The sequence below is a fragment of the Aquimarina megaterium XH134 genome, from assembly GCF_000520975.1.
Lineage (GTDB): Bacteria > Bacteroidota > Bacteroidia > Flavobacteriales > Flavobacteriaceae > Aquimarina > Aquimarina megaterium.
This window is the reverse complement of the sequence record NZ_JACB01000043.1, coordinates 1-57,671: the sequence shown is the minus strand read 5'-3', so window position 1 is coordinate 57,671 and position 57,671 is coordinate 1. Positions and strand designations below refer to the sequence as shown.

Sequence of the window (57,671 nt, the reverse complement as noted above, 5' to 3'; positions counted from 1 at the left end):
TCCTGCAACAGCATTAGCGTCTTTACCAGAAACTTCCTGCCAGGTTGCTAATCCTTCATAAAAACGACGATTGCTATTACTACAACAAGAAAATATGATATCATCCTGGTCTTCGCTATAAAAATTGTAATCATAAGTAGTATAATCTCTCCTATTTAACAACCAACCATTAACCTTAGCTTCATTATGAGCATTAGCAAATATATAGGTTTTTGTACCTCCACCATGAGGCCTGGTATGTATAGCATCAAATACATTGCTCGTGGTATTAAATGCTACATATACCTGAGAGCTTGATGAATTTTCTAGATTAAACGCTGTTCCTGCTACATCTTCTATACGATTTCCTATTAGGTAATGTTTTCCATTACCCGCAGAACATTCTATAGCAGAACCGTTGGTATCCCATCCTCTATTATTATAAAAAAGCACATCACCTTTCTGCTGGTCTATATCATCATCGTTGGTAAAGAAAAGTTGTCCATTACCACCAGAACCACCACTCCATCGTATTGCTCGATAATCCCAGCCAACACATTCTGACACTACAATACCATTTTGCGCTTTGATATCTACGCTGTTTTCTCCATCTCCATGAGCTTTAAGTCTACCTATACGCACCATACCATTTATATTATTTTGAAGATGTTGGTAAGAATCTCCTCCGTTACCACTCGATATTATATCCAAAAGCATACAATCAGTACAGCTAGAGAATCCCATACCATGTACATCTATTTCTGAAAAATCAGGACTTCTAAATCCATTATCTCTTACCGAACAAGAAAATATACTAATATTTGTAGATATCCTACGACCTTGAGGACTAAGAGCGGAACCATTAGATTGTGCTGAATATGCTACCTGACAGTGACGTACAACAACATTATTGTTAGATGCATCCCTTGCCCCTCCTACTTTAACATTCCAGAACCTAAGTCCACTAATCACCAAATTATTAGCATCCATAGCCAATAGTGTAGTAGAAATACGGCTCTCTAATGTACTTATAGTAGGTTGCTTAGGGTCATTGTCAACTCCTACCATAAAAATAGGATTAGCTGCAGTACCGTTAAACGTATAGATATGTTGCCCTGCATTTGTTAAATAATAAGGTGTTTCTGAAGGGATAATCTTAATATAAGTTCCTGCAGGAAAAACTGTTCTATGAGGAGGTAAGGTAGCACGAGGTAAATTAGGAGTTCCTTTACCAGAAGTAGCACATGGGTTGCAATTATTATCAATATACCATGCATTAGGAGCTTCTCTATCTGGCCATTCTGTTGGCTCCTCGGGAGTAGGTAAAAATAGTCCCCACTGAGGAGTCTCTGGAAAACCTGGTGGCATCACATAGTTCTCCGGACTGTTTACTTTAAATGTAATTGTTCCTGTAGATGTAGGGTTTCCTGTAGTTTCTACTGCGTGATACATCACCGTATCTTCTCCCGTAAATCCAAGGTTTGGTATATAGATCAATCCTCTAGAACTAGGGATACTGCCTGGGGATGTAATTAAGGTTTCTTCATAATACAGTTTTCCGTTGTTTGGAAGTTTACTTACAACCCAATCGCTAAACGCAGATAGTCCAATAGTTTCGGCATCTTTTCCTGTACCAATACGCAAAGGAATTTCTCTTACATAGGTTGCTGCAGTTTCTTTGGTTAAAGGACCATAGCTAAACTGTGGGCTAGATGCTGAAAAATCTAAATACTGCATTTTATTTTGCTGTACATGATACGTAAAGTCACGGGCTTTAAGAGGCATTACAATAGAGTTTGGCCTTGGGGCATCTTGGGGCATTATAACATTGAGGGGCAATATCATGATCATCATCATGATACATTTAAATACATTTTTTTCCATTTTAGATTCGATTTGTGTTAAGGCGTTAAATTTTGTTTTTTAGAAGTATTCTGAAGACATAAATGAGCAGAAAAAAATCCTGTCCCTAAACTTTTAAGTATTACAACGCAGCAAAACAATTATCTTTTTACTAGTGTTTAAGTACCATATTTGGCTCAGATATTTATTTAACCATCCTATATAAAGGATCAAGGTGAAGAGGGTTTACTCATACCTCTTCATCCTAAACCCTTTTCTCCTTATTATTCATTACACAACAATGTATTGGAGAAAACTCAAAACCAGACTAAAACTCAACTATATCCATTAACTTAGGGTCATTTAATAACTATAGCCTAATTTTGAGAGAAAACTAAGTAAGTTTTTTGTATAAATTTTGATCACTTCAGTAAGAAAACAGAACTTCTAAAATTCATAGTACTCTTTGTATGCTTGACTAACATGTAACTAGTATTACATTAGTTATAAAAAGAGTGAGAAAAAAATCAATTTGTTCTTCTTAAAAAATAACTTGATTTTATAATTGTATATCCGTTTTAGCTTCATTCAGCACTTTTTACATTTTGAAATCGCAAATCTGCTTATAAACTCGCCAAAAAAAACTTTTTCAACCTTTTATAAAAAATATATTAAGTATCAAAACGGACATACAATATCATAAATACAAGTGTCAATTCTTAAAAACTAAAATTGGTTTACTCTCTTTTTCAAAATTACCTAAACATCACGTTTCTATCTAAATGAACTGACCTGAAAAAACAATCATTATCCGATGAATTAAGTTTTTTTTAGCCAACAAACCAAGAATTTAAAACGTACACTAAAAAGCTCAGGAAATATGTTATACAAATAGAAGGAAATCGTTTAATAACAGTACATTACCTTATTTTTTATTTAAGAAAACATTTAGAATTTTTATGATAATTATAACTAAGAATATTACAAATTCATGATTAAGTTTATGCAATAAACAAACAACTACAATTCATTTTTAATAAAATTTAACCTAATTCTTTATTAATTATACACTAAATTTTAAAAACCCCCACCAATAATGATAAAAGACAATCTAGATTTAAAAATCATTCAATTACTAAAAAAAAATTCAAGATTTTCATATGCTCAAATAGGGCGAGAAATTGGACTTTCTTCATCTGCAGTAGGTGAACGAATCATAAGGTTAGAAGATACAGGTGTAATATTATCATATACCAGTGAATTAAATTATGAAAAACTAGGATACTCTTTATCTTCCTATATTTCTATGAGTTTTAAAGACAATCAGTTTTATCCCTTTTTAGAATTAGTTGGTAATTTTTCTGAAATCCTGGAGTGTAGTAGAATAACAGGAGTTCATTGTCTTATTATGAAAGTCGTAGTACGGGATAATTACCATTTAGAACAGTTTATCGATATTTTATCTCAATATGGAACTCCTTCAACTTCTGTAATCCTATCTGATATTGTGACCGGAGGAAAAGTTACAAATAATAAATGTGTTCAACTTTAATAATAAATAAAAACCGAGGTAGAATTCTCAAGATATCCAATAAAAAATAATAAGGAAAGAAATAAATCTACTAAAAGAGGGGCACCCAGGATATTAATATATTTAGAAAGCAATAAAACAAAAGCTGAAGCACATCGGATGGAATCAAATAATGGTTAGCAGTTTTTTTATATTTACTTAAAAAATACAGAATTGTATTTAGCAAGCCATTACTCTAGCAACTCATGCAAATTAGATTATTATCAAATATTAGAAATAACAACTACAAATGGATCGTTACAATTTTGTCGGGTTTTTTTATTTTTCTGGTATTGTTTGTTTATCGAGCTTACCATATTGATGAAATACCGGCCATAACCGGACACAGCATGTTTGTTAGATCGCTATCGCACGCAATGATAACCTCTCTTTCATTTTATTTGATTGAATTTCACTTAAGTCCATGGTTTATTATTGATAAAAAAATTAAACCTTTTGTAACTGCACTAATGGCTACTTTTATTGGGCTTAACCTTTCATTTCTTGTATTTAATTATTTTTATCAGTGGACAGAATTATACTGGACAAGCTATTGGCCTTTTCTCTATGAATATCCTCTTATTATTGCATTTCCGGTTACTTTAAGTATTTTAATTGATCACTTTTTAAGTCATTTGCACAACTCTCCTAATTCGCCAATCGTGATTGTATCCAATAATCAAAAACAACGGTTTCAAATCAGTATAGAAGATTTACTTTATATCAAATCAGCAGACAATTACATCGAAATATTCTACTTGTCGAACCAACAGGTTAATATGCATCTAATGCGTAAAAATTTAAAAGATATTGAAGACGAGTTTGGTTCAAATCAATCTTTAATAAGATGCCATCGAAGTTATATCATCAATTCTAATAACATTGATCATGTAAATCGACTAAACAACAAGGTAGAAGTATGTATTACGGGTGAGGTTATTCCGGTATCTAAAAAATATGCCAGATCACTTGTTGAGAAGTTTCCCAAATTATTCGCCACACATTAAGAAATTTCGTACCAAAACACCAAAATTAATTGAGAAAGTTTATCCTGATGTATTCTTTTGTACAACGCAACCAAATAGAAATATGCAAAAATATATTGTAATTGCTACATGCATTGTTCTTATTTCGTCATCCTGTTCTAAACAAAAGAGCACAGATACTAATTTTCTAACAAGCAAGTTAGATAATCTATTTGAAATTGAACACCGCGAAAACCGGTTTGATGGCACTGTTGTGATAGGTACTAAGGATACAATAGTCTATAAAAAATCGATAGGCATATCTAATAGAATCTGGAACATCCCAATGCAAGTAGATCATCGTTTTGACATTTGTTCTATCAATAAGTCATTTATCGCAGCACTAATTCTTATAGCCGTAGAAGAAGGTAAATTATCTCTTAATGATCATCTTACCGATCATATTAGTACATATTCGTACTTGGGAGAGTTTAATCAGAATATCACAATTCACAACTTACTGAGTCATACTTCTGGTTTACCAGATTATGGCCAGGTACATCCAAATCTTTCAAAAAATAAACACTTAAAATTTAAGCGAAAACACTTTGATAATAAGGAATATATTGATTTCATTAGTAAGATTCCTGCAATAGGTGATCCAAACCAGCAATTTTATTACAGCAATTTCGGTTATCACATACTTATTATCATTCTGGAAAACCTTTATCAACTTCCTTTTTCTAAACTTTTGGAACAAAAAATTACAAAACCACTTAAGCTAGAACATACTTTTAGTACTTCTGACAATCGTATTGTTTTTGAGAATGTAGTAGAAGGATATAATTATAGCGAAACAACTAACAACTGGATGCGAAATCAATTTATTGATCTAACCCTTGGCAGAAGAATATTTTCTTCTGCAGAAGATCTCTATCGTTGGGGGAAAGAAATGAGTTTTCCTGTTCTTTTTAATAACAAACAGATAAAACTTATGCAAACCAATCATTTATCAGAGATTAACCAGGAAATCTCTTATGGTTACGGTTGGGTGGTATTTGATGGAGAAAAGGAATATCGTATAGGAAATATAGGTATCGATAAAAAGTACATCATACATGGAGGAGCTACTGAAGGATATAAATCTATGCTTATAAATATCGAAAACGGTGAGTATATTATCGCTTTTCTTGCCAATACAGGCGATCAAACAAATGAACTTGATCTTGCTAAAAAAATTACAGCAATACTATATACTAACGAAAATGAAAACTAAATTACTATTTCTAAGCATTATCTTGTCTGTTTCGAGCATTATAAATGGGCAATCTATAACAGGGTTATGGACTGTAGATCAAGTAAGTGTAGGTGACAAAAAAATGACTCCAATCGCTAAATGGTTTAAATACAATACTGATCACTCTTATGAGGCTGGTAATGGATGGTTACAAAATGACGAAGGTAGCTGGACATACAGTAAAAAAGAAAAGCAATTTCTTCCTGAAAGTAAAAATGGTAAAGATGAGTACGGAGCTTTTAAAGTTGAGTTTTCTAATGATAAAATGAAATGGATACGTATAGAAGATGGAATGAAAGTAATAGTTTCTTTATCCAGAATCTCTAATGTACCTAAATCTCCCAAAGATAAAGCTGTCGGAAACTGGCAACTGGTTTCTGTATATAAGAATAAAAAAAACATTACAAAATCTTACAATCCAGAAGGGAAAGAAGCTATTTTTATTCGCTGGACAGGAACATACCGCAAAACACATCCGGATACTTCAAGATCAAATGGGTATTGGTATATGAATGCACACAAACCCGAGCTACATTTAATTGACTACAATCGTGCTATCGATGTTCAGGTATTTATAGTTTCGTTTCAGGGCAACCTGATGACAATGAAACCTAAGAATACCGAAAACGTCACATTTACATACAAAAGAAAATGACAAGAGATCACAAATAGTATACTTCTATCATACCCCCTCTCCTTTTTCTAAATGAATCTATCTTTTGTCTAAGACTCCAGTACATCACAAAAAGATGACACTTCGTACCAATCACCTTTCTATAAGCGGTATTTAAAGGCTTCAAAAATACTTTTGCTGGAATTAGAAATTTAAAAAATAAGAATCATTATGAAAAAAATTATTCAGAACTCTATGAGTTTTCTGTGTTTAATCATTGGCATATTGGGCCTAAACAGTTGCGAGAAAGACAACCTTTCTTCAATAAAAAACAATCATCCCTTTGCGATTACATCAGATCATACAAATACTACATATAGTATTAATATTTTGTATCCTCAGGCTTATGATCCTTCAAATAGCTATCATACAATTTACATGTTAGATGGAGATGATTATTTTAAAGAAGCAGCAGATATCGTTGCAGAATCTGGTAGAGAGGATATTATCCTTATCGGAGTGGGATATGCCAATAAAAACCAGAGAGGAAGAGATTACTCTTATCCTGAAGACAGAGATTTTCCCGGAACTTCGGGAGGTGCAAAAGAATTTATCAATTTTGTAAATAACGAACTTATTCCTCATATCGAAAATGAACTTGAAATTGAAAGTGTTGAAAGGACATTATTTGGTCATTCTCTAGGTGGATATCTTGCTTTGTATATATTATTTCAACAAGATCAACCCAATTCTTTTGATAATATTATTGCTGCAAGTTCAAATTTCATGTGGTATAATGCATATCTATTTGATTTAGAACAGCACTATTTTGACACACACGATTCATTAGATAAAAATCTTTATATAACTGTTGGTGATTTAGAAGGAGCTTCGATCAATCTTTTTTATAATGCCTTTAAGGAAAAAATGGATAAACGGTCTTATACTGGTTTAATTCTACATCATGAGAGATTAAAGAATACTTCGCATAGAAACAGCCCAATAATAACCTTTAAAAAAGGATTATCTATAATTCTATAAATACAACATCATGAAAAACTATGTAGTAGTCCTTTTGTTTTTTCTTTCATTACCGGTTTTGGTTCAGGGACAAAAAGGAAACAAAGAATCAGGTCAAAAACGATGGAAATTAGAACTTTTATACACTCAGGATATATTAAATACCAGTTACGGAAAAAACTATGGGTATATATTTAAAGGAAAGTTAATGTGTCTAGACAGCAAACATTTTACGTTATCATATGGTGTGGCTCATCAAAATAGTTACATAGCCGAAACAGATAACTTGTTTACCGATTATGTAGAAGGATATACAAGAGATATAGGATTGTATTCTATTTTTGATGTTACTTATTACCCATTTAACAAGAAAAAATTCTACCTATCGCTAGAACCTTTTATAGGAGCAACACATTTAAAATCAAAAGGAACTTTAAGAATCCCACAATATTCGGTATACGAAAAGTACAAAAATGAATATGTGTATTTTAATTATGGCTTTTCTCAATCTCTAGGTTACAATATTAATAATTTTAGTGTTAGTGCATTTGCATGGGTTTCCTTAAAAGGGTTTTTAGATAAAGGAAGAAACAGACCCGCAGATTTCGATTCTCGATTTTTCTTAGGATTAGGCCTGGGGTATACCTTGTAGAAAACATATTTAATAATCACAATTTTTAAAAGTGTAATCTTTGATAAGATTACACTTTTTTAATCGTAAAAGCATCTTTAAATGCCTGAAATTTATTTCTTGACACAGGAACTTCATGAGGGACTCCTTCAAAACTAATGCGATAATTTCTGGCGTTGCCAGAGGTAGTATTAATGTTTCTTATATTAATAACATACGATCGATGCGTACTAATAATAAATGCATAATTACCAAGTTCTTCCTCAAGCTTTTGAATTGTAAGTCGATATGGTTTACAGTGTACTTTACCAGATGTTTTGGTAAAAACATCTATATAATTTCCTTCGGATTTAGCGAATAAGAAGGAACCAATATCTAGTTCCAGAACTTCGTTTTTATTATTAGTTTGTATACTTATAATATCGGATACTTCACTCTCTGTAAATGTAATTCTGGATTCAAGTTGTTCATTGTATAAGGAGACTTTTTTTAAGTTTTCCTTTAAAAGAATGGTGTAGTTGATCCATACAAGAAGAAAAGCCGGAACAATACCAAGTAGAACAACGTATAGCGATGAGTTTAAAAAATGTAATATGATATTATTAGAAGGCTCTTTGCTAATTACAAGAGACAGGGTATTATTAAAAATAGTAATTACAAAAAAAAGCGAAACAATTAAAAGACATTCTTTTCCTATAGTCCAATTTTCTTTTAAATCAGGCTTAAAAAATATTCGAGGTATAACTTCGAGTACCACGAGAATACCGAAAAAAGTCATTAACCCTGCAAGTATACAGAGGAGCGGTTTTGAAAAGACAAAGTTTGTATTCACATAATTTTCGTCTACAGCTAATACATTAATAATGTAGATTAACATTCCCAGTACAAAAGCAATTATTAAATTTCTTTTGAAATAAAATAGATAAGGATAAGGTTTATGTATGATTTTGGTAATGTAATGTCGAGACATTAAGAACTATTTTTTAACCAAAAGTAATATTTTTAAAAGGTTTGAATCGTTTTTTTAATCCATATAATCTTTCCTTTTTTTAATTTCTGCAAGAAATTTTTCTTTATCCTGTTTATTAAATTTCTTTACAATTTTCTTCATAAAAAAAGACCAAATGAAATATTTTTCAAATGACGGGTTCATACAATAAATCAATAGATTAGTATACAGTTATATATGCTTATATAGTTTCCTTTAGTTTGCCAAGAATTTAATCAGCTTGTTTTTTTGTTTCTTAATGCTAGTACATTTCCGAAAATAATAAGTACAATTCCCATGAAAGCATATATATCGGGTTTATATCCTTCAAAAATGGTAGAAATGGTTAAGGCAATTACTGGTATCACCACAATAACATAGGCAGCTTTACTTGCTCCTATTTTGCCTATTAAAGTAAGATAAGAAGTAAATGCTATAATAGATCCGAAAACCGTTAAATATGCGAGTGATGAAATATAGGAGAATGAAGTATCGAAACCTATAGATTTTCCGCTAAACAAGGCTATTAATAACATAGCAGTTGCACCATATAGCATCCCGAAACCATTGGTTTGGATAACAGGAAGTTTAAATTTACGTTGATTATTTGAAGAAGTAATATTTCCCAAAGAAGCAAAAATGATAGAGCAAATACAAAATATCAATCCTTTAAGCTGATCATTGGTCAAATCTATTCTTCTAAACTCGGCCTGGTATATCAGAACTGTTCCTAAAAGTCCGAAGACAGCTCCTATTATGATTTGTTTTTTTATTTTATCTCCTAAAAATATCGCTCCAAAAACTATATTCATAAAAATTAATGTAGAAAATGCTACAGCCACTAATCCACTACTTAAATATTGTTCTGATAAATATACCAACCAATAATTTGTTCCAAATAGCAGAACTCCCTGTAAAGCGATAAAAAAGTGTTGTTGCTTTGTAAATGATAACGGAAGTTTTCTAATCTTAGAATATCCCAATAATATAATACCACCTAATCCAAACCGATAGGCAACAGAAACTATAGGATCTACAGTTCCCAATTGGTATTTAATGATGTACCATGTAGATCCCCATATTAATGCTGGAATTATAAACAATAAGTGATTAGATTTTAGCATAGTTAAATAAATTTATTCTTTAAAATTAAATTATGACCTTCTCTAAGAAACCTCTTTTGTTAATTTATATGTATTGGTATACCGCCTGGCACACAGCATAAATAATAGTAATGAAAAAAGAATGAATCCTAATAAAGTAAAAAGAAAATTAGACCACCCCCATTTTGATACTATATGCCCTGTCGAACTTCCGATACCACCTGCTCCCATATACTGACATATTAAGTATAAGCAATTTGCTGTACTTTTTCCTTCAATAGCATACTGAGATATTATCTTGTTTACTACAGTCTGGATCCCTAATAAACTAAACGTAAGTAAACTTAGACCTAATACTAATAACCACAACTCTTCTACAAATAGCCCTAATGTTCCTATTAGAAATAGTACTAACAGAATTTTAAGCATACGAAAAGAGTGAACTCGATGAGTTAATGCTCCAATTGTTATTGTCCCTCCTACTCCCGTGATATAAATTAGGAATAACAGGGAAATAACATAATGCGGAAGTGAAAAAGGAGGCATTTCTAGCCTAAAACTTAAATAATTATAAATGCTCACAAAAGTACCCATCATTAAGATCATCAAAATATAAACTCCCAAAAACAATGGATTTTTAAGGAAGTTTTTCATGTATATTAGCTTTAAAGATGTTTGAATTTTTTGTGGATTAAAGTTTAAGGATTGTGGTAAAAGTCTCATAAAGAAAGTACTTAATACCATGCCTACACCTCCAATAAATAGTGTGGCTATTCTCCAATCATACCAACTAGAAATTAAACCTGCTACCACACGCCCCCACATACCACCTAATACATTTCCGGCTAAATATATCCCAATCACAACCCCAACATATCTTACCTCAACTTCTTCAGAAATATAAACAATGGCAACTGCTATCACTCCCGATAACAAAAACCCTTTTATAAAACCAAAAACGACCAGTACATTAAAATTCCATGAGATTGCCGAGAGCATTGTGATTAACGAAGACAGAAATAAAGCAATCAACATTAATTTTTTACGATGTAGTATATCTGCATAAAACGCAAACATAAAAAGGCCTAAAGCAATACCAATCATAGAGGATGAAACAACCAAACTACTGACAGCCGGAGAAACCAAAAAACTTTCGCTTAATGATGGTAATAATGGCTGAAACATATAAAACTGTGAGAAAGCAGCCAAACCTGGGATAAAGACCGCTTTTCGGATATCTTTATAACGCCTAGTATTTCTTTCTGCTTTTGTTTTCATTACAGTATTGGCACCCTCTTTTATTATAAGTTATAAAGGAATTGAAGTACAAAGTTTAAAATTATTTTTACATTAGTAAAACATTATTTTCTTATCATATACATTAGCAAAACTTATTAATTATGGAGTTACGCCAGTTAAACTATTTTGTTAAAGCGGCAGAGTGTTTAAATTTTACTGAAGCTTCTCACAAAGTATTCATAACACAAAGTGCGCTTTCGCAGCAAATAAAGCTTTTAGAGCAAGAATTAGGGGTTCCTCTTTTTGATAGAATAGGAAAGAGAATACAACTTACAGAAGCTGGTTCTTTATTTTTAACCCGTGCGAGGCATACGCTTAAAAATGCCGAAAACGCCAAACAATTGATAGAGGATTTACAAAATTTACAATCCGGGACTTTACATATTGGAGTAACCTATGGTTTAACCAACTTGTTTACAGAAACATTGATATCCTTTTCTACAAAATTTCCTTTAATACAGGTTAAGGCTTTCTTCGGTACATCAGATGAGTTAATAGAAAAACTTAAATCAGGTATGTTAGACTTTATTTTATCCTTTAATAAAGCAACAGATGATCAAATGATTACTACTATTCCTTTATTTCAATCTTATTTAACATTGGTAATACATGAATCCCATCCATTTGCCAGCAAAAAACAAATCACTATAGAAGAGCTTAACACAATAGATTTAGCCGTACCCGCAGAAGGGTTTACAACCAGAAAAGTCCTGGATAAAGCATTTAGAACACATGAACTTTCTTATCAATATCAAATAGAATTAAATCATATTCCCACCTTAATTCGACTCATCGAAACCGGAAAATGGGCAACTGTTCTTACAAAATCGACCACACAGTATTTACCTACTCTTAAAAGTATTCCTATAAACAAAAAGAAACTCAAATTACGATCGGCAATACGATACCTTAAGGGTAATTATCAAAAAAAAGCATCTAAAATTTTCTTCCAAATGATTTTAGAACATTATAAACAGAATACAGATTTAAATTAGCATACCGTAAGAATGATAATTCAGAAAGTTATCATAAATAAATGGATAGACAATCTAAAAAAATAAATTATAACCTAAATTAGAACAAATACTAAAATCTAAAAACAGTTAAGGACGATTACCAATTTTTAAAATAACAACTTTTATATTTATTAAGAATAACGTGATAAGATAGCACATGAATGATCATACTTCAATACAAAAAATAAGAACAGTTCTGATAGGTTTAGGTACCGTAAACATTGGTGTACTTAAAATTTTGATAGAGAAAAAGGCTATAATCACAAAAAGTCACAACCTAGAAATACACATTATTGGTGTGGCTGACTCTTCTGGAATTGCCATAAAAGAAAATGGATATACCTACGAAGAATTAATTCATTTAAAATCAAATGGAAATAAAGTAAACCAGTTAGAAGGATATCTCTCGGGCATACCTATAGAACAAATCACAAACCATGTAAATGCTGATGTACTGATCGATGGATCGCCAGTTAATCTTAAAACAGGAAATCCGGGATTACAAGCAATTCGAAACGCTCTTAGTAAAGAATGCTCCGTAGTTAGTGCAAATAAAGCTCCCTTGGTATTAGCCTATGATGAATTGCATCAACTGGCCAAAAAGCATGGTAGTAAACTAGCATATAGCGCAACAGTATGTGGGGGATTACCAGTGATTAATATTTTACAACGTGATCTGCAAGCGACAAACCTTATTGGCTTTAAAGGGATTTTTAATGCTACCACTAATTTTATTTTAGAAGCATTAGAAAAAGATGGATCTTTTGATGAAGCTATTAAAGAAGCACAAAGATTAGGTGCAGCAGAAACCGATCCATCCCTGGATATTGACGGATATGATACCGCAAACAAATTGTATATCATCATGAAATCTTTTACAGAATTCTCTGGTACTATTTCTGACATACAAATAGAAGGTATCAGAGCTATTACTTCTAAAAACATTAAACAGGCAGCAATACAAAATAAAAGAATAAAATTATTAGCTGTAGCAGAAAAAAAAGCAGGTATCTGGAGTTTATCGGTTCGACCCACAAAGGTAGAAGCCAGTTCCTTTATAGGGAATTGTGATGGATGGGAAATGGGTATTCAATTACAAACCGATTATTATGAAGAATTATCTATGAAAATATATGAAGAAGACCCTATAACCACCTCTGCAGCCGTAGTAAGGGATATTATTAACCTTTTAAAAAAATCTTTCTAATATGAAATCTCCTGAAATACATATTCGACCTGCAAATAAAAAAGATCTTGAAGCAATTTGGAGTCTGTGGAAAGTAGTAGTAGATCAAAAAATCTATTTTCCATATGACGATAGTTTTTCTCGAGAGCATATCGAAAACAGTTGGATCAATCTAAACAATAATTGTTTTGTAGCAGAATTAGAAAAAGAAATCATAGGAGCTTACATTTTAAAGCCCAATCAACCTGGGTATGGAAATCATATTGCTAATGCTTCATATATGGTTGACAGTCAAAAAAGAGGAATGGGTCTTGGTCATCAGCTTTGTGCTCATTCTATTGATGCTGCAAAAGAGCTAGGGTATTATGCAATGCAGTTTAACCTGGTCGTTAGCACCAATGCAGCTGCTATAAAAGTATGGTTGGCAAATGGTTTTGAGATTATAGGAACCATACCCGGAGGTTTTAAACATTTTGAAAAAGGGTATGTAGATGCTCATGTTTTTTATCGGAAATTGTAATTTGTATACATTTCAGAAAAAATGATATAGGCTTTATGTGGTAAAATAATTGCAAACCTATATAAATTCTTTCCTATACTTTGTGGGACTAATTCCTTTATTCTTTTTAAAGAATTTATTAAGGTGACTAACATCTGTAAATCCTAATTCATCAGTAATTTCGGTTATGCGCATATCACTATATTGAAGCCTGTTTTCTATTAATCGAACTCTGTAATTCGTAATATATTGCTGTAATGTTTCTCTTGTATGTTTTTTAAAATAACGACCAAGGTATGTTTTAGAAATACCAAACCGATCACAAATTTCTTCAGTTCTCAATTTGCTAGGGTCGTATATATTCTCTTGTATATATTGTAATATATTCATCGCTTTTTCTTCTGTTCCTGCATCTACCTCATCAGGAAGGTATTTTGCAATATTTCTCGCCACAATAACGATTAATGTATTTACCAACTGCTGTATAATTTCTTTGTTATATAAATCCCGGTTAACATATTCGCGTATCATAGCTTCGACCATAGGTTTGACCAATGTTTTGTCTGTTAGGTTTCTTAAAATACAGCCCGGTTGATGATTTGCATTTTTTAGAATAAATTCTAATCGTTGAATATTATCAGCACTTATTTTCCCTGATTTAATATAAATATCATTAAATCTCAAAAAGAAAAATTGTGTGGTTGTATTAATTTCTATAGAAGATATGTCTGTAGGGGTTAATAAAAGCATATGTCCGGGATGATATTGAAATTCGTTCTTATTTACACGTTGAATTCCTGTACCCGATAAAATATAAACCAATTCAAAAAAACTGTTTTTATGCTCATGTACCGGAGATTGATCTAATGTTTCAAAAGCAATCGAAAAAGGTTCATATAAATTCTTTTTATTCATAATTACACATTTTTACATTTAAAACGAAAATATATACTATTAAAAAACATACTCAAAGGTATAAATTTGCTCTAAATTATTAAAACATATTTTTATGAAAGCAATAGGAATCAAAACATCATTACCCATAAGTGAAGAAAATAGTTTAATTCAGTTCGAAACAGATCGGCCTGTACCAAAAGGACATGATTTATTAATAAAAATCAAGGTAGTAGGTATGAATCCTGTGGATTATAAAGTTCGCCAAAAAAGTGCGCTAAATCAAGAATTAGATTCTCCAAAAATATTAGGTTGGGATGCTGTAGGTATCGTTGAAGCTGTAGGTGACAAAGTAACCTTATTTAAAACGGGAGACGAAGTGTTTTATGCAGGAGATATTACACGTCCCGGATCTAATGCCGAATATCAATTAGTGGATGAGCGCATAGTAGGTAAAAAACCGAATACTATTTCTGATGCCGAAGCTGCTGTGATGCCTTTAACTTCGTTAACCGCATGGGAGACGTTGTTTGACAGACTTAAGTTAACCCAAGGAGAAGGGGAAGGAAAAACGATACTAATTATTAGTGGTGCAGGTGGTGTTGGCTCTATTGCAACTCAATTAGCCAAAAAACTAACCGATTTAACCGTTATAGCTACTGCTTCTCGTGTCGAAAGTCGTTTATGGTGCCAGAATATGGGAGCAGATCATGTTGTAAATCATCATAATCTTATTGAAGAAGTACATGCTTTAGGGATCAACACAGTAAACTACATTCTAAATTTTTCGGGAACTTCTGATCATTGGGAAAACATAATCGAGTTAATTGATCCACAAGGGCATATATGCACGATAGCAGAATCTCCCGATAACCAAATCAATATAGGATCTTTTAAATCTAAGAGCATCACCCTATCCTATGAGTTAATGTATACACGATCTATGTATCAGACAGAAGATATGATTGAACAACATCATATCTTAAACAAAATAGCTGCATTGCTTGATAACAATAAAATTAAATCAACACTCAATAGTACCCTTAATGGTTTTACTACTGAGAACTTTAAAGAAGCTCATCAAAAATTAGAATCAGGCAAAACCATAGGGAAAATTGCAATTACATTTTAAAGACACTGTTTAAGAATAGAGGATTAATAGACAAGATCAGAGCTCTTATATGAATTATTTAAGTATTGAGCGAACTTGTAGTTGTAGCTGTGGTATAACCTCTTTTTTATACCATTCATTTTTTGCTTGCCAAATATTATTTCTTGGCGAAGGATGTGGCAACACAAAATAATCTGGCAAATATTCTTTATAATTCTTTACTGTATCTGTTAACGTTCTTTTTAATCGATCACCCAAATAATACTCTTGAGCATATTTCCCAATGAGTAAAACAAGTTCTACATTTTCTATTTTGGTCAATAGTTTTTGATGCCACAAGGGAGCACATTTTTTTATAGGGGGGAGATCTCCGGATTTCCCTTTTCCCGGGTAACAAAACCCCATGGGTACAAGTGCTATTTTTTTGGGATTATAGAACGTTTCATCATCTATCCCCATCCAGGCTCTTAAATTTTGCCCGCTCTTATCATCCCATGGAATTCCCGATTTATGAACGATACTTCCGGGAGCTTGCCCTATGATTACTATTCTACTATGCGCATGTGCCGAAACTATTGGTCTTGGTCCTAGTTCTAATTGCGCTGCACACTCACTACATTTTGAAATCAAAGACAATAATTTTTGCATAATAGATACTGCGTTTTATAAACTGATTAGTAAATTATAAAATAATATGGTTTTACTTAACTTATTTAAGATTTGTTTCATCCTTTATCCTATTCATCAAAGAACACCCTAACCAATGAGCTAAGGTGCTCTACAAAAGAAAAACTAAACACCGGTTAGAACTTTTCTACTAGACTAAAGAAAAGTATCAAAACCTTTAATTATACGTATTACGAAGTTTCTCCCAATTACTATTAGCCTTTGCCACTAATTTTTTGTGATTGTTTTCTGCAAGCCATAATTGTTGTGCATCTAACTCTATATTATACAAAAACAAAAAGTACTTCCCATCTTTTACTACAAACTTATTCGGATCAGGTCTAAATTTAGCACCAGCATATACACCAAAAGCACAGAATCCTCCATATTGTGGTAAGTATTGTTTAGGGTTCTTATCAAATTTAGACTTCTGTTCTTTAGAAGTAAAATAGTACACAACCTTCTCATGTTCAGATTTATATTCTTTGTTTCCTCGTTGTGCAATACCGAGATCCAGATAAGATACAGGACTATATCCCTGTAGCGCTATATTGCTGTTATCAATATTATTTCCTTTCTTATCCTGCGCAATAGTAGTCATGGTTGTCATTATCATTACTACTAGTACTATTTTTATATTTTTTAAAGTTTTCATATGTATAATTTTAAAATTGTTATTTACTTTCACTTAGAGAGACGACCAGAAAAATTACAGCGGCATTTATCCAATAGTAATACCCGTCAATTCCTTTTAGATCAAACAAAAAGGGAAGTATCATAAATGTGATCGCTACCAAAAGATCTATCGCTAGATGTCCCTGATATGGAATTGCTCTTACAATCCCTAATTTGTAATTTGTAAGTACACTAACTATAATTACTGCAAGCCCAGTTATAATCGAAAACCAAAATGCTATTCCCGAAGAGTTCCCTAGGTTTAATAACGTTGGCAATATTATAAGGCCTACTGCTGCCGAATAATCAGCCACACCATGCAATGTGGGAGTGATAATTCTTAATTTCATGTTTTGATTTTAAGCGTTAAAATATTCTTCTTGTATAACCAGTCCGTCATTGTTCCATATTCGTCTTATAATTTCATGCCAATAAATTGTACTATTATCGGTCATCTCGAAATCAAATGTAAATTCTGAAGCCGAAACATTACCATCTACTATCGTATGGTGATGAGTAATATCATTTACTTTTTTAATAGAATTGGCAAAACCTTCCATCTTTTCTACCATTTGCGCTTTATTTTTGGTAGTAATGTTATTATAATCAGAGGTTGTCGCATCCTCAGCAAAAAATTGTTTTACTGCATCTACTATTGCTCCTTGTGTAACAATACTATCCATTTCTGTAGCTAATTCTTTAATATCCATTGTTTTATTTTTAAATGATTAAACAAATATTGTTTTGTAATTACACTACAAATTTCTGGATATGTCGAGGAAAGAGGGCTACAAAAAAGGCACTAGTTCTTGTACTTTTTATTCTTGAAATGCGATGGGGATTCCCCTGTATAATGCTTAAAAAAGTTCGAGAAATGGTTAGGCTCTTCAAAACCTAATTCTATCGAAATCTCTTTAATTGTAAGGTTTTTAATCAAAAGAGACTTTGATGTATTAATCATCTCAGATCTAATAAGTTTCCCCAGAGAAGTTTGCATTTTATCTTTCACTTTTCGGGATAGTACTTTTGGAGAAAGATTCATTTTTGAAGCATAAAAGTCAAGTGTTCTTTCTTTGGTATGATATTGCTGAAGAAGTTCGAGGATATTCTGAGAGAAAAGATCTCTATTTTGATAGTCAAAATCTTCTCTAAATTCTAACGGATTTCTACCCACATTATTTTTAAAAACTCTGGTAAAATACGCCGGATCATTGTATCCCAAATCATAAGATATTTCCTTAATACTTTTATCGGTAAAAGCAATCTCCTTTTTACTTTCTAATAGTTTTTTACCAGATAACAGAGATTTTAGAGAAATTCCTATTTTGTTTTTAATTAGAGACTGAATATTATATCCATTTTTATCAATCAAAGCGGTGAGTTCTCTATTGTTAATATTACTAGAATATTGCATATCAATGATATCCTTTGTATCAAAAATAACACGGTACTCTTCCTTATTTGCCTGAAATGGATTTTGGTAATACCATTGTTCTGCAGAAGCATCTATGATACGATCTACTTCTATATCATGTGCTATTTGGTTTGTTATTTTATGAAAATCATTGGATTCATCAAAATTAATATACCCAAGAGAAATAAGATGCTTAAATAATACTCTAAATTCTTTATTTCTAATAACCGATTCATCAGGAAATTCTATTTTTCTGATCAGGAAGTTATCTGAAAGAAATTTTATATACTGTCCTTTTTCGAGATAAATGGCTTTGTTTTTCCAATCGAAGTAATTTTTAAAATCAACCTGAATACTACCACTACCAGATAAAATCTGGAAAAAAGTATATTGATCTATAAAGTATACTTTATTTATTTCTGGTGTAAATTCTATAAACACAATAATCACTTGATTGGTATATAGTACGTCGAAATTTTAATCAAAAGATAACACCTCAACAGTATATTAATCATTAAAATCGATAGAAGTTTTTTTTAAAGAGTTTAAGAATATTCTTTTTAGGATATATAGAGCAAGGTGATGAAGTGGTATATTTTATAAATTACGGAAAGTATTCTGGGTATAATTTAATTTTATACCCAGTTTATTATTTACTTTTTAGTACAGTTTTACTCTCTCTACTTCTTTTTATAATTATAGAATCTCTAAATATCCTTTTTACAGAAATATCTTCTAGCATATCCCCTTCTCTAATCTTATAAAATTTATTATTCATTCTAATTAAGATTAGTTCTGAAGTACTTTTAGATCCTTTTACATAACCATGATAACTTAATTTAGGCCATGGTTTCTTAACACTATTTTTAGGAGTTACATTTGTTTTCTTAGACTTGTTATTCGATACTAGTTTCGTATTTGTTTTACGCTTTTGTCCTCTAGAAACAACATATTTTCCTAAGAATGGATCTCTTTCAACTTTTCTAAGATCAAAAGTATCTTTCGAAAAATTCATTCTGGGATCCACAATAGTAATTGGATTAACCGATACGTTGCTCTCTTCTACATTGTTTCCAAAAAAATTAAAAATTTTATTAAAAACAATTGCCCAGATGACAAGCATAAAAAAAATCAGAACGCTATTTAAAATCTTCTTATTCACTAGCCTAAAAATTACAATTCATTAGGTTTTATTTACTCAACCGTTATTTTTCTAACTTCGCTATAAATACTTTTATTCCCGGCTTGATCTAAGATTCTCACTCTCCAATAGTAATCTCCTAAATTAGAAAATGTTATTTCCTGAGAGTTCGAACTAGTTGGGACAGTCTCAATTATGGTTGCAAAACCACTATCTGTTGCTACTTCTATAACGCTAGACAATGTAGATTGTATTTCTCCGGTATCACTAGGTATATTCCAGGTAAACGTAATAGGCGATGATCCTTTTGCATCGTTATTAGGTGATGCCAATGTGGGTTGATTAGGTGCCTGGGTATCTAGAAAAATCTTTCTCGTTGAGAATTTGGTTTCACTATTATCATTTACAGCTTTTACTTTCCAGGTATATATCGCATCTTCACTCAAGACCGTAGAATTAAGTGTAAAATTATTATTAGTTAAATCAGGAGTCTGGATTTCGGTAGCTGTATTTCCTTGAATGGTCTTATCAACAACTACAGTATATGAAGTCGCTGACTGAATTCTATCCCAGGTTAATATTAAAGCATCTTTATTCGTATAAAAATTCTCTGATGGTGACGTTAAAAATACAGTTTGGTTTGTTAAGTCGTCTGATACAGAAAGAGTAAAAGAAATAGGAAAACTATAGGCTGTGGTATACGCAAAATTTTCTCCTCGTATCCTCCAGCTATATTCACCAGGATTAAGCCCATATGTAAAGTTATTCCCCTTAACTAATGAATCCAACACACTTCTTTGTGTAGCCTCTTCTACTACCTGTATTCTATAATCGTCTGCATCTGCTAATTCGTCCCATCTAAACTGAACCGAATTACCATCGAGACTACTTTTATCTTTTGGCGCTACCGTTGTTACCAAATCATCTGTAATATCTTCTTCGAGGACATCATCGCACGCTATCAACAGAAACAAACTGCTAAAAACTATACCTATATTAACTATTTTTTTCATAATTCTGAAATATTATCTTTACTCTTAATTTATTTTTTCGTGTTTGGAATTCTTTTTCTTTTACAAATGAAATACTAACAATATTTGAAAACTTAAACTCTTTCTCAAATGCATACACTATTTCTAATAGTCCATTAAAATCTCCTTCTAGTGTCAATTGGTTACTAATTACATTAAAACCATTACTTTCTGCTATATGGATTTCATCTAAGTTAAAAACATACACATTATCATAAGTAGATGCAAAATCCAATATTTGTTGTTGTATTTCTTCAGGTTCTACTCCCTGTTTTCCTATTATTTTATCATAAAACTTTAATTCTGTCTGTGTTTGAGTAACATCGGTTGTTGATGAGTTTACATATTCTAACTTATCTTCTAATTCTCGAACCTGATCATAGGCATGTCGAGTGATTTTAAAAGACCTCTTATTCGCTGCCATGAATAGCAATATTCCAATCGCTATAAGCCCAATTAATTTTTGTTTATATGTTAAATTTGCAAACACTATTTTACAATGATTTTTAAAGTGAATTCACTTTTTTTATTTCTACTCTTACTAAAATCCAAAATCTCTATTTTGGAAATCCAGTTTTCCTTCTTCAATTCTTTAACCCAAGAATTAATTGGCATACTCGAACTAGAATTACCATTAATAATAATGGTATTTGTTTCAAATATTATCTTTTCAAAATTCTTGATCTTTTTCTGCGTAGGGTTTACCTTCAAGCTATTAAGTCCTACATTATCAGGAATAGAATTTACTATACGGTACATATAAAAAGAAAGAAAGTTCTGATTTAAAATACCCGATTCCTGAAGAATTTTTGTTTTGTTCTCTTTTTCGTTTTCTAATTTTTTTACTTGATTATAAGTATCATTAAGATTATATAATTGAGATTCATAACTTACATACTTGTCATTATAGTAATTCAATAACAAATAGCTAATCAATAATGCAGACAGGAAAAAAATTCCCAATACTGTAGCTACGGTATTAAATGCCTTTTTAAGTACATTTTCTTTTTTATTTTCTTTCAAAAATTCTGCATCGTAGCTAAAATCATCTGATGGATATAAATAATGAAGTAGTGTAGAAAATAAAGGAACCTGGATATTGTTAATCTTCTCCTCTCCCAAGATATATTCTTTGGTAATAGTATCCAGTTTTTGGGTTTCTATTAGGTAATCATTTTCAAAACTCAATTCATAATCGGCAGAAATAATTGATGAAGTATTAGATAGCCCTTTAAATAGCACCCCTACAAAAGGGCCAATACTATAATCTACAACCAAATATTTATTTTCTAAAAACAGTGCAAAGAATTTTTCTAAGACGTCTTTTCTTACAATTGAAATAAAATTTTGTTGATTTTGATGTAGTTCATAAATATAAAAATCATCAATAGAAGCATTAAACAATACTTCTTTTAAATAGTTTCCTTTTGCAGAAACTTGTTTATTTATAATCCCTTTTCCATAAAAATTAAGAAGTAAAGGAACTGATGTATTCACTTTATCTTTAACAACGTTAAAATCCTCAGTAGAAAAAGAAGTTTCTACCGACAAAGCATCAGATTTCTTATCTACTATAAGCACATTGTATATTGGAGTATCTCCCAATATTACACCTACAATAGCGTATTGTTTTTCCTGAAAAGGCTTTAAAATATTATTTTTTATCTGTTCTAACATTAGTAAACAACAGTCGGTTTAATAAACACGTGTAACTTTGACTTCTTCTTTTTCTTGGTTTTACTACTAAAAAACCACTTTATTATTGGTATTCTAGATAAAACAGGTGTACCGGTCCCAGAGTTTTCTTTTTCTAATTCATCCAATCCTCCCAGAAGGATCATTTCACCATTTCGTACTCGAACCAAGGACTCAAACTGCTGGGTTGATTTTCCTGGTGGAGCGTTCTCTCCTGCTCTTCCTAAAAAGGCACTCTTTTCTACAACAATAGTTAGTGTTATTTGTTCATCTTTAGAGACAAAAGGTTTTATATTAACACTTAAATTTGCATCTGTAGCTTTCCATTGACCTGACTGTAAAATATCACTACTTACTCCATTATTAATCAATCTATTATTTTGTTCGAAGTAATAATTAGTTTCTCCGATAGAAATTTTTGCTTCATGGCCACTTAGTGTAGAAATCTTGGGAGTTGATTGCAATCGGATTATAGAATTATTTTCTAGAGCTTTTAAACTAAGATAGAAGTCTTTTGCAACTTTACCCAGGTTAAAAATACCAAACCCATTAAAAGCATCGATCAACTTATTTACAGAAGATGAATTTATAGTAACTTCAGATTGCGGAAATAAAGCCCCAGAAGTAACTCTCTCTTTTTTATCAATTCCTGCTTTAATCCCGGTTTGAATGTCGTACCCTTTTTGATATTGTACTATAAGCACCTCTATAAGGATCATAGGTACTACTTTATCAATTTGTTTTATATATTCTTTTAACTCTAATATTCTTGGTCTTGAACCAGAAACCACGAATCCATTAAGTTCTATAAACTCCTTAAGTTCTACATTTTCTATCAAGTCCTTAGGTAATGTTTCTAAAACAGTTTCTATTGTTCTATTTTCTAGTTGTATAAGTTCTGTACTCCTAAGTCCTTCTCCATTTTGATCTCCGATAAGATAAAAATCATCTGTTTTTTTATACGTACTATTTTTACCCATAAAAACATGATCCAAAAGCTCATCAAAAGTAATTTCGTTTACTACCAATGTTGTTGTAGCTCCTTCAGGTTTATCATACATGAAATAGTTTACATTGAGTTTTTCTGCTGCTTCTAATATCAACGAAGTAATATCGGCATCAAATGCCTGAACACTCAAAAACCCACTTGGAAGAACCGTAATTTCTGCAGATGATTCTGGGCCCCTGGTTTTCTTACCTTTCCTCGACGATCTAGTAGCTGTACCTACTGCTGGCGCTTGATCTTTTTCTACATAGTAAAACCCATTATCATCTTTGGTCACTATTAATTTATTAGATTTAGCCATCATCTCCATTACCTGATCAAATGGTCTATTTAAGATATAAGCAGAAACTTTTTCATTTTTTACATTAGGTCCTAAGATTACATTTTTGCCAGATACATCGGTAATCTTTTTAGCTACGCGAGGCAAAGAATCGTTTTTAAGTTTAATCACCAAGAAATCATTTTGACTATTATAAGTAACATCGATTTCTTTAAGCACTTTTGGTTTCGGAAGTTCTTTTGGTTTTACAGTTTTCTTAAAAACAATGATTTTGTTTATAAACTCTATACTTAGATTATATTTCTTGATCACAAAAAGAAACACATCTTTAACAGGAACATTAAAAAAACTACTGGAAACAATCTGGTTAAGATCCTGATCTGCACTTATATTTAGCTTGTGTTCTATTGCAACAGAGGTTAGAAAATCATATAGTGTTAGTCCCGAGACATCAATCTGTATCGTTTCATTAAGTTCGGGAGTTTCCTCTGCATATGCATTAATTTGTTCTTCGATCTTTTGCATGTCCTGCTGTCCATACGAAAGTGGAATTATACAAACTAATACTATATAATATAAAAATTTCTTCATAATTAAGCTTTGATTAGCAGCGAATAAATTTCTTCGAGAGAAGTTTCCCCTTCTTCTAATAAATTAAAAGCTTTATCCGCAAGGCTTTGGTATTTATAACTTATATTTTGTTCTAGATTATGGCTATTATTTTTAATAGCATTCACGACATCATCTGTGATCGATACAATTTCATAAATTGCTCTTCTACCCTTATACCCGGTATAGTAACATTCTGTGCATCCTACTGGCATATGATGTGTGGATAAGGCCCTAGGAAGTTTATAATTTCTAGGAAGTTCTTCTTCATTAAAAGGAGTCTCTTTTTTACAATGTGGACATAATTTTCTAACCAATCGCTGTGCAACAGATAGGTTTAAGGTCTCTGCAATATAAAATGCAGGAACTCCCATATCAACTAATCTGGATATGGTTCCCAGTGCAGAATTAGTATGTATTGTAGACAACACTAAATGCCCTGTTAATGAAGCCCTGATAGCCATTTTGGCTGTCTCGGCATCCCTGATTTCTCCAAGCATGATTATGTCTGGATCTTGTCGTAAAAATGACCGTAATGCAGAAGAAAAAGTAAGTCCGATGTCTTCTTTAAGTTGTACTTGATTAATTCCTTTTAACGTATATTCAATCGGATCTTCTACAGTTACTATATTTCTTTTTACATCATTAAGGAGTTTAAGCGTAGCATATAGCGTTGTTGTTTTACCAGATCCGGTAGGTCCGCTAATTAATACAATACCATTATTCTTTTTTACGGCTTCAAGATATTTTTCTTTTTCTTCTAACTCCAACCCCAAGTCTTCTAATCTAATATTAGAAGCATCTTTTCCTAACAGACGCATTACCACTTTTTCACCATGTAAGGTGGGTAATATAGAAACTCTAATATCAAAATCTTTATAATCGATCCTTCCGTCTTGTGGTAATCTTTTTTCTGTGATATCCAGATTAGATTCTATTTTTATCTTATTTACTAATTCTAAATAACTCTCTTTAGGAATTTTATATTTTTCAACTAAAACACCATCAATACGCAGTCTTGCTCTTGCTTCTTCTTCATACACTTCGAAATGAATATCACTACTACCAATAGATTTAGCTTCAAAAATCAAAGTATCCAAAAAACTACTTTCTACAGTAGATATACTTTGTGTTGCTTCCTGATCTCTATTATTCTTTCTGTAATAGACAAACAATGCTTTATTTAGTCTCTCTGACGAAATCTCATCAAACTTTAATGGTTTTCCCAAATACAATTCTAACTCTTCCTTGACCTGAGAATTTACTTTTTCTGCGTCAATATAGAGTTCCATTACATCTTCGGTATTGTTCTTAGGAATAATACTATAATGATGTGCTAAATCAGCATTAATAAGCTGTTTTAGTTCTACAGATATTTGTATGTTGGTATCAGTGCTCAAATGATAAAGTCGTAAAAAATGTTAGTTGATAAAAATAGATTAGGAATCATCAAACCAATGATATATAGTGATAAATATCCTGCTAATGGTATTGTTTTCTGTTCGCTTTTATTCTGAAATATCGCATACAATACTAAAGACAATATCATCCCAGAAATAAAGAACAGCATATAATTTCTAAAGGAAAAGAGAGGAATTACGGCGATTAAAAACACCAAATCTCCTATACCAATATATTGTTGAAATGGATTTTGAAATTTTGATTTTTTAATGGAAAAATATGTTACTATTGAAAGAAAATTAATTCCAATAAACGCCAATGATTTCAAACCATCAAAAAGAACTATGATATCTTTATTCATATACATACTCACCACAAACACCAAAATAGGTAGCCCAATATGTATATGTCTATACCTGACATCTTGATATAACATTATCCCCAAAGAGATGAATAAAATGGATACTAATACGTATGTCATTAGTCCTTTACCGTTTCTTTTAATAACTTATTATGATCAATCTCCCAGGTATTAAAAGTACCATCGCCATCAAAATCGGATAGAGAAACCGCTCTTGCTTTAAAAGAATTAGTAGACGCCTCTGTGATCTCAATTCTATACACAGCCTGTCCTCCTTCACTAATAGATAGCGCTGGTTCAAAGCCTAAGGCTTCAAAATCGGTTGTATACTTAGAGTTTCGATAAAAATAGCTCTTCTCTAATCCATACAGATGGTTAAGCATACTCTGGGCTTCAATAGCTTTTGCTTGTGATACTACAGCCGTTTGGTTTGGTAATACCAATAGTATTAAAATCCCAATAATACATAATACAATTACTAATTCTGACATCGAATATGCCTTTACATAAACCTTTTTACTGGTGTTCTTTTTTATCTTCATTTTCCTTTTTTAAGAAGGTTGAATAATTTTACTTAAATCAAACATTGGTGAATACATTGCAATTAATACAGTACCCACAACCAAACCTATGATTACAATTATTAATGGTTCCATAATAACACCAATCATCTTAGTTTGGTGCTGCACTTCTTCATCATATTGTTTAGCCAATCGTTCAAACATATCATCTAATTTATTTACTTGTTCGGCTACGCTAACAAGCGAAACTAATTTAAAATCGTATATAGAATGTTTGGCTAACGCTTTTGAAAAAAGAGTTCCTTTTGTTACTTCTTTTTTGATCATATCTAAACTTGATTCTAACGGATAAAAGGATATCATACGCTGCACTAAATCCAAAGAAGTTACTAATGGAGTTTTTGCAGATAATAATAAGCTTAGCGATTGACAAAAACGTGTGATGTATATTTTTCTTACCAGTTTACCAAAAAATGGGATTCGTATAATTACATTAGATATTGCTTTTCTATAAAAAGTCCTGTTTTTAAAGTAAAAGTGAAAAGCTATTATGGAGATCAAAACAATACCAAAAACTATACTTATGGTTGAAAAATGCTCTGAAACATAAATAATTTTTTTAGTTAAGTTTGGTAAATCTTTTCCAAACTGTTTAAATACAGTAGCGAACATAGGTACGACGTACTTCATCATAAAATAAAGTACTCCAAAAGTTAACAGTAATACAAACGAAGGATATGTAAAAACCGATAACAACTGCCTCCTCATTTTTACTTTTCTATCGAAGTACTGAAATAATTCTAGTAATACTTCGTCTAATTTTCTGGTCTCTTCCCCAATTTTAACACTAAAGTATTCATACGGAGAAAACTTCCCAGAGTCTCGTAACGCCTCGAATAAGGCTTTACCTTGCACCACTTCTTTTGTTATAGCCTGTATCAGATTCTTGTGTTTCTCCTTTTTTTGCTGGTCTTTTAATATTTCAAGTGCCTTTCTAAAATCTACCCCAGAATTTAATAAAACAGAAAGTTCTTTATAGAAATCCATTTTATCTTTATCAGAAAAACGATTACCAAAACTCACTTCTTTAGAGAAAAAACTATCGTTTTTCTTCTTTGCCTTAGTGACATTTTTCGTTTTATATGTTGAAATATTAATACTCATCCAGCAAATAATTATTCATTCTCGATGCAAGAGAAATTTCTTTTGATTCAAAAAAATCAAAACTTGCTCCAAGTATCTCAATCTTAAGTTTTATAAGTTGATATTTTTCCTCAATTTTTTCGTTTTGGTCAAACTGAACCTCCAGAACTTTTATATTAAAAGTATCTACAGCTTCTGCTTTTCTAATGATTTTTTCTGTTTTGAAAAAATAGTGTATCTCTTTATTAGTACTCTCTAATACAATATGTCTATCATCATCTATATCTATAGATGTACTAAGTTGAACATCTTTTGAAAAAAGGTTTTGAAACTGGTTATATGTCATTAAATCATCTTGTTGATCTGCATAAACCACTACTTGTCTAGATAAATTATCATAAATAACATATACCATCGTAATCACCAATGATGATATCACCATGCCAATAACGAGTTCTAGCATTGTAAATGCTTGTAATCGTATATGTTTTTTATTCTCTAACAATGTATTGATATGTTTCTTTTTTTGATTGTACCTTTATCGTAAATACAACTTTATATCCTGCGTTATTTTCTAATTTCTCTACTTTTTTTACTACGGTAAAAGATTCAAAATCATAATCTTCATCTATAAATTGTTTTTCACTTTTTGTTTCCCAAAACAATTCTTTTACTTTTTGCCGAGCCTGATAATGAGCAATACTATGATCAGAGCCCAACACTCTACTATAAATTATTAGTGCCATAGACAAGCAAATTGCAATGATAGTCATGGCAATTACCGATTCTATAACAGACCCCGCTTTAACACTATATTTGTTTAATAATTGCATAGGGTTTAAAGTATTCACTTTTATTTTTAAAGAGCGGTATCCTTACAAATTCATCAGGAAGACTTTTCCTATCAATTGTTCCGTTTAAAATATAATTATCATATGCAGAGGCTTCTGTCCTAAGGTAAAAGTTACTTGTGTATACTGTACCTATTACATTTCCTTTAAGTTGTAACTTGCCACTACAGTAGATATCACCTATTACTTCAGCATCTTCTTCTACGGTAACTATCTTATCTAGTCCTCTATTTATATCATTTATCACCACTCCTCCCAAAATCTTACTTTTCTTTCCTATAGTAACTTCTCTTTTATCGACATTACCTCTATTCATCAAAATACCCGATGGGTATTTTAAAACTACATTTTCTTCAAGTCCCACTACTTTCTCTGCTAACACCTGTACATTACCAGTAAAACCAGATTCAAAAGCTACTTTCGGAGCATCTATAATAATATCTTCTAATACATTATTTTTTTTGATATAGATAGAGTCTTTAGATTTTATAACAATATTTCCCGAAAGCTTTTTATTATTTATGATTATAGTATCGCTTTCTATAACCAGTGTTTGCTTACTAAAACTGTTATATAAAAGAACATCGTCTTTTATTTCATTTAGCCTAATTTGGCGTACATTATCGATATCATATGCAAAATCTACATGGTCGATTTTTGGTAAACTCGTTTTTGAATTACGTTTTGTACCTATCAAAAATTTTGTATCTCGGTATGCATTAGAAGTGATATACCCTGCTTTTATACCTGATTTTGGTAAAAACACATTACCTGTTATTTTGGCTTTTTCTACCATAAATAAAGGTTTAGATGCATCTGAAAGATATAGTGCCATTGCATCTTCTTTTTGCCACTGCCCTATCAAAGCTGCTCTTTTTATAGTGTCTTTCTTAAAAACAGAAGTGGTTAACAATACCTTATAAAATCCCCATGGCTTTATACTACCAGAGGAAACCATACCATTATCAAAAACATCTATGGTAATTCTCTTCTCTTCGATATCTTCTATTTTTGCAAGAAAATACTCTTGTGCTGATTCATTGTTAGATACTAGTTCGGCATGGGCATCAAGCATTCCCTGATGTATTTTAGAATATCCACTCATCAATAACAGTGAATAACAAAATATCCCTACTACAATACAAATTAGTATCGCATACGCTATAGAACCAGCTTTTATCACGTATTATCCTTTTCTTTTTTACCAAATAATCGTTGAAAGAAATTTGGTTTATCGTTAGTTTTCTTTTTTTGTTTTGCTTTTTTAACTCCCTTTTTAGTATTCCCTTTTACCTTTGGGTTATTATTCTTTGTCTTTTTAGAAGTTGTTTTATTTTTATCTTTTTTAGAAAAAAGCCTTTTAAAGAAACCTGATTTTTTCTCCTGAGGAGCTACTGAATCTTTTGCTTTCTGTTTAAATAGTCTACCAAAGAACCCTGGCTTTAGTGTATCTTTTTCTTTACGTACTTTTTTACTATAATCTATAGTGTCACCTTTTTGCACGAAAATCCATTTCCCAGATCGTTTACCACTAGTATATTTACCTTTTGATATTATATTACCAATACTATCATAGAATACGCATTTGCCATTTAGTACTCCTTTGTTCCAGTTTTCTGTAGTTGCTAATTGGCCGTTTTTATACCAGGATTTCCAGACACCAATCTTTTTTCCTTTATTAAAATTGCCTTTCTCTGCCAACTCATTAGAGTAATAATACTTGGTATATACCCCATCCAATAATTCTCCTGCATAATCACTTTGTGTAGCCTGTACTTTTCTGGATTTAAACCAATAGTATTTTACTCCTAATTTTGGTTTTGGCTCATCCTCTGTAATATGAAAACTTTCTTTATACTTGGTAGTACTGATATTTTTCTTATTAAACAGTTCCTGCGAAGTTTTACAACTCAACAGGCAGGTGAATATGATACTTATATATATTATTTTTTGCATTCCTTTACAATACTTTTCCAACCATCGTGGTTATTATTTTTTTGCGCAAACTTATTGCTATACAGCTATACTATTTTTATTCTTAACATGTCATTTATTGTATAGTATATTATACTTAGCAAGTAACATCAACCATTAGTATAAAAGGTCAAAAACCCAAACCAAAAAATCAGCATAATCAACTAGTTATCAATATACTAAATATCAAAATCCAAAATAAACACATAGAGATAAACTCTGTATACTTATAAAAAATGAAGTCGCAAATATATTCATTTTTAAGTTGTTAAAAAGTTAAGATTTAACTTTGCTTTAAGAGGTCTATTTTTCTTAAAAAAAACTAGTTCTCTATACTATTTTTCACATCTTACGACATGTGTAATCAAACATATTAAATCACTTGTTACCATGCTTTTACATTAAGCTAAATCTTATAAAAATCATACTCAATCTTCGCACTACATCGTTTTTCACAGTACAAGAATACGAGTCCTGAGTTTCATTTTTCGGGACTGGGAAATATTTTTTTTATTTTTTTTGATATTAATCTATATAAAACACATTTTATATAGATAAAACCCTCTTTAGTATAAAGACAAAAGCTACCTAGAAATAGGTAGCTTTTGTCTTTATTATTGTTATTATTACTAAGTGTATAGATTACACCTTCATTAGATCTTACCATGTCATACTGAACACCAAATTATTAAGATCTAAATTAGGATGACCATCATTGCAATAATAAACTCTTTTATTATTAGTTATCTGCTTTATTTCAATTGCAGCTCCATTATGCCATGCTTGAGTAATTCCATTCCCAAAATCCCATACATTATAAATTAAAAGTTTCCCATCTTTAGAGTTGACATTCACAACAAAATCCTTTGGAGCTGTATCTTCCCATAACACAATGGCATCTCTAATAGTATCCTTTGAGTTTAATTTAAAAGTTCCTTTGGTTTTCAAAATAAACCCTTGTTTCCACTCACTATTTGTCTCAATGAAACAAAAATTTAAAGGTATTTTTTTTACCGGTAGATTAAAACGATCTATTCGTACTAAAAATTTTCCGTTAATCCCAACAGGTTTTCCTTTTGCTTCTCTAAAAAGTTTATCTAAATCTAAAATATTATTATCCTCCATTGTTTCCATTATTATTTCCTGTATGTCTGTATGGGTCTTGTGCAGCGTGTTCATCTGGCCAAACTTCTTCAAAATCAAATAGCCCGCCATCCCTTTGCGGTGGTCTATGGTCTAATTCCATACTTTCCATCTTTCCAGTTTCTTCATTGTAACGTTGTGGTGCTCTACCTTTTTTCATTCTTGCCAGATTATCTTTGGTGAATTCCCCTGACTTTGCATTCTTCGCTCTATTTTTCCAATGTCTTGCTCGTACCGCAGACCAAGATGGTACATTTCCAGCTCGAGTCAGATTATTGATAGGATCCCCAACTTTCCAGCCTTTTACATTATTTGCACGAGTAATTGGTGGTGCACCATTTTCAGGCACTTTAACTCTCATTCCTTTAGCTACTCTTGCCAAAATCATTCCTACAACTATATCCTTTGCTAAATGACTTAAAATTTCTTGATCACTAACATAATTTCCACTATAAATAGCACTTATTGGATCTTTTTTGAACTTTTCAAAATCCTCAATATAATTTCCAGTTCCTGTCTCTCCATTACTCATCATGTTATTACCACCTACTGCTGTAAAAGTATAGGAAATGTAAGAATTGTTATTTCCGGGAACTTCTACTACCACATAGTCCGTTTCAATAGAATTAGGGACTAGCCAATAATCAACAGTCTTATTGAATTTCAGTTTTGGCTCTTGCTTTCTTAAATCTAGCACATAAAATTCTCCTTCTAACCCCTCAATCTCTCTAGTGTAGATTGGCGAATTATGCGAAAAGTGATAAGGGCTCAAATATGGATATTTGGCAGTCAACGGATCCACTGCAAAAAACCTCCCTAATCTAGGATCGTGCATTCTATACTTATAGTTTACACTATTCCCTTCACCTTTAATTTCATCGTCTTTTTCTTGTCCCTGGAATCCATATCTATAGGATTTAGAGTCTTTATGTCGATTAGGTTGTAGCATCCCAAACGGATAGTAACCATTATAGCTTTCTACCTTAGCCGTTAAGTCTCCTGTAGCAGGGTCCAGATTTTTACGATCGTTTACCACTACTCGTACATTACCAAGGTGATCCTTAATCTCATAATACTTATTACCCAGATCACGATATACCAATCCACTGGTTGCCTGATCTTCTGTAGTAAGAATAGTATACGGTTGATACGGTTGGTATCCTGTTACTCCTCCGGTAGCAGCAGGTAAATTATTTAGTACTGTACTGGTTTGAGTATCTAGGTTCCATTCCTGCCCACTATTCGTTGTACCTACAAACTGGTAGAGTTTATTATCCTTATTTACTCTAAGGTCCCCTAATGCGTTAGTAGCTACTACCTGGTTATCTGAAGCTCGTTTTACGACCTTAGTATCTGCATTGGTTGTTACCTCCTGCGTATACTGCGTATAATAGATATCATCTCCTGTGTTTATCAAAGAACCTTTACCAATATTACCGTTGGTTACTGCAATAGTCGATACACTTGCTACTACTGGTAGTTTCGTATCCGGATCGAGCTGCCAGGTGCGAATTTCTGCATCTGTAGCTGCGGTCCATTGTGCGGGTAATGAGATATTATGATACACACTTATTGCCGTACCATCGGTTGCGATCTGCAACTCTCCATTACCTGCTGCATCGAAACTATCAAAGTATGCTGGTAGCAATGTACCATCAAAACTTACAGTTCCCGTTTCACCAATTGTAAAACGAACCAGGTTGGTTCCCGGTGGCGTCGTTACAGTACCATCGGTATGCATGGTGGCGTAAAGATATGCCTTTTTTTGTTGTTCGTCCTGGATCACTGCCATATGACGCCCATAATTGCTATAGGCAAAGTTTTGGTGACCCGTAATCGATACTCCGCCGCTATTACGTAAGGTTGCGCAATGTAACCCTGAAGCTGTATCTCTATAGAATATCAAATACTCACTAGGATTAGATGGGTGTTTTACTACTACTGTTTTTGCCTGCGGATCAATTGATGTAGCTGTATCAACATTAATAGTTTCTAATCCTGATACCAGATTACCTGATGCATCGTAGATCAATAATACAGAACGATCGGGATCAGTACTAAAGTAATTAGTTGCTACTGCACCGTAACTTATTACTTCACCCTGTGTATTCTCGATTAAGAAAACATTATTATCTGTTACAATAGGTACAATAGCTTCATTTTCTTGTTGTAAAGCTTCATACTGTAATGCATTAAACGTTCGATCTGCTTTAGCTTTCGCCATCTTGGTTCCAGGAACCTGCACTACAGCACCGTTTGTATCTGTTAACTCTTTACTATCATTTTGTACTAAGAATACATTGTCTAGTGCGTTTGTGATATTACTCATAAACTGTACTGCTACCTCTTCATAGTTTTCTATAGTATCAAATCCATAGGTACGCGTATAGATTACTTCGCTAAAGACATCCTGTCCAACACGATCACTACCATAGATAGGTCTCTCTGAGATGCTAAACGTTGCTGTATAGGTATTATCGGTTGCATCATTTGGATTTACCTTAACATCCTCGCGTTTATAGATTCCCATTACATTACCAGAAGCATCACAAGTGTAATAGGTTGTTTCTATTGCTGCCGGATTATGAATTTGCGGACCTTCTCCTGTTACATTATATGGCATACGGTTTACTTGCTTCATGGCACGCATACCCATACCATCATAAGTAAATGACATGTGTACTTTTTGCGTATCAGGATTACCCGTATTATCCGGGATAATTTCTGATACTTTACCAGCGGCTGTCCATACATAACGTAGTCCTTCGCTATTATCGCGAATTAACTGCCCTGTTTCATCGTATTCATAGTTTCCTACATTTTGATCAGGTAAATCATTGATTACTGTACTTACTTGTCCTGCAGCATCATCTACATATGTTAAACGATTAGATAAGTTTGGATCTTCAAGGTTATAGTGATACGTTAGATCATCTATTAGCTGTCCGTCATCTTTATGCCGTTTTAATCGTTGTAGGTTACCATTTTTATCATACTCATAAGATGTTTTAAAGGCATTGGCACTGCCCCCTATAGCACCATAGGTTTGATTGGTATCACTATACAATTGTGTAGTTGATGATTTGATTCGGTTTAACTGGTCATATCGGTAGTTATTTCCGGTAAGGTAACTCGCCCTATTTTTCTCTTTCGCTTCTTCTGCGACCTGAGAAGTCCAGGTGCTAATATTACCGTTATACAAGTTCTGTTGTACGCCGTTTACTGCATTTTCCAGATTAAACGGATTAGCCGCCGTAAGTCCAGAATTTAATACTCCATCACGAGTAAAATCTCCACGATAATAGCCTAATACCATACCAAATTCATCTTTGGCATGTTTTGTTGCGGCATCACCACGTTTATTATTTGCATCTGGATTATAAGCATTCTGTGCAAGATCAGGAGTATTAATACCTTTTAACCATCCATGAATGGTATAGGTAAAATCTAATCCCTGTACCTTATCTTCACCTAGTTCGGTTCTTGCTAATGGGCCATGTAGATAATAATCATATCGGGCATCTTCATCCCATACATAACCATCTTTAGATGTTTTTACAGATACGATTCTGTTATCTTCATCATAGGTATATTTATGACGATATTCATCTACTCGCCCTCTATTGAAATGAACTTCGTTTACATTACCCGATACTAAGTCATATGTATAGGCAACTGTTGTTCTTCCGATCCCTGGGAGTTCCTGTACGCACCACTCTACATTACCATGTGGATCATAGCTGTAATATGTTTTAGTAAGCTTACCGTTTTTATCTTTATTATTAATAAAACTTACGTTATTACGTAAAAAACGTTGTTTTTGATCTCGATAAGAAATTTCTTCTACTCTATCATTATAAGTGGTCTGAATATATTCAGTTTTATCAATCATTGGTAAATCGATTGCCACTTGTGGATTTGCCTGATTATTAATCAAGAAATCGGCAGGGAATATTTTTCCATTTAATTTGGCTTCTCCACCTTCACGCACTCTCCCCAGTTCATCATATACTATATAGGAGAATACTCCTTCTCGTTGCTGGCGCTCGTTTTGAGAATACCATAATTGACCAATATCATTATATACGAATTGTGAAGTACCTCCATCTGGTGTATTTTGACTAGCTAATTGTGAAATACTATTATAGTCATATCCCGTAACATATGTATGTGCAGTTGCACTACGATCGCTAACCGTACGAACTCCTTCTGGTGGTACTGTACGTACCAGGTTACCTGCACGATCATAATAGTATAGAGTGAAATGATAAGTATCACTTGTTCCCTGAGTATATTTTAACGTCACCTCATCATCTAGTCCTCCTGTATTATAAAGAACCTCATTTACATTAGCCTCTAACTTATCTATATTTTCAACAACACAAAGTTCTACTTTGGATGCGATCGCTTGATTAAATGTAGATGGACCAATAGGTTTAACCGTACGAGTAGTATCTGGTTCTGTATCATTTCTTTCTTTTTGAGTCGGAGATACCCAACTTAAACATATATTATAATTACGTCTTACCGGAGGTTGTGTTACCGCTGTAACTACTGTTTCTGCAGTACAACCATTAGCATCTGTTACGACAACCTTATAATTACCTGGTGTAATACCAGGATAACTAGAAGTACCACCTTCCTGAACAATTTCTTGGTATTTTAATTCTTCTACCAATTCAATAACGGGATCTCCGTCTGGAGGAAGAACTTCTTCTTCGGTTACCAAATACCATGTAAATGTATAGGGTGCAGTTCCTGATGTATATCCAGATACTGTACCTCCCGTTGTTCCTGATCCAGAAACTGCATCACAGCTGGTTTGGATATCTTCTATTATTGGAGTATCTAAAGGTGTTGGATCTTCTAAGGTTACTTTAACCGGATCTGTTGCTCCGCATCCACTCTCATCTGCAACTACTACACTATATTCACCAGCTATAAGCCCTGTAGCAATATACCCTATCGAAACCACTTCGCCGGCAGTATTGGTCCATTCATAGCTAACCGCTCCTGAATTTCCTGTTACCACAACCTCTGCACTACCAGAATCTTCTCCTGCACATTGTGGATTATTAGCGATCGTATCTACGGATAAGTTAGAAAGCGCCTTTATATTGAAGTATTTCGATGTCCCACAAGCTTCAAGAGCACCATTATATGATGTAACAGCACTTGGTTGAACAAAAATTTTGTAATTACCAGGACCAACATTCTGTAATTGAAATGGTGTAGGGTCACTTCCTAATGACGGAATATCATCAAACACTTCTGGTGTTCCTACGAATTCTCCTTCACTATCTACGCTTCCAAAGAATACAGTATACCCCGAAACAGTATAAATTGAACAGGAATTCCCATTATTTTTTAATTCAAAGTTTACATCTAAAGTGTCATTAGCAAAACAAACTTCCAGATAAGGAGAATCTTCTTTAATAGTTACACTAGCTCCAATAGTTCTCGGTCTAAAAGGAGTAGAAAATATACATCCATTAGCTGCAGTGATTTCTACATAATAACTATCCCCAACTATTGCATTTATAAGCTCATGACTTTGTGCATCAGGAAATGTTCCTGTATAAGTAACAATATCTTCAGATGTACCTCCTGTAACTTTATATATCCTTCCTGTATAATTTGTTCCTGTAAGAGATGGGTGGACATCTAGCGTATTAAATGATACCGTTACATTACCACTTGTGACATCACAAGGTAATAACGAAACACATAATTCATCTATAGGTTTATCTACAACACCAATTGCTATTGATTTTTCAAATTGACAACCGTAATTATCTTTGAATGTAATACTGAAATTTCCTTCGGGTATATTTTCTATAGTTAATTCCTGCCCATTTGTTAATTGTTGACCAATAGTAACCAGGTTAGGATAGGTAGAATTTACAATTTCGAAAGGCTCTTGCTCTAAATACCCAGTGCCTTGTTCTCCTGTAATGCTAACGGTAACTTTACCATCAGACTTACCAGAACAACTTACACCATCTACCAAAGTAAGGTTTATCTCTGCACTTGGGTATACTTCTACATCTACAGTTGCAGTACCGCTACAATTAGGCGCAGGGTTTGTTGCAGATTGTACAGTAACTTGTAATGATGTTGAATTTAATGGTCTAAAAGTAAACTGATTACCATTAGAAGATATAGGCTGTACATTCCAGGTATAGGTATAACTTCCTCCTACTAATGCTCCAGAAAGTACAACTTCTACCACCACATCTTCACCTTCGCACACAGGAGAACTGCTTAATGTATTGATCGTTATTCCCGGAAACGGAGAGTTTACCACTTCTACAGTATCACTAGCTGTAGTAACCTCAAGGTCACAAACCTGATTATTTGAAATACAAGTAGCTTGCCCGTTTTGTATGGTTTCTGCCTGATACTCAAAACTAGTTCCCGATAGATTAGTTAAACGGGTATTTATTTTAAAAGTTTGATTTTTATTAGTATCTAAATCCGTTAGACTCCAGGTTACTGTAGTTGCCGTAGTACTTGTAGGTGCAGGAAAACCACTTACCTCATTTGCATAAGTAACCCCGGTTGGTAATGTAACTACCAATTGTTGTTGAGCAATAGGATTAACACTTGCATTTACCACTGCTATAGTTACTTCATTACTATCATTACAAACCAAAAAGTTACTACCTGTAATGTCTACTGTTATATCCGGAGTAGTTAATCCTTTAAGCGGAATAAAACGATCAAACTGAAGATTGATATTTTCTGAACAGTTGGTAGTTCCTTCTAGGAAAAACTTAACTGGTTTTCCCGGGTTATAGTTACAATCTGAATTTAGGCTTATTCTAAAGCTAATTTCATTCTTACCGGGTAAACGAATTCCTGGGATCGTACTTTCTGTTGCATCGGTAAGATCTCCTGATGCTACCAATAAAGAAGTTACTAAATCTGATGCTTTGATGATTAGATCTTGGGTACCTGATACATTTTGTTGTATAAAAGAAGCAGGTACTGTAGCTGATGCTCCACTATAGGTATAAGTTATCGTACTTACATCTGAAGCAGAAACTCCAACTGGTAAATCAACAGTAACATTGGTGTCATATACATTGGCAAACTTAGAGCTTACTACTTTTACATCAAAAGCAATATCCTCACAAAGGTCTACTTCATTGCCTACTCGGTTTACTTCCCAATCAATTCCTCCGGTTTTGTATCGTAAGGTTACTATATCTTTTTTGTACTCATATTGGCAAGTTAAAATACCAGGGTTATTTATTGAAGTTACTGCTGTCAACTCTGAAGTTTCATCATATGCTTCTCCCGAAAGGGGCCATGAATCGCAATACCAACCAGCTATTAAATCTATATCTTGTTCCACATCATTTTCGCAAACTCTATATTCTGCTATTGGATAAATGGTAACACAAGTTTCTGCATTTATAATAGTCCCATTTAATCGTATTAACATATTTTTAGGCTTGCCAGAACGGGGATTTATAGGGCCATAAAATATGATATCCTCTTCGGGAATCATATTTCCATCCTGATCTTTAGCTCCTATTAAAATTGTGCTTTGATCTTCATTTTTTAATTCTAATGCGATCCAAGCATTTTTAAGTGCATAAAAATTGTTATCGTTACAAAATTGTATTGGCCAGTCTGTCTTTCTTTCAAATCCTTCTTGTACCTGATTTGCTGAAACAGAATATGGCACATTGAATTCTTCTATAAAATTGATAATATTTTCTTTATTTAAAGAAGAAAAATAATCGATAGTCACTGAAGGGTCTTCAAGTAAGTCGATATAAAACAAATCCATAGGAAATTTCTTTATATTTCCTAATGGAGGAACTGAATAATTATCTTCACAAATTGGTTCTATAGCATTATAAAAAGAACTAGTACCTACATGCTTATCTCCGCTTAATAACGCTAATTCATTCAAAAATAATTCTATCGTATTATTGGTTAAATTATAATTAGTTAAAGGGTTTAGAAGCGCAGAATTATCTTTATTAAAGAAATGAGGAGAATTTGAATACGGATTTTCATTTTGTAACTGATATCCATCTGGTAAATTATATACTGATCTAACAGGTAATATTAATGGTCTATATTCATTAACAAAATCATCCCCTCGTGTAGCAGAAGTTACATTAAAACCAGCTAATGGATATCTATAACCATTATAACTATTACAACTTCTACGGTTATTTGTTATAACATATGCAGAAGATTTCGGAACATACAATTCAAAATTTGTTCCTTTTGAAGGGCCGCATCCATCAACTCCCGAATTGTTTTCTCCTAAAAACTTTCCTCTAAAGACGGAAAGGTTATAAGCCCCTGGTTCTAAAGTTATATTTGATTTTTTTAATAATTTAAGTTCTAAATCTTTTACTTCTAAAGAGATATTTGATCCAGAAACAGCGCTTACAGGAATAGTATAAGTATACGTAACTCTATTCCTACTATCTACCTGAACAGAAGGGTTAGTTAATCCATAACTCGTATTATTGATTAAAAGAAATCCATCAGTATTATGTTCCAATAAACCTATGTTAACACCTTCTGGAAGGTTAAATGCCATCTCAAATGAGATTTTGTTGTAAGATTCTCCGGCATCTGTATTTAACAATCCTGTTGACGTCACTAAAACCTTATCAAGAGGATATCCTTTTTTCAATTCAATTCCTTGGGTTTGAGCAGTTACTTTTGGTATTGAACTTAATTGATTTGCAGTATAATATTCTAATCCATTATACCCTTCTACATAACCAAATGTATTTCTAGTAACGTCGAATGTTTCTGTTTTAAAATCACAGGTATCCCCTCCTCCTCCTGGGCCTCCTGGATCCGTAGTACATCGCTCAAACATTGTAAATACAGACGATGATTCTCGAACCATTTCTAACAACTCCAAACTATTATAGTCATTACAAATGTCTACATCCATTTCCCATTTTATATCCTCTATCGTTTCTACTAAAGTATCGCTGCATTCAATCAACACTTTAACTTCATATCTTCCATTTTGACCACCTCCTCTTACTTCGTATTGATTATTTCCTATTGAAGTTGCAGGTAATACCTGAGCATCAGGGTCAGGTGAATTTGTATTTTTATTATACCAAATGACATTCTCTATTTTATATCCTTCTGGCACTGTAAATCTTGAAAGGTAGTTTTTAGAGAAGTTAATAGCTCCCAACACTATATTTTCTCTTAACAAATTCCTATAATTCACATTAAAAACCAGTGTTGGAGTATCTCCTGTTTTCAATTCATTTGGCACTACTATATTTGGTGAAGTTGGTTGATATGATCCAAAACTTAGCCCATTAAAACCTCTATAATTATAACTTATTGAACCACATGAATTCGAAGTACTATATAATGTAGAGTTTGTTATTCTTTCAGAACTTATATTATCAATAATATTGGCATCCCAAACAAAATTAAATTCAACATCAATAGTTACTGTAGATCCTACAGGTAAATCATCAAATACGCCATCTTTATCAATATCATCTAGTCCAACTCCAGCACCATCAGGGTCTGTACTAAAAAATCCATTTGCATTAAGCGAGAAATCATACTGTATATCATTAAACCGTGGAGCTCCAATCAATTCATTACCATTGATTAGCATTTTATTAACTCCTAAATCTTTAAACAAATCTCCTTTCTCTAATAATCTTAAGTTAAAAGCAGCATCTGCAGATGACACATTTGAGCCATTTCCTAAATTAGTATAAGTATATCTTATTTTTATAGGATCTCCACATAAATCTCCAGATTTCACTAGAGTTGTTTTTGAAGAGAATTTTGGTGCTCCCTGAACAAAGCTTAAATAATTTACAGAAGTCGCATCTTTATCATCTATGACTTCACAAAATGTAGTATTGCACCCATACACTGCAGTATAATTTGTTGCCATAGATGATAAGCAATCTGTCGCATCAAGTGATACTTTGTCTATAAATATCAATCTTTCATTTTGCTCAAAAGCAGCATTACCATTTCCTATCGTTGAAAAATTAGTAATTGTATATTCCAAACGTTGTAGTCCGGCTCCTAAAGGGGAAGTGACTGCTGGCCCAATAGGTGTTAATACCTGACCCGTAGATAGTTTGAGCTCATTAAAATCAATATTGGCATCGTAGTCTACATATAATCTAAACTCACTCACAGCTCCAAGACCACTATTACTTACTTCAATTTCTCTATTAAATACAGAACCGTCGGTATCTTTTTCCAATACACCTACCTGTATATTAACATCCTGATCTTTTACCTTTACAAATAGTTCTGGAAAATTAACATTATACGATTCTGAAGTACCAGTTACTGTTTGTTCTGCCCCAGCATTTACCTTATATGCGACTGAATTTGTATTTCTTACAACAAATGTCTCATTGGTTTGTGTTGCAGAATCAAACTCGGTTAATAACGTACAGCTTCCTTTTGCAGTATAGGTGAAATTAGTAACTTCATTAGCCTGAATACTAGGTATTGCAAACTTTACCTGGCCAGCTGTATTACTACTATTAGGATATTGCGAATTCACCAAAGTAATTCCATTCGGTAATGTAGAATTATATACAATACCAGATAAAACAGCATTACTTCTATTGGTTAATTTAATGGTAAAAGTTACTTCATCGCCGCAAACTACCAATGAAGCATTGGTAGATGTTTCTATCAACAAATCAGCATTGGATTGTGCATATCCTATTACAGTAAGTAATAGAAAAAGTACAGTATATATTTTTTTCATCTTGTGTGTATTCGAGTTGGTTATCTGATTTGTTTACGGTTTCTGGTGATTAGCTGAAATTCGTTATTTAAAAGTCGAACTTCTAGAGTTATAGATCTCGGTTTTGCTTTACCCCATTTCTTTTCTATGATCATTTTTAGATCATCTAAATAGACTAAGGTTTCTTCTTGATTATAAAACAAATAGAAGTTATTATCTGATTTTCTATTCAATATTGCTTCCTGGTTGTCCAGCACATGCCCATCTTCAATTAAATCTATCTGAATAAACTTTACATTCACAGCTTCATAGAGCTGAAGTGAGATTTCAAATACATTTTTTTCTTTTTCATAAACCTCAAAGTCAAATGTATTTTGTTGCGCATAAAAAAGTGTCGTACAAAACATCCCAAAAATCAGGATCATACTATGTTTGATTCTATTTTTCATCGTTGCTATAGGTTTAGTTATTAGGATCAATGACTACATTTATTCCGGTTTTTGGCGACTCGACCGGATCAAAATCAGGGTCAGTAGGAGAAAATGGTTTTTTAGTAGTCTTGATATATTTATCTCTATCTACAAAAGTATCTCCAGGTCCATTAGGGTTTTGGCGAGTAATATAATCTGCCTGATCTGTACATATTTCAAAAGATTGCTGTTCCCATTTTTTGGTATCCTTGTTATAAACGTATACAGGTTCTACAGGTAAATTATTTGTATCATATGTCAAATCCGGATTATAATTTCCTGTGTTATCACATTTACTAGGAATATCTAATTTTACTGTCCATTCTAATGCCTGTTTCGATCTGGTAGATTGCGCATAGGTAAGAGATTGTCTAATATCCCAAATCGTTACAAAAGGATATGCCGATGTGTTATATGAGTACTTAACCAATCCGCTAGGGAGGTTTTCTTCTATAGGAGATTCCTTTGTTTGAGTTGTTATCCCGGTTAACGGATCAAAATATTTTAATTTCTGTTCTTCTCTGGTAGACAATCCAGCGACTACAGGTCCAGACACTCCTAATTCTGGGAAACTAAGATCGATAGTATATTTAGAAATAGCGTTAGGATCTGACCTATCTACTCGTGTAGGTGCTCCCAAAAGTCTACATGTTTCATCTATACAAGCATAGGTATCTACCTCGCATTGCTTTTTACATTGTTGTACAATCTGTTCTACTAATGCTTCAATATCTTCCTCGGGAACTATATTATCATTAGGGTCGATTTTACATTTGCCAATTACATAACACCTGTTTTCAAACAGTTCTATTAAGTTTCGCTTAAAGAATTCTCGTTTGTCATCACAGTTCTCATTACATTCCTTCATCAATAATGAAACTTCATTTTCAATCATACTAACTCCGGTAGCTTGCGGTTCACCTGCCAGATCAATAAACCATCTATCTTGAGGAATCGGTGGCATATCTGCAAAACTATTAGTGATATACCCTCCATTTTCTGCAAATAAATCCGCTGATAAAAATTCTAATCCAGATAATGTTCCTGGTAATACATCTGCACTGGTAAAGGTTAATATGAAACCTGATTCTTTTTCATAATCCGGATTTAACACATAACTGGTTGCTTCAAAATAATTTCCACAATTAACGGGTACGACATCGGGTACCACTTCTTCTTTAAAGTCTTTTACCAGGTTATAAAAAGTAAGACGTTGATCACAATTCCAATCTTTTGAAGTTTGTTCACACTGTATATATCCTACATCACAAAAGTTACAGGGGATGGGAGTTCCATCGGGATATTCACCACAACAACCGAACTCTTTTTCTTCAATTTCTCCTGTTGTTTCATTAACTACTTCTTCAATACAAATATTAGGATCTCTAAAACAGGTCTCTGCTTCAAGAATAGGAAATGTTCCTTCTTTATATTCAAAATACTTAAAAGCATACACAGGATCTTTAATATTATAATAATGTTCTCTTGTTTCCGGATCAAAAAGGTCTAACCATTCCCCTATAAGGCCCGTTAGCCTTTTTCGATCATATTTTGTATATTTTAGATTGGTTTTTGAATTCACCAACGTATCGAAGTCGGGTTGAAATACTGGGAAATTAGCCTTAGGAGCTTTGTCTTTAGGTACTTCATTTATGATATCTCCAAATTTGTAACCCGTACATTCAAAGAATTTATATACTACACTACCTAGCTCTGCCTCTGCCTGATCCTGAGCAACACCATTAGTACTTACATTTTGTCTTCTTATTCTTCTTACCAGTTTACGCTTTGCGATCCATCGTACGATAAAGTTTTTTATATTTTTTCTTAAATGCCCTCTACTATCGCCACCTCTTGTGTCATAACTATCTGCTACATTATTTTCTTCATTTGAGTCCAAATCATAATCACCAACACATAATTTATTTACTAGTTCTATTACGATAGGTTCCCAACATTCTGCCAATTCTTGTGCAGAGTACTGCGATCCTGGTAATATCACTTTAGGTTTTGGGTAATCACAAGATTCGTAGTTTCCATTTGGAACTGGATGATTAGGAATATCCTCTTCTACTTTAGGGCAATCCTGATCACCATATTGATCTGTAGCCATATGATAAACCATTTGATTAAAAACCCCAGGTCGTTGCCATCCTACTAGTTGAGCATAAATTTCTTCTGCTGCTCTTTCTCTTGTATATCCAGTATTAACTGCACTTTTACATTCGTAAAGCATAGAGATAGCATACCCTTCAAAATCAATAGGATAAGCATCAGTATTCTTAAGCGTTACCGAACCATCGTTTAGTTTCTCATAAGTGAAGTTGTTTTCTGTATCTAATAAGAAATTTGGATTTGGATTTATATGATTATCTGGGTTCGGAGTAGTTAACGGAGTTGCTCCTGTCCCAAAGTATGAGATGGATTCTACCACCTGATCATCTAATTGTTTATTATTTCGATATGCTTCTAAAGCTTTTGGAATTGGAGTACGGAAAGGGGGTGTAAATATTATAGGTACCTGAAACTGGCAACATGGTGTTTCAAATCCAACTTTTACAGGTCTTCTTCCCTCAATTGAGGTATCGGTATCATAATTAAAAGCCTTTAAATCACCACTAGGATCAAAATAATAAACTGTGATTTTATATTGATCTTCTCTACCTAGGTAATAATCTAAAAATTCGTCATCTGCTTCAGGATCTGTTGGGTCTTTACTCCTAAAACTTATTTTTTCATCAGAGCATCCTGCGCAATCAAAATTAACAGTAGCGATTCTTCTTCCTGTAGTAGCATCGGTAACAATATTTGCTGCAAGTTGCTTATTATATACTAATTTACCAAAATGGAAAATATCATTATATAGATATTCCATTTCTTCTTCACAATCCACTTCATTAGAAAAATCAATAATCCAATCAAAAAATGGTTTTATAAGTTTATTAATACTATCCTCTGCATTAACCAAATCAAGCTTTATAGAATCGCTAGGTACTAATGTTTTTTGAATATAATATGTACCTGTATTTAAAATTACATTTCCGAAATCTACAGTAACATTATCTATACCGTCATTTGTTGTATCTGTTAAATCTTTTAAGGTTGGTTGTTCAAAACTATGTACTACGTTTCCTGTACCTATATCAAAAACTTCAATTTTTAGACTATAGTCTAAATCTAATTCTAAATTATGGCATAACCCATCTAATACAGGTCTTGTAATTGTATAACTTATATCTACATCTGTTCCGTCTTCTAAAATAGTAATACGTTTAGATGCTAAAAATCCTGTTGATGTTTTTATATTATTAGTTATTCTATCGGTTACCCCTTTAACTGTGTTATCCGGATTTGTATCTTTTACACTATCTAACACAGTATCATCTTCACTAAAAGTAAGCCCTGTAGCGATTGTATTTCCTTCTTTAGTGATATAAGAAACCGATCTTGTACTATTAGGGTCGACGGTTACAATTTTTGCAACATCCTGATGATTAGGTGCTTCATCTCCAAATAATTTTACCAATTCATCCTCTGTAGGTGTAGAATATAAAGTTCTTGTAGTTCTTGTTTTTCCATCAGCTATATTACCTATCATGTGTGTTTTTCCAACACCTGATTGTTCAACAACACGATCGGTACCATCGTTACTAAAAATAACTCTGGTAAAAGGATACCCTTCTGCATCTGGTATTCTTTTATCTGCATTGGCACCAGAATAGTATTCAAAAGCACCAGTAGCATCTATCATTGCCGGAGCGCCATAATTATCCTCTTCATCAAAATCCTTTGCTTTGTATAGGTTTTTATTCGTCTGTACAAAACCTTCTTTGTAATTACTTATCTTTTCTCCAACAATTGGTACTGGTAATGTGTTTATAGTAGGCCTTCCCGAATTATCTAGAATTGTCTGTGTAATTACCTTATAATCTTTTGAGGGTATATATCGTTGTGTTTGTTTAACTTGGTTTAAAGAAGTAGCATAGGTCACTTGCTCACTTACTTTGTTATTTTCGGTAAAAACTCTACTGTACTGGTAATTTTTTTGGTCGTCGGTATCTGTAAAAAAGAATACCTGATTAGCGCTTGTTGAAAGTGTAAATATACACGAAGTACATGCTGTATAATCTAGAGCATTCCAACTCCCCCAGTTTTTATTATTACCAATTCCATTTTCGTAATACGTTCCTATTGGTCTAACTCGCCATGCATAATATCCTTGTCCTTCTCCCATCGTGAGATCGATAGAAGTTGTTGCCCCGTCTACATGTAATGATAATGCCTTATCCCAATCAATAGTTGTTGTTATTGTTCTTTGATCAGATGATGTTGCCGGATCTGTGTTATATAATCTAATAATCTGTAATTCGTATCCCGGAGCATTACAACTATCTGTCCAATTAAACACTATTGCTTTGCTATTGGCTACAGCTGTTTTTGTTAAATTACTTACCGTGTTTGCACTTACATCAATACCATAATTCATTTCATAGTTTAGTCCAACATTTAACGCTGTTCCTGTATTAATTGTAACTGCAGTATTCGTAAGGTTACTAATGGTAGCACGAACACCATTAATTTTATTTCCGAGATAAGAGAGTCCTGTACTATTATTATCTGTATCTATATATTGGTTAAGATCGAGAAAAACGACACTTTCTGGTTTGTTATTATTCAATTCAACTTTAAATGATATTGCCGGATCAATACTCGGGTTGTCTGTAAGGACTTTTATTTCGAGATCCATTCCTATCTCAAATGGAACCCCAAAATTATCATATCCAAATTCGTAATTTTCTCCCAGGTCAATTTTGACCCATACTTTTCCTTCATTAACATTAAAAGTAGAACACGGCGTAATAAAATTTAAACTGCCCGAAGTTGATTCTCCTGTGCCAGGAATACTTAACATAACATTATCTAAGTATACTCCTTTATCTTGCGAAAACAATGTACCGCTAGCTAGAAAAAGTAAAAAGATGATTCTTGTGAGTGACCAATTAATTTTCATCTGTAAATTTTATTTTTAAAGTTGTCCGATAGGATTGATATACTAAAAAATGACATTTCATTTCGGTGATTTTTTAGTGTACAAAACATCATTTATTTTTTCTGTTATCTATAATTTCAAAATTCTTGTAAACTCCCTTTAATTCTGTTCCATTAAAAATGTACTCCAAGGGTTTTTTGATTTTTTTAGAGCTCTTGTAGTCAATAATCTCATAGTGCACCATCTGCTTTTTGATCTTACTTTTTTCATTAAATCGATTTTCGACTTTTGTAACTCTTTTTTGATTCACATCATATTCTAAAACCTGTCGTATTAACCCTGATTTTTTTTCAAAATCCTTATTGGGTACTATGGTAATTTTCTGTTTATTACCATTAGTTGCACAATCAATCGTGCCTATTGATTTTAAAAGTGTTCTCTCTATTTCTAAAAATTTTTGTTGTGCATTATTATCCGTAAATAACCTTGGATCAGAATCATTCCAGTATATCTTTCCTATTTTGGGTAAGACCACAAACATTTCCTTATCATCTCCATATATCTTCATGTTTTCATCATCCATAAAGATTTTATACTCTGAGATAAGCATTTCACTTTTGGTAGAAGAAACAGGTAGGTTATGCTTTTTAAAAAAAGTTGTATTGGTACTATATTTCATATAATACACCTGTCCTTTCTTTGGAGATATTACTTCCTGCATACCATCCAGATATTCTAAAATTCTATCTCTGCATTTATTTGAGGTTTCATTTTGAGCATATCCACTAAAATGAAAACAACAATATGCAATCAGGGCTATTACTTTAAATTCTTTCACGGCTTTCTTTTGGTAAATTATATTGTGTTTCTGTTATTATTTTTAATCCTTTTTCTGTCTCGATTAGCTTGCGAATCAATTGTCCTTCTCCATTATACTGATAGAACAACCCAAAATGTTGATCATCAAATAAGGTTAATAATCGAAGTGATTTTACATCATACACATAGCACGTTGTTTGTGCTTCTTTAGGATTAAATTTGATATCATCTATATATACTTGCGGATTTTCAAAACTTAGACTTGCAGAAACTGCCTGGCCAGAAACAAAAGATTGTGGTGTTATGTAAGTTCTGTACAAGGACCACTCTCCTGTTTTTGCCATAAACTCTGGAGTCAATGTATTACCATTGATTTGAATCTGTGGATTAATCAGTTTTTCATCAGATTTTGTCCAAAATTTTAACCACCCCCCAGTAGTTGACAATAGGTTTCCGGCAGTAACATTTTTTAGTAAACTCTCACCAGATACAATTTGTTTTGAATATATTCCTGAGTGTGCTATATCTGTTACCAAGCCTGTTTCGACACCTACTTTATCTTCAAAATGCTCAAAATACATTTCTTCATAGGTTGAGTTTTTAGCAATCATAGTAGGAAGCGTAAAATTATACCCGTACTTAGAAGCGCTATATATTCCTAAAACATCTTGTTCTTCTAATGCTGCTCCATTAGGTGAATACTTAGTAACTTCTGTGAGTTTTACCCATTTTTCGTCCTGTGAATTCGCATTATAATTAAACGGGGTAAAGTTTTCTACAATACCACCTTCATAAATTTTTCCAGAATTTGTGTTTCGATCTGAAGATTTCTTTACGTTTCCTTTAAATGTATAATTTTCATGCATTCTATATACTGATGGATTTCCTAAGGATCCATATTCAGTATTTACACTTTGATTATTTGTCCATTCAGAAACTCCTGCCAATACATTATAAGTACTTGCTCCCGCAGATATAATTTTATTCGACTTAATACTCCAAGTACCATTGTCATTAATCGGGTTAGCATCTGCTCCATACGTTACAAACTGTCCTGCACTAGCTAGTAATTGATTTGTATTACTTGATATATCAGACTTCTGCCCCATTTTATCGTAATTCCAATGGGCAGGAATATTCAGGTTATATATAGATCCATCGTGTTTTTGGTTTGCAACAGTTAAATCAATACCATGATATGCATCGTACGTTTTTGTTAAAACAGAGCGTCCGGTAGCATAATCAAATGCAAGGTTTTCTGTGGTAGATGCGATATTATCTGTATATGAAACTATCTTTTTTTGAATCGCTGGATATTTTATAACCTTTGATGTAGCGTATTTGGTTAATAATTGTTCTTTGTATCTAAATACTAAGCCAAATGATACAAATATTGGTGGGGGTATGGTTAATCCAACACTTACGTCTATTTCAAACTCAAAATCTAAATCCTCATTTTCAATACTATATCCTTCTTGAGTAACATCCATTTCTTTGCCCGGTACATCCCACACATAAGTACCTGAATCTTGCCCATCAAACCCTGTAAATAGTTTTACTTTTTCTCCCGGTTCATAGTAATAAAAATCTTGTCCAGAAGAGATATAGCTTGTATTTCCATGCGTATAGTTACCCCCATATGTTCTTACCGATTTAGGAACACCATGCATCCCATTTTGTATAAATCTAAATCCTTGAGAAGCCCACGCTTTATCAAAACCGTATGCAAAATAAGGGCTGGGAAGGTTAAGTCTATCGTGATGCATATTTTCTTGAAGTACAGAATAAGAAACACCACGTTCTGGATGTTTATTAGCGAAATCAAACTTTCTTTCATTTCCTTCATATAATTTATAATCATATAACTTATCATATGGATAATCTTTACATGTATAAAATTCATGAATAGTATGCCCTGTACCTGTTTTGCCGGTATGTATGTTCTCTACAACCACTCTTGAGTGACTTACCGAAGCAGCCGGAAGTAATGATTCTCCTATTGGTCCTTCGGTTTGTTCTTTGTCTTTACCAGCAATCATCCTATTAATCCAGGACTGATTTTTTTTAGGAAGAAATTCTACCAGAGGGTTTTCTTCTCTCATTTCTTGTGGTTCATTAGTCGCAACACCACTAGACCTTCCGTCCTCTAGTTCATATTTATAAACTTGACCATAGGTAGCTTCATCTCCAGATTCTATACCTTTATCATACATCAAAACTTTTTTAACCCGAACTCCTCCTCCGCGTTTTGCTTTATTGATAGGTATTTTAAGGTATGATAAACCAGGGTTTAGCTTTTTACATGTTTCACCTCTATCAGGAAATGAAACATTTATCCCTCTGTTTGCTAATTTTTCTATTCCTTTTTGCGCATATTTTAATGTTTTGATAGCTTTTCCTAAATCTGTACTACCAATATCTCCATTACAGTCTAAAAGCCTAGCTGCAATTGCATCTTCATATTCTTTTTCTATTTTACCCTCACAACCTGCAGAATATTTACCCCATCTTTGTGTGACATAATAATCATGACAGGCTTGTCTAGGCACTAGCCTATAGTTTCGATCTTCTTGGGACTCTTCTGTAAATGTATTTCCTGAATATTTTGTGTGATTTTTTCTATTTTTCGATTTTAGAGTAATAGAAATTGAGCTTCCATTACAAGTAATTTTTGAGATCTTAGCATATCCTGTTATGTACTCTGATTGGCATCCTAATAAATCGGGATTATTATCTTCTAATGCATATAGTAGTTTAAAATATATCCTTTTACGAACATCAATTTCACCACCAGCATTAGGTTTTCCTTCTAAGAAATATTCATTAATTTTTTCACATAACCCATCAGAATACCCTCCTATATCAGATAAATCTAAAGTATATGTAGGGTCATCATATGTGTTTGAAGCGCTTGACAATCGTACCATTGCCATAGCATCTCTATCTTGAACATACGAATAATCTTTACTTTCGTATTCTACTAGAATTTCTCCTCCAGATGGTAGCACTATTTGTTTTAACTGCCATGCAGCGGGGTCAAATTGCTTTTGTGGAATATCTCCCTGATATGGCCATGTAATTAAATTAAGATGTCTGTTTTCTGCACTATTTACATTACCTCTTACATCAAATTGATTATATCCCCATGCATCCAAAAGATGCGGGCCGTAATCAGGATTTTGAGCAGATAGTGAATATTGGACATCCATTTGATGATTAGATGTATATTGATATCCAAATTTATATGAGCTGATTCTAGAGTCTACAACTCCTTCAAATTCTGACCATACTTTTTTAAGTGTTAATTTCCCACTATTTACAGAGATTTTGTTATTAGGATAATTTCCATTTTTATTATTCGGTAAGTTTTGAACTAATGAATAATCATACTGAAAATTAGTTACCTGCAATGGCACATCTGGTCTGGCTTTAGAAAACAATACTATTTTTTCAAGATATTCTAATTCATCTGTTCCTTTTGCCGTTGCACTTTTAGAAGAAGGATCTTCTTCGGTTGTTAAATCCTGAGCAGCCAAACCATCTAATCTTGCTGTTTGTGATCCTCGCAAATAACTTGCCCCTGATCCCGTAACTCCAAACCTAGCAGCGTTAGATGTATTGGTAACAAAATAGGCTACATGAGTTTTTGTTTCTACTTTTTTAAGAAAAAACACTTCTTTCTCTCCTGTAGTCACAAAACCCGCATCATCTTTAACATCAGAGATCGAATTTTTATTATAGAAAAGACCATTGTAAGGAGTTCTCCAACGATACCATTTTCCTTTCTCACTTGCCTCTCCGTATTTTTTATGATACTCAAACGAAGTCCATCCACCAAAATCGCTGTCATCTACCCCAGCGGTACCAAGATCAATATAATCTGGAGTCGTAATGACTTTTAATAACGATATATTTTCATGTGGCAGAGCTCTTACCTCTCCGGTTACTCTATCCTGTTTACAGACATCTACTTTATAATCATTAGATAAATAAGTCGTTGTATATGCTAAATGATTTTTTTCTATGTTATCATTTTCATCTATTCCAAAAGAAAGATTTGATGTATTTCTAACCATTACTGGTTGGGAATATCCGTATTTAATTCCTGCTTCGTTAAATATTTCGTATCCTCCAGTACTTAATTTTTCGATATGTGATGAGGTATTGATTTTTGAATCAATAGCAGGGTCTAAAAACGCTTTTCCTTCATCTCTAACAGCAGCACTTACTCTTTTTACCCCGGGGAAATTTGGATTTGCACCCAATTCTATATTTGCTATATCATTATTAGCAAAATTTACCTTACCTCCCATATCTCCATAAAACCTGTATTTTAGGTTACTATATGATCCCGTTCCTGAGAAATAGTTCATTTCTGATTTACTCCTTCCAAAAGAAAGATTTACCCCTACTCCAACATTAGTACCTATCATTCCTTCTATACCAACGCCATAGGTTTTTATTCTATTCTTTACATTTTCATCATTACTAAAGGTTCTTGGGCCATCTGCAAAAGCACGAAACCCGCCAGACAGACCTTCACCAGATAGAGCATGATTATCGGGTGTACTGAAAGGAATACCAATAAAGAAATCTCGTCTATCAAAAAGCTGAGCTTTTTCTGTAAAATAATCAGATTTCGCACTTGAGCCATTCATATATCCTGAAGCATTCAAAATACGATGTGCTATAGAATGGTTTATAGAAAATGAACCAATATACCCTCCTTCAATTCCAACAGGAGCAACAGCTGGATTAACCTGTAATCCATAACTTAAATTCACATTCATTCCTTTAAGTTTCGTTAAAGAAACTGACTGTCCGACATCGGTAAATGTTTGTAATCCAAAGGTAGATGCTGCATTAAGTGAAGTCGACCCTAAACCTCTTGGCTTAGCATTAACTTTTACTGACATTTTCTTTTTGGCATTTTTATCAGCATCATTTTTTTCTGCCTTCTTTTTTGTTTTAGTTTTTTTCTTATTCTTATCACCACCTCCATTATTACTTAAAAGAGCGTAAGGATTAATTGCTGCACTAAACGTGACTCCTGTAGCTGATCGATTAAGAGATAAACTAGCAAATCCTTTAGATAACCCTATCGACGAAGTTCTGGAAACTCCTTGATAGTTATTATATCGTACATAATCAGAAATCCCCACACCAACACTAAAAGCTTCAACATTAAGTTTTACGGCACCCGACATTGTCCAATTCGGCCTTGTTTTGTTATACACATCAATTGGTGCATTGTTATATTCATCGGGGTAGCCTCGAACACCTGTATTTATTGCTCCTGGGTTTAAAGTCCAGCCATGCCCTACCCATGAAGATTCTTCTTCTGATGAAGTTCCGCTGTGATAAGATAATGACATTGCATACCCTCCGCCATCAGGTCCGGGAATTTGAATTACAGGTAGATTATACGTAAAATTACCTGACAAAGGATCCACCAGATTTGTAGTTGCCACAGGTTCAAAACTCGAAAACTCTGGTGAACCAGGCCCTGATGTTAAAGCATATAATGAACCTACTGATGGTACAAAAATTCCAATCAACATATCACATAACAAAAAGTATGTAATGATCTTAATATTTTTCTTACGTATTGAAATCATAAGTGCTCTTAATTAAAAGTTTAAATTTGGTAGATTATTTATTTTTTCGTTTTCAAAAACAAAATGACTTATTCCGGTATCTAAAAAAGTATCCTGAAATACAATGTCTAATTGTTCTGAATTCAATATTTCTTTTTGATCGTCTGAAAACACCATATAAATTGACTTTTTATTCGCTATTTCATATGCATTTTCCATAGTGGTTAAAACAGGATTATATTTTTTACCAGAGTTTGTCTTTAAAACCAATACTTCTTTTATATTGAAACTTAAATCCCTTATTCTCTGCCCGTATTCACTAAGATTAGCAACATTATAATTGCTTACATTTACTGTTTCTTCGTCATGACTTATGGTCAACAAAAAAGTTTTAGAATTTTTAAACTTATCTACATATCCCTGAAAATCCTTCATATCAGTTTTGTTATCTTTTTTCATCTCATTAAGTGCTAGGTACTCTGCTGGTAAATATTTCATTGATAACAAAAAGCCATTTGCTTTTGTTTTTTTTATAAATCCATGACCTGGATCTCCTAACCACTTTAAAAGCTCTTTTTCACTATTAATTGAAGAGCTACAACCTATGGCAATCAACAGAAAAATGTATATACTATTCTTTAATCCCTTCAACATATTCTTTATTTAATCCTTCTATAATATCTTGTGTTATATCTATGGCATCTGATGCATACATTATATTTCCAGAATTTGTTATTCCTTCTATCAAATCAATATCATGAGTTTCTGCATAGCGTTTAACAAAATCATTAATCTTATTATATACGCCTTGTAGTAATTCTTCTTCCTGAGCTATCACTTTCTGTTCGATTGCCTTACCTAACTGAACCGTTTTGGCTTTAATAACCTCTAGTTCTCCTTTCTTTACAATCTTTTCCTGATTGGATAATTCATCAGAAATAATCTCGAGCTCATTAGATTTGGATTCATACATACTTTTTTGCTTTTCGAACGTATCTTGCATCTCCTTGGTTTTGATCTCGAACAAGTCCTGAGCTTCTTTAAAACCCTGATAGTTTTCTAAGACTGTCTGAGCATTTACGATTACGTTTTTTTTGGCGTTATACTGCTGAAAGCATAAATAAACTATGACCAGCAGCATAAGTATTGTTATCAAAAAGTGTATTTTATTATTTATTTTCACCTTATTTAATTTTATAAGTAATTATGAATTATTGCTTTTTAAAATGAACCATTTCCTGTTTGACCAGATCCAGCCACCAGAAAATGTCCTTTAAAGGATTTATTCTGAATTTTCATGATAAACGTATAGGATCCTACTTCTGTTAATGTTGTATCTAAGACAAAACCATTAATGCTAGCACTTGGCTGAACAACTATATTAGCATTTGAGGGAGAGAAAATCTCTACAGTGGCTCCGATAAGATCAATACTGTTGTTAACATTAATGGTTAATGGTACCGAAGAATTGTATTGTACTCCATTAATTAGATTTATTGTAAACGGTACAACCGGAGTAGTTTTTTTATTCATGAAATATATTGTACTCCCTTCTACACGATAAAAATCGGGTGAGAAATCCAGCCAATTACCTCCACTGGATACCTGTACATTCGAAATACCACTGGTATTTGCTATAAATCTTAGATGAAGTGCTCCTGCATTTTGAGAAGGTTTTACATTAATAAGAACCGTTTTATTCTCTCCAGTATTGGCTCCAAGATTAACAAGTGTTTCGCTATCCGCGTTCCCGCTTATTACACCTGGTATTGTTGTACTACCCGATACTATATCAAACTCTGAATTTGGAAGGTCTTTCGTATTTATCGTGACCTCAAGTTCATTTACCGCCGTTGTAACCTCTAGAGTAATCGGGTTACGGGTTAATGTAAGATCTGTTATTACACTATTAGTAGCTGTAAAATGGTATACTCCTGCATCAGCATCGGTAGCATTAGAGATAACCAAATCTTTATTGGTTGCTCCTGTAATTGCAGCTCCACCTTTATACCATTGATAACTGTTATTTGTACTGGTTAATGCTGTACTAGACAATGTAATACTTCCATTAGCAGCTACAGATAAAGTCTCTGTTTGATCTACTTTGTCTTGGGGAGAAAATATATAATTTGTAAGTTTTGATTTGTATGCAAGATGCTCTGTTTCAAAACTATTAAATACAAAACCATTGCCCTTAAATCTTAAATGAAGAAGATTTGCAAAATTAGATATTTGACTAGGGATTGTACCAGAAAAATTATTATTAGAAATCTCTAAGGTTTGTAGGTTTATTAGATTACCCAATTCTAAAGGAATTTCACCTTCTAGTTTATTGTTACTTAAATATAGATACGTAAGCTTAGACAAATTTCCCAAACTTGATGGTATCTGACCTTGAAATTGATTAAGACCAATATGAAGAACCTTCAAATCCGACAAGCTACCTAACTCAGAAGGAATTGCTCCACTTAATCTATTTAAATATAAAGAAAGGTTTGTTAGTTTCGATAAACCAGAAATAGATACAGGAATTGTACCTGTTAACTTATTATTGTCGATAGATAAATTCGTTAAGTTTACCAGCCCTCCTATGGTATTAGGAATACTTCCCGAAATAGTATTCTTATTTAAGGACAAAGATTTCAAATTTGATAAATCAGATATGGAATTTGGAATCGTACCTACCAAATTATTATTATCAAGTTTTAATTCTGTCACTTTACCTTCGGTTACGGTAACTCCATACCAATCGCATACTTTAGAAGCTGAGTCAGTAATCAACCAAGGTTCATTATTTACTGTTATATTCGTCCAATTAGCACCATCAGTACTATTATATAAATCGATCAATGCCTGACGCTCAGCTGCAGATACTCCACAAACATCTCCAGCACCTATTGATAAAGTAATAGGATTACGAGTTAACGTTAAACCTGTAACTATACTATTTGTAGCTGTAAAATGATATATCCCTGCATCAGCATCTGTAGCATTAGAGATAACCAAATCTTTACTGGTAGCTCCTGTAATTGCTACCCCATCTTTATACCATTGATAACTGTTATTTGTACTGGTTAATGCTGTACTCGATAAAGTAATACTACCATTGGCAGCTACAGATAAAGTCTCT

42 protein-coding genes (1 of these 42 running past the window's edge) are annotated in these 57,671 nt (G+C 32.8%); 10 read left to right on the top strand and 32 right to left on the bottom strand.

What is annotated here, in order from left to right; translation table 11 throughout:
- Positions 1-1,863 carry the 5' portion of an Ig-like domain-containing protein gene (locus tag Z053_RS30455; protein ID WP_025667061.1) on the bottom strand. The gene continues 1,749 nt to the left of window position 1, outside the view, so the window shows 1,863 of its 3,612 coding nt (coding positions 1-1,863); the start codon lies at positions 1,861-1,863; its stop codon lies off the left edge, out of view.
- Positions 1,864-2,917: 1,054 nt separating this feature from the next.
- Here Z053_RS30455 and Z053_RS0121655 point away from each other — a divergent pair.
- The 6 genes from Z053_RS0121655 to Z053_RS0121630 all read left to right on the top strand — a co-directional run bounded on the left by Z053_RS0121655 (position 2,918) and on the right by Z053_RS0121630 (position 7,938).
- Positions 2,918-3,373, top strand: a complete 456-nt coding sequence (locus Z053_RS0121655) for an Lrp/AsnC family transcriptional regulator (protein ID WP_025667060.1) — start codon at positions 2,918-2,920, stop codon at positions 3,371-3,373.
- 368 nt (positions 3,374-3,741) lie between these two features.
- The gene (locus tag Z053_RS30450; protein ID WP_206539222.1) at positions 3,742-4,398 is read left to right on the top strand and encodes a LytR/AlgR family response regulator transcription factor; all 657 of its coding nucleotides are present in this window, start codon (positions 3,742-3,744) and stop codon (positions 4,396-4,398) included.
- 82 nt (positions 4,399-4,480) lie between these two features.
- The gene (locus Z053_RS0121645) at positions 4,481-5,632 is read left to right on the top strand and encodes a serine hydrolase domain-containing protein (protein WP_025667058.1); all 1,152 of its coding nucleotides are present in this window, start codon (positions 4,481-4,483) and stop codon (positions 5,630-5,632) included.
- Complete coding sequence (locus Z053_RS0121640) at positions 5,622-6,308, top strand: hypothetical protein (RefSeq protein WP_025667057.1); 687 nt, start codon at positions 5,622-5,624, stop codon at positions 6,306-6,308. Before Z053_RS0121645 ends, Z053_RS0121640 begins: the two co-directional genes overlap by 11 nt.
- 189 nt (positions 6,309-6,497) lie before the next feature.
- Positions 6,498-7,307 carry an alpha/beta hydrolase gene (locus Z053_RS0121635; RefSeq protein ID WP_025667056.1) on the top strand — a complete coding sequence of 270 codons (810 nt, stop codon included), beginning with the start codon at positions 6,498-6,500 and terminating at the stop codon, positions 7,305-7,307.
- Between the two features lie 10 nt (positions 7,308-7,317).
- A complete protein-coding gene (locus Z053_RS0121630; protein ID WP_025667055.1) occupies positions 7,318-7,938 on the top strand; it encodes a hypothetical protein in 621 nt (206 codons plus the stop codon).
- 49 nt (positions 7,939-7,987) lie between these two features.
- Here the strand turns inward: Z053_RS0121630 and Z053_RS0121625 are convergent, their stop codons facing one another.
- The 3 genes from Z053_RS0121625 to Z053_RS0121610 all read right to left on the bottom strand — a co-directional run bounded on the left by Z053_RS0121625 (position 7,988) and on the right by Z053_RS0121610 (position 11,286).
- Positions 7,988-8,887, bottom strand: coding sequence for a LytTR family DNA-binding domain-containing protein (locus Z053_RS0121625; protein ID WP_025667054.1), 900 nt, complete (start codon positions 8,885-8,887; stop codon positions 7,988-7,990).
- 254 nt (positions 8,888-9,141) lie between these two features.
- Entirely contained in the window at positions 9,142-10,029 is an 888-nt protein-coding gene (locus Z053_RS0121615) for a DMT family transporter (protein ID WP_025667053.1), read from the bottom strand.
- Positions 10,030-10,071: 42 nt separating this feature from the next.
- Positions 10,072-11,286: an MFS transporter gene (locus Z053_RS0121610; RefSeq protein WP_025667052.1), complete on the bottom strand. Its 1,215-nt coding sequence runs from the start codon at positions 11,284-11,286 to the stop codon at positions 10,072-10,074.
- Between the two features lie 122 nt (positions 11,287-11,408).
- Here Z053_RS0121610 and Z053_RS0121605 point away from each other — a divergent pair, with 122 nt between their 5' ends.
- The 3 genes from Z053_RS0121605 to Z053_RS0121595 all read left to right on the top strand — a co-directional run bounded on the left by Z053_RS0121605 (position 11,409) and on the right by Z053_RS0121595 (position 14,029).
- Positions 11,409-12,302: a LysR family transcriptional regulator gene (locus Z053_RS0121605; RefSeq protein ID WP_025667051.1), complete on the top strand. Its 894-nt coding sequence runs from the start codon at positions 11,409-11,411 to the stop codon at positions 12,300-12,302.
- A 178-nt stretch (positions 12,303-12,480) separates the two neighbouring features.
- Positions 12,481-13,530: a hypothetical protein gene (locus tag Z053_RS0121600; protein ID WP_025667050.1), complete on the top strand. Its 1,050-nt coding sequence runs from the start codon at positions 12,481-12,483 to the stop codon at positions 13,528-13,530.
- Position 13,531: 1 nt separating this feature from the next.
- Complete coding sequence (locus Z053_RS0121595; RefSeq protein WP_025667049.1) at positions 13,532-14,029, top strand: GNAT family N-acetyltransferase; 498 nt, start codon at positions 13,532-13,534, stop codon at positions 14,027-14,029.
- 57 nt (positions 14,030-14,086) lie between these two features.
- On the opposite strand, the gene Z053_RS0121590 is transcribed toward Z053_RS0121595, so the two are convergent.
- A complete protein-coding gene (locus Z053_RS0121590; RefSeq protein ID WP_025667048.1) occupies positions 14,087-14,923 on the bottom strand; it encodes an AraC family transcriptional regulator in 837 nt (278 codons plus the stop codon).
- A gap of 94 nt (positions 14,924-15,017) precedes the next feature.
- On the opposite strand from Z053_RS0121590, the gene Z053_RS0121585 reads away from it, so the two are divergent.
- Positions 15,018-16,034 (top strand): zinc-binding alcohol dehydrogenase family protein, encoded by a 1,017-nt coding sequence (locus tag Z053_RS0121585; protein WP_025667047.1) that lies wholly within the window; start codon positions 15,018-15,020, stop codon positions 16,032-16,034.
- 54 nt (positions 16,035-16,088) lie between these two features.
- Here Z053_RS0121585 and Z053_RS0121580 read toward each other — a convergent pair whose 3' ends face one another.
- From Z053_RS0121580 to Z053_RS30435, 27 genes are all read right to left on the bottom strand, one after another.
- The gene (locus Z053_RS0121580; RefSeq protein WP_025667046.1) at positions 16,089-16,661 is read right to left on the bottom strand and encodes a uracil-DNA glycosylase family protein; all 573 of its coding nucleotides are present in this window, start codon (positions 16,659-16,661) and stop codon (positions 16,089-16,091) included.
- 196 nt (positions 16,662-16,857) lie between these two features.
- Positions 16,858-17,334: a YHS domain-containing (seleno)protein gene (locus tag Z053_RS0121575; RefSeq protein ID WP_025667045.1), complete on the bottom strand. Its 477-nt coding sequence runs from the start codon at positions 17,332-17,334 to the stop codon at positions 16,858-16,860.
- Between the two features lie 19 nt (positions 17,335-17,353).
- Positions 17,354-17,704, bottom strand: coding sequence for a hypothetical protein (locus Z053_RS0121570; RefSeq protein WP_025667044.1), 351 nt, complete (start codon positions 17,702-17,704; stop codon positions 17,354-17,356).
- A 9-nt stretch (positions 17,705-17,713) separates the two neighbouring features.
- Entirely contained in the window at positions 17,714-18,064 is a 351-nt protein-coding gene (locus Z053_RS0121565; protein ID WP_025667043.1) for a hypothetical protein, read from the bottom strand.
- Positions 18,065-18,156: 92 nt separating this feature from the next.
- The gene (locus Z053_RS0121560; protein ID WP_035096538.1) at positions 18,157-19,209 is read right to left on the bottom strand and encodes a helix-turn-helix domain-containing protein; all 1,053 of its coding nucleotides are present in this window, start codon (positions 19,207-19,209) and stop codon (positions 18,157-18,159) included.
- 208 nt (positions 19,210-19,417) lie between these two features.
- Complete coding sequence (locus Z053_RS0121555) at positions 19,418-19,930, bottom strand: hypothetical protein (protein WP_152538369.1); 513 nt, start codon at positions 19,928-19,930, stop codon at positions 19,418-19,420.
- A 32-nt stretch (positions 19,931-19,962) separates the two neighbouring features.
- The gene (locus Z053_RS0121550; protein ID WP_025667040.1) at positions 19,963-20,922 is read right to left on the bottom strand and encodes a phage tail protein; all 960 of its coding nucleotides are present in this window, start codon (positions 20,920-20,922) and stop codon (positions 19,963-19,965) included.
- Positions 20,906-21,364 carry a hypothetical protein gene (locus tag Z053_RS0121545; protein WP_152538368.1) on the bottom strand — a complete coding sequence of 153 codons (459 nt, stop codon included), beginning with the start codon at positions 21,362-21,364 and terminating at the stop codon, positions 20,906-20,908. The genes Z053_RS0121550 and Z053_RS0121545 overlap by 17 nt, the downstream gene beginning before the upstream one ends.
- 65 nt (positions 21,365-21,429) lie before the next feature.
- Entirely contained in the window at positions 21,430-22,617 is a 1,188-nt protein-coding gene (locus tag Z053_RS0121540) for a PilN domain-containing protein (protein WP_025667038.1), read from the bottom strand.
- Positions 22,617-24,512 carry a type II secretion system protein GspD gene (locus tag Z053_RS0121535; RefSeq protein ID WP_081748314.1) on the bottom strand — a complete coding sequence of 632 codons (1,896 nt, stop codon included), beginning with the start codon at positions 24,510-24,512 and terminating at the stop codon, positions 22,617-22,619. The genes Z053_RS0121540 and Z053_RS0121535 overlap by 1 nt, the downstream gene beginning before the upstream one ends.
- A 2-nt stretch (positions 24,513-24,514) precedes the next feature.
- Positions 24,515-25,930 carry a GspE/PulE family protein gene (locus Z053_RS0121530; RefSeq protein ID WP_025667036.1) on the bottom strand — a complete coding sequence of 472 codons (1,416 nt, stop codon included), beginning with the start codon at positions 25,928-25,930 and terminating at the stop codon, positions 24,515-24,517.
- The gene (locus Z053_RS29105) at positions 25,927-26,412 is read right to left on the bottom strand and encodes a hypothetical protein (protein ID WP_035096537.1); all 486 of its coding nucleotides are present in this window, start codon (positions 26,410-26,412) and stop codon (positions 25,927-25,929) included. Before Z053_RS29105 ends, Z053_RS0121530 begins: the two co-directional genes overlap by 4 nt.
- Positions 26,412-26,834, bottom strand: coding sequence for a hypothetical protein (locus Z053_RS0121520; RefSeq protein ID WP_035096536.1), 423 nt, complete (start codon positions 26,832-26,834; stop codon positions 26,412-26,414). The genes Z053_RS29105 and Z053_RS0121520 overlap by 1 nt, the downstream gene beginning before the upstream one ends.
- A 9-nt stretch (positions 26,835-26,843) precedes the next feature.
- Positions 26,844-27,977: a type II secretion system F family protein gene (locus Z053_RS0121515; protein ID WP_025667033.1), complete on the bottom strand. Its 1,134-nt coding sequence runs from the start codon at positions 27,975-27,977 to the stop codon at positions 26,844-26,846.
- Entirely contained in the window at positions 27,967-28,461 is a 495-nt protein-coding gene (locus Z053_RS0121510; RefSeq protein WP_035096534.1) for a PulJ/GspJ family protein, read from the bottom strand. The genes Z053_RS0121515 and Z053_RS0121510 overlap by 11 nt, the downstream gene beginning before the upstream one ends.
- Positions 28,448-28,789: a hypothetical protein gene (locus tag Z053_RS30445; RefSeq protein ID WP_025667031.1), complete on the bottom strand. Its 342-nt coding sequence runs from the start codon at positions 28,787-28,789 to the stop codon at positions 28,448-28,450. Before Z053_RS30445 ends, Z053_RS0121510 begins: the two co-directional genes overlap by 14 nt.
- A complete protein-coding gene (locus Z053_RS0121500) occupies positions 28,767-29,990 on the bottom strand; it encodes a hypothetical protein (protein ID WP_035096533.1) in 1,224 nt (407 codons plus the stop codon). Before Z053_RS0121500 ends, Z053_RS30445 begins: the two co-directional genes overlap by 23 nt.
- Positions 29,987-30,763: a toxin-antitoxin system YwqK family antitoxin gene (locus tag Z053_RS30440; protein ID WP_152538367.1), complete on the bottom strand. Its 777-nt coding sequence runs from the start codon at positions 30,761-30,763 to the stop codon at positions 29,987-29,989. Before Z053_RS30440 ends, Z053_RS0121500 begins: the two co-directional genes overlap by 4 nt.
- Before the next feature lie 678 nt (positions 30,764-31,441).
- Positions 31,442-31,915, bottom strand: coding sequence for a hypothetical protein (locus Z053_RS0121485; protein ID WP_025667027.1), 474 nt, complete (start codon positions 31,913-31,915; stop codon positions 31,442-31,444).
- The gene (locus Z053_RS0121480) at positions 31,896-42,686 is read right to left on the bottom strand and encodes an RHS repeat-associated core domain-containing protein (RefSeq protein ID WP_025667026.1); all 10,791 of its coding nucleotides are present in this window, start codon (positions 42,684-42,686) and stop codon (positions 31,896-31,898) included. Before Z053_RS0121480 ends, Z053_RS0121485 begins: the two co-directional genes overlap by 20 nt.
- 20 nt (positions 42,687-42,706) lie before the next feature.
- A complete protein-coding gene (locus Z053_RS0121475) occupies positions 42,707-43,114 on the bottom strand; it encodes a hypothetical protein (RefSeq protein WP_025667025.1) in 408 nt (135 codons plus the stop codon).
- A 13-nt stretch (positions 43,115-43,127) separates the two neighbouring features.
- On the bottom strand, positions 43,128-48,146 hold the full coding sequence (locus tag Z053_RS0121470) for a hypothetical protein (protein ID WP_025667024.1): 5,019 nt from the start codon (positions 48,144-48,146) through the stop codon (positions 43,128-43,130).
- Positions 48,147-48,234: 88 nt separating this feature from the next.
- On the bottom strand, positions 48,235-48,963 hold the full coding sequence (locus Z053_RS0121465) for a hypothetical protein (protein ID WP_025667023.1): 729 nt from the start codon (positions 48,961-48,963) through the stop codon (positions 48,235-48,237).
- A complete protein-coding gene (locus Z053_RS0121460) occupies positions 48,950-54,562 on the bottom strand; it encodes a hypothetical protein (protein WP_152538366.1) in 5,613 nt (1,870 codons plus the stop codon). Before Z053_RS0121460 ends, Z053_RS0121465 begins: the two co-directional genes overlap by 14 nt.
- Before the next feature lie 12 nt (positions 54,563-54,574).
- Positions 54,575-55,195: a hypothetical protein gene (locus Z053_RS0121455; RefSeq protein ID WP_025667021.1), complete on the bottom strand. Its 621-nt coding sequence runs from the start codon at positions 55,193-55,195 to the stop codon at positions 54,575-54,577.
- Positions 55,173-55,697, bottom strand: coding sequence for an OmpH family outer membrane protein (locus Z053_RS0121450; RefSeq protein ID WP_152538365.1), 525 nt, complete (start codon positions 55,695-55,697; stop codon positions 55,173-55,175). Before Z053_RS0121450 ends, Z053_RS0121455 begins: the two co-directional genes overlap by 23 nt.
- Positions 55,698-55,762: 65 nt before the next feature.
- A partial coding sequence (locus Z053_RS30435) for an immunoglobulin domain-containing protein (protein WP_051476114.1) occupies positions 55,763-57,671 on the bottom strand: 1,909 nt, incomplete at its 5' end.

What these genes read in the sequence shown, in the direction of transcription:
- Z053_RS0121655 (WP_025667060.1), top strand. Translation starts at nt 2,918, where the DNA reads ATGATAAAAGACAATCTAGATTTAAAAATCATTCAATTACTAAAAAAA.
- Z053_RS30450 (WP_206539222.1), top strand. Translation starts at nt 3,742, where the DNA reads ATGTTTGTTAGATCGCTATCGCACGCAATGATAACCTCTCTTTCATTT.
- Z053_RS0121645 (WP_025667058.1), top strand. Translation starts at nt 4,481, where the DNA reads ATGCAAAAATATATTGTAATTGCTACATGCATTGTTCTTATTTCGTCA.
- Z053_RS0121640 (WP_025667057.1), top strand. Translation starts at nt 5,622, where the DNA reads ATGAAAACTAAATTACTATTTCTAAGCATTATCTTGTCTGTTTCGAGC.
- Z053_RS0121635 (WP_025667056.1), top strand. Translation starts at nt 6,498, where the DNA reads ATGAAAAAAATTATTCAGAACTCTATGAGTTTTCTGTGTTTAATCATT.
- Z053_RS0121630 (WP_025667055.1), top strand. Translation starts at nt 7,318, where the DNA reads ATGAAAAACTATGTAGTAGTCCTTTTGTTTTTTCTTTCATTACCGGTT.
- Z053_RS0121625 (WP_025667054.1), bottom strand. Translation starts at nt 8,887, where the DNA reads ATGTCTCGACATTACATTACCAAAATCATACATAAACCTTATCCTTAT.
- Z053_RS0121615 (WP_025667053.1), bottom strand. Translation starts at nt 10,029, where the DNA reads ATGCTAAAATCTAATCACTTATTGTTTATAATTCCAGCATTAATATGG.
- Z053_RS0121610 (WP_025667052.1), bottom strand. Translation starts at nt 11,286, where the DNA reads ATGAAAACAAAAGCAGAAAGAAATACTAGGCGTTATAAAGATATCCGA.
- Z053_RS0121605 (WP_025667051.1), top strand. Translation starts at nt 11,409, where the DNA reads ATGGAGTTACGCCAGTTAAACTATTTTGTTAAAGCGGCAGAGTGTTTA.
- Z053_RS0121600 (WP_025667050.1), top strand. Translation starts at nt 12,481, where the DNA reads ATGAATGATCATACTTCAATACAAAAAATAAGAACAGTTCTGATAGGT.
- Z053_RS0121595 (WP_025667049.1), top strand. Translation starts at nt 13,532, where the DNA reads ATGAAATCTCCTGAAATACATATTCGACCTGCAAATAAAAAAGATCTT.
- Z053_RS0121590 (WP_025667048.1), bottom strand. Translation starts at nt 14,923, where the DNA reads ATGAATAAAAAGAATTTATATGAACCTTTTTCGATTGCTTTTGAAACA.
- Z053_RS0121585 (WP_025667047.1), top strand. Translation starts at nt 15,018, where the DNA reads ATGAAAGCAATAGGAATCAAAACATCATTACCCATAAGTGAAGAAAAT.
- Z053_RS0121580 (WP_025667046.1), bottom strand. Translation starts at nt 16,661, where the DNA reads ATGCAAAAATTATTGTCTTTGATTTCAAAATGTAGTGAGTGTGCAGCG.
- Z053_RS0121575 (WP_025667045.1), bottom strand. Translation starts at nt 17,334, where the DNA reads ATGAAAACTTTAAAAAATATAAAAATAGTACTAGTAGTAATGATAATG.
- Z053_RS0121570 (WP_025667044.1), bottom strand. Translation starts at nt 17,704, where the DNA reads ATGAAATTAAGAATTATCACTCCCACATTGCATGGTGTGGCTGATTAT.
- Z053_RS0121565 (WP_025667043.1), bottom strand. Translation starts at nt 18,064, where the DNA reads ATGGATATTAAAGAATTAGCTACAGAAATGGATAGTATTGTTACACAA.
- Z053_RS0121550 (WP_025667040.1), bottom strand. Translation starts at nt 20,922, where the DNA reads ATGAAAAAAATAGTTAATATAGGTATAGTTTTTAGCAGTTTGTTTCTG.
- Z053_RS0121545 (WP_152538368.1), bottom strand. Translation starts at nt 21,364, where the DNA reads ATGGCAGCGAATAAGAGGTCTTTTAAAATCACTCGACATGCCTATGAT.
- Z053_RS0121540 (WP_025667038.1), bottom strand. Translation starts at nt 22,617, where the DNA reads ATGTTAGAACAGATAAAAAATAATATTTTAAAGCCTTTTCAGGAAAAA.
- Z053_RS0121535 (WP_081748314.1), bottom strand. Translation starts at nt 24,512, where the DNA reads ATGAAGAAATTTTTATATTATATAGTATTAGTTTGTATAATTCCACTT.
- Z053_RS29105 (WP_035096537.1), bottom strand. Translation starts at nt 26,412, where the DNA reads ATGACATACGTATTAGTATCCATTTTATTCATCTCTTTGGGGATAATG.
- Z053_RS0121520 (WP_035096536.1), bottom strand. Translation starts at nt 26,834, where the DNA reads ATGAAGATAAAAAAGAACACCAGTAAAAAGGTTTATGTAAAGGCATAT.
- Z053_RS0121515 (WP_025667033.1), bottom strand. Translation starts at nt 27,977, where the DNA reads ATGAGTATTAATATTTCAACATATAAAACGAAAAATGTCACTAAGGCA.
- Z053_RS30445 (WP_025667031.1), bottom strand. Translation starts at nt 28,789, where the DNA reads ATGCAATTATTAAACAAATATAGTGTTAAAGCGGGGTCTGTTATAGAA.
- Z053_RS30440 (WP_152538367.1), bottom strand. Translation starts at nt 30,763, where the DNA reads ATGCAAAAAATAATATATATAAGTATCATATTCACCTGCCTGTTGAGT.
- Z053_RS0121485 (WP_025667027.1), bottom strand. Translation starts at nt 31,915, where the DNA reads ATGGAAACAATGGAGGATAATAATATTTTAGATTTAGATAAACTTTTT.
- Z053_RS0121480 (WP_025667026.1), bottom strand. Translation starts at nt 42,686, where the DNA reads ATGAAAAAAATATATACTGTACTTTTTCTATTACTTACTGTAATAGGA.
- Z053_RS0121475 (WP_025667025.1), bottom strand. Translation starts at nt 43,114, where the DNA reads ATGAAAAATAGAATCAAACATAGTATGATCCTGATTTTTGGGATGTTT.
- Z053_RS0121470 (WP_025667024.1), bottom strand. Translation starts at nt 48,146, where the DNA reads ATGAAAATTAATTGGTCACTCACAAGAATCATCTTTTTACTTTTTCTA.
- Z053_RS0121460 (WP_152538366.1), bottom strand. Translation starts at nt 54,562, where the DNA reads ATGATTTCAATACGTAAGAAAAATATTAAGATCATTACATACTTTTTG.
- Z053_RS0121455 (WP_025667021.1), bottom strand. Translation starts at nt 55,195, where the DNA reads ATGTTGAAGGGATTAAAGAATAGTATATACATTTTTCTGTTGATTGCC.